We start from the raw sequence: 54,914 nt of genomic DNA, 5'->3' as shown, positions 1-54,914 counted from the left end.
GCCGCGCTGCCCGAAGCGACCTACCGCCTGGCCGGCGATTTGACGGCGGAGGACCGCGACGAGGCCGCGCTGGGCTGGCTGCTGTCGCGCTATCGCTTCGGCCGCTACAAGGGCGAAGGCTCGCCGGGCGCCGCGCTCATCGCGCCCGACGGCGTCGATGCCGCGCGGCTGGAGGCGATCGCCGCGGGCGAGGCCTTTACCCGCGACCTGATCAATACCCCCGCCGCCGATATGGGGCCGGACGCGCTGGAGGAAGCGATCCGCGACCTGGCCGGCGATTTCGGGGCCGAGGTCCAGGCGATCGTCGGCGACGAGCTTCTCGATGCGAATTTCCCGATGATCCACGCCGTCGGCCGCGCCGCGTCCGCGCAGCCGCGCCTGATCGAGCTGCTCTGGGGCGACAGCGGCCCGACCCTGACGCTGGTCGGCAAGGGCGTGTGCTTCGACACCGGCGGGCTGAACATCAAGTCGGGCGCGTCGATGGGCCTGATGAAGAAGGACATGGGCGGGGCGGCCACCGTGCTGGGCCTGGCGCAGACGATCATGCAGCTGAAGCTGCCGCTGCAGCTGCGCGTGCTGATCCCGGCGGTGGAGAACGCGATCTCCGGCGCTGCCTTCCGCCCGCAGGACATCCTGACCTCGCGCAAGGGTCTGACGGTGGAGATCAACAACACCGACGCCGAGGGCCGGCTGGTGCTGGCCGACGCGCTGGCGCTGGCCGACGAGGCGCCGCCCGACCTGCTGATCTCGATGGCCACGCTCACCGGCGCCGCCCGCGTCGCCGTCGGCCCCGATATCGCCCCGTTCTACGCGACCGAGCCGGCGCTGGCCGACGCCATCCGCGCCGGCGCCGAGACGGTCGCCGACCCGGTCTGGCAGTTGCCCTATCACGCGCCCTACGAAGAGATGATCGAACCCGGCATCGCCGATCTGGACAACGCGCCCAAGGGTGGTTTCGCGGGCTCGATCACCGCCGCGCTGTTTCTGCGCCGTTTCGTGACGGAAACCCCACGCTACGCCCATTTCGACATCTACGGCTGGCAGCCGGCGCCGGCGCCGGCGCGCCCCAAGGGCGGCGTCGGGCAGGGCGCCCGCGCGATCCTGCAGGCGCTGCCGGGGCTGCTGGAACTGTGACCGACCGCCGGCTCCTGCCCGCGAACGACCGCGTGGCCGCGAGCCACCTGCGCGGCGAGATCGACGCGCCGGCCTATTCCGACGGCGAGCCGGCGCGCATCGCGATCCCGGTCGCCGATCTCTGGCGCCAGCCCGGCGGCCGGCGCGACCGGCAGCTCCTGCTGGGTGAGGCGGTGACGGTCTACGAGCGCCATGCCGGCCACGGCTTCGTGCAGGCGGCGAAGGACGGCTATGTCGGCTATGTCGCCGAGGCGGCGCTGGGCCCGCCGGGGCCGGAGCCGACCCACTGGGTCGCCGTGCCCGGCGCGCAGGCCTATCCCGAGCCGGACATCAAGGTGCCGCAGGCCGCCGACCTGACCTTCGGCGCCCGGGTCGCCGTCGTGTCGCATCAGCCGAAATTCTTCGAGACGGCGGACGGGCTCTACATCCCCAAGCCGCATCTCTGGCCCATCGACAAGCGCTTCGCCGATCCGGTGACGGCCGCGCAGCTGTTCTTCGGCGCGCCCTATCTCTGGGGCGGCAACACTCCGCGCGGCATCGACTGTTCGGGCCTCGTGCAGGCCGCGATGCTGGCCGCGGGCCGCGCCTGTCCGGCCGACAGCGACCAGCAGGAGGCGCTGGGCGCGCCGCTGCCCGAGGACGCGCCGTTGCAGCGCGGGGATCTGCTGTTCTGGAGGGGGCATGTGGCCTGGGCGGTGGACGAGCAGGTGCTGCTGCATGCCAACGCGCATCACATGGCGGTGGCCTACGAGCCGGCCGAGCCGGCGATCCGCCGCATCGACGCGCAGGGCGACGGGCCGGTGACGGGGCGCCGGCGGTTGGAGCGTGCGGGCGAGCGCTGATGGCGTCGAGACGGGTGCCGAGCCGCGTGGGCGCCGACGCGCGCGGCGGCTTCGCCTTGTTCCGCGCGAAACAACGCTCGGATGTCGGAATGGTCCGGTTCGCGCCCGGCGCGCGCAGGCGACAGATTTTTCCAGAAAAATCTGCGCCGCAAAATCTTCTAGAAGATTTCGGCCGGCAGGATCTTCTGGAAGATCCTGCCTATTCCACCGCCCGGATCAGCTTGCGTTCCAGCACGCGCAGCACCGTCTTCAGGTCGTGGCCGCGCTTGAGGATCTGGCCGTCCATGCCGATGACGGAATAAAGCCCCTGGCGGTGTCTCAGCCGGGGGCGTTTCTCGATCCGGTAGAGCGGGCGCTCCGCCGTCCGCCGGAAGACCGAAAAGACGGCCGCCTCCCTCAGGCTGGAGATACCGTAGTCGCGCCATTCGCCCGCCGCGACCATGCGGCCGTAAAGGCCCAGGATGATCCCGAGCTCCTTGCGGTCGAACGAAACCTGGTCCGGGACCCGGCCGGGTGCGGGAAACGGGGTCGGGGTCTGGATCGTCATCCCCAAAGCTTGGCCGCAACCGCGCGCGAAATCAATGACAGAATATCGCCCCGAAAACGTCGCCGCATGGTCTCGCCCGCACCGCTACAGCGCCATCCGGCGGGGGCAGATTGTTTCCTGTCGCGAACGGGACGCGCCGGTGCGGCGGCATTAACAGCCCCCACCCAGCCCGCCAGGCCGGGGCGTCCCGTTCGTCACAATCCCGTTCGTCACAACCGCGAAACGCCTCCGGACCGAGGCGGGCGTTTCGCGTTGATGTGCGTGAAATCTGGCCCGGCGGCGCTTGGATGGCCGTGATCTTGTCAGGAAATCACCCCCGGGGCTTCATGCCCGCGCCCCGTTGTCCCGCGAGAAAGGGGTCAGTGAGCGAGTACGAGTTCTCCCTGACGGGCCGGCATTCATAGCCCCCACCCAGTCCGGTTCGTCAGGGTCTCCTTTGCGTCACGAAAGCCCGCCCTTCGGGGCGGGCTTTTCCTCGTACGGCGAATGTTTCGCGCGCGAAACATTTTGCGTTTCATAACAAATGGTTAACGATGCGTGCGGCGCGCGGCTTGCGGCGCGCGCGAGGGCTCAGGCGAACCGGCCCTGGCAGAACCATCCCCCCGACATGGTCCCGCCGTGGGCATAGTAGAGCCACAGCCGTTCGCCGGTATCGGCCGTGATCTGCCAGTAGTCCCGGACCCCGGTGCGCCATTCCGGCTCGTCCAGCCACCATTCCGGCGCGATCCGCTCGGGCCCCCGCGCCGCCGCCGTCGCCAGGTTGCGCCCCCGCCAGCGGAACGTCGCGGGAGCCTTCGGCAGGGGCGGCGGGGGTTCGTCGACCGTCACCGGCTCGGGCCGCCAGATCACCAGCGGCCGCGGCGTCGGCGGGCGGGGCCAGTCCTTCGCCGGCTCCGACCAGGCCGCCGCCACCCGATGCGCCGTCTTTTCCGGGATATGGCTGTCGGCCGGGTGCGCCCGGCTGATCCGGTCCAGCCCGATCCGCGAGCCCAGCCGCCCGATCAGATCCTCCAGCCGGGTGTCCGAGTGCAGCCGCCGCATCGCGTCCTGCGCCGCCTCGATGTGGCCGCGATGCTGGCGGGCATGGACCGGCTCGGTGACATGGGCCTCGATCCGGATACAGTCGATCCCGAAGCCCGCATCGACCTCGTCCAGCTTCATCACCAGCAGCGGGCGGATGCGGTCGGGGCTGGCCGAGGGCCGGGCCAGCCCGATCTCCAGCGTCTGCGTCGAGCCCTCGGCGCGGAACAGCTGCATCCGCAGCCGCCGCGCGCCGCGGCCCTTGTCCTGCAGCCGCTTTTCCAGCTCGGGCAGCAGCCGGTCGATGGCCGCCCGGATGTCCTCGTCGAGCCCGATCGGGTCGGGCAGGGTCAGCCGGACCGCGAAGATCGCGGGCGGCCGCGCGGGCGAGACCGCTTCGGGCACGCCGCCCATCGCCTGGTCGAGCCGCAGCACCACGTCCTGCCCGAACCGCCGCGCCAGCGCCGCCCGCGGCATTCCCGTCAGGTCGCCGATGGTCCGGATGCCCACCCGCGACAGGCCGGTCACCGCGTCTTCGCCGATCCGCAGCGCCGCCACCGGCAGCGGCCCGAGGATCGAATGCGCCTTGCCCGGCGGGGCGATGCGCCAGGGCCGCGTGCCCGGCTCCTGCGGCACCGGCGCCGGGCCGCCCCGCTCCCAGCTGCGCCGCTTCGCCGCCCGCGCCCGCGTCGCCGGGGCCTCCTGGTCGATCGCGTCGCCCGAGCGGGTCCGCAGCGCCGCCTGGCCCGCATAGCGCGCCAGCGCCCAGGCCGCGCCCACCGTGTCGGCCAGCCCCACCTGGATCGTGAGGCCCAGGTCGCCGCAGTCGATCTCGACCTGCTCGACCAGCGCCTCCTCGCCGCCGAACAGGTGCGCGCAGCCGGTGATGTCGACGATCAGCCCCTCGGGCTTTTCCTCGGCCACCCAGGGCGAGAACTTGCCCGCCCAGCGCCGCAGCGCCGTCAGGAAGGCGGCGTCGGCATGCGGCTCGGCCGGCCGGGTCAGCAGGTGGGGGCACATCGCCTGCGCGTCGCGCAGGGGCTGTCCCTGGCGCAGCCCCTCGGCCGAGGCGGCGGCGGAGAGCGACGACAGGACCTGCCGGTTGCGCCGCTCCGCCACCACCGCGAAGGGCGCCTCCGGCGGCCCGGCCCCGGCGCGCAGCAGCCGCTCGGCGGCCAGGCGCGGGAACCACAGCGACAGGATTCGGCGGTATCTCATGGCAGCCAGATGTTCACATTCTGTTCTCGTTCTTAGGGCGACTCGGGCCCCGGAGTCGAGTCGCCGCCATGCCGCCGAGATCACGGGTATTTTATGGCGGCCCGTGGTTGCGCTGTTACGACCCCGCCGTAAGCTGCGCCGCAGCGAAACACGAAAAGAGAGAGACAGTATGAAGACACCCCACCGCATCCTCGCCGCGGCCGCGATCCTGGCCGCCGGCGCCGCCTTTGCCCATTCCGACGTCGAGAACGAGGCCGTGAAGGCGCGCATGGACCTGATGTCGACGATCGGCATGAACATGAAGACCATCGGCGACATGGCCAAGGGCGAGCGCATGTTCGACGCCGCCGCCGCGCGATCCGCCGCCGCGACCATCGCCGAGAAGGCCGGGATGATCGCGCCCGCCTTCGAGCCGGAGGAGGACGACCCGGAATCCGAGGCGAAGGCCGAGATCTGGGACAACTGGCCCGATTTCGTGGAAAAGGCCGCCGCGCTGGAAGCCGCCGCCGAGAGCGCCGCGGCGCGGCTGGACGGCGCCGAGGCGCTGCCGGTGGTGATGTCCAACATGGGCTCGGCCTGCGGCGGGTGTCACGAGGCCTACAAGGAATAGCGGCCCCGACGACGGCCACGGCGAAGGCGCCTCAGCCGCAGGTGACCGCCTCGACCCGCGCGTCCTCGGTCAGGGCAAAGTTGATGCGGTCGGGCCGGAAATCCATCGTGACCATCCCGTCATGCGGCACGATGCGCATCGGCTGCGCCAGCTCCAGCGCGTCGACCACCGCGCGGGGCTGGCCGACGAGCCCCTGAAACCCGGCGGCGCCGCAGGTGTCCTCGGAGCCGGAAAGCTCCGGGACGGCCTCCGGCGTCTCGGGACCGGCGTCCTGCGCTCGGGCGGACGGGGCGGCCAGGGCGAGCGCGGCGGCGAGGGTCAGAAAGATCGGGCGGGTCATGTCGGCCTCCGGGTTCCGGCAGTTGCAAACGGCGCGGCGATGGATCAGGGTTTCCGCCAGATCTAGCCCGAGGAGACCCGAAATGAAGACCCGCGCCGCCGTCGCCACCGCCGCAGGAAAGCCGCTCGAAATCATGGACGTGACGCTGGACGGCCCGAAGGCGGGCGAGGTCCTGGTCGAGGTCAAGGCGACGGGCATCTGCCACACCGACGAGTTCACCCTGTCGGGCGCCGACCCCGAGGGGCTGTTCCCCGCGATCCTCGGCCACGAGGGCGCGGGCGTCGTGATGGAGGTGGGCGAGGGCGTGACCGGCCTGAAGCCGGGCGACCACGTGATCCCGCTTTATACGCCGGAATGCCGCGAGTGCTTTTCCTGTCTCAGCCGCAAGACGAACCTCTGCACCTCGATCCGGGCCACGCAGGGGCAGGGCGTGATGCCCGACGGCACCTCGCGCTTCTCCACGCTCGATGGCGACCCGATCCTGCATTACATGGGCTGCTCGACCTTCTCGAACCACACCGTCCTGCCCGAGATCGCGCTGGCCAAGGTGCGCGAGGACGCGCCGTTCGACAAGATCTGCTATATCGGCTGCGGTGTGACCACCGGCATCGGCGCCGTCATCAACACCGCCAAGGTGGAGATCGGCGCGACCGCCGTCGTCTTCGGCCTCGGCGGCATCGGGCTGAACGTGATCCAGGGGCTGCGGCTCGCGGGCGCCGACATGATCGTGGGCGTCGACATCAACCCGGCGAAGAAGGAGATGGCCGAGCGCTTCGGGATGACCCATTTCGTCAACCCCAAGGAGCTGGACGAGGATATCGTGCCGTATCTCGTCAACCTCACGAAGCGGCGCGGCGACACCATCGGCGGGGCCGACTACACGTTCGACTGCACCGGCAACGTGACGGTCATGCGGCAGGCGCTGGAATCCGCGCATCGCGGCTGGGGCGAGTCGATCATCATCGGCGTGGCGCCGGCGGGGGCCGAGATCGGCACGCGGCCGTTCCAGCTGGTGACGGGCCGCGTCTGGAAGGGCACGGCCTTCGGCGGCGCGCGCGGCCGGACGGACGTGCCGAAGATCGTCGACTGGTACATGGACGGCAAGATCGAGATCGACCCGATGATCACCCACCAGCTGACACTGGACACGATCAACGAAGGGTTCGACCTGATGCATGCGGGCGAGTCGATCCGCTCCGTCGTGGTCTATTGATCCTGCGCGCCGCGACCGAGGCGGATCGCGGCGCGATCTGGGAGATCCTCCGGCCCGTGTTCCGGGCCGGGGACACCTACACCGTCGATCCCGACATCTCGGAGGCGGACGCGCTGGCCTTCTGGTGCGATCCGAAGGCCCGGGTCTTCGTGGCCGAGGAAGACGGGATCGTCGGCACCTACTACATCCGGCCCAACAAGGACGGCGGCGGCGCGCATGTGTGCAACTGCGGCTATGTCACCGCCCCGGCGGCGCAGGGCCGCGGCGTGGCCCGCGCGATGCTGGCCCATTCGCTGGAGACCGCGCGGGCCATGGGGTTCCGGGCGATGCAGTACAACTTCGTCGTCGCCACCAACGCCCGCGCCATCGCCACCTGGGAGCGGGCGGGGTTCTCGGTAGTGGGGCGGCTGCCGGGGGCTTTTTTCAGCCCGGCGCATGGTTATGTAGATGCTTTGGTCATGTTCAAGGAACTGGTGGATGGAACCTGATGGCATCGGCGCCCTGCTGGGCGCGATCATGGCCGCGACGGGTACGGTTTTCGAGCCCGGCGAAGCGGTGGACATCAACGATTCGGCGCCGGAGGACTTCCGGCCCCTGACGATGGAGGTCGCAGGCGAATCCATCGCCGTTCACCCCGCGGATCTGCGCGAACTCATGTGGACTTACGACCCCGCCGGCACGCCGGCGCTGGCGATCAGCTTCGACGGCCGGGTCGCGCAGTGGCTCGGCGGTGCTACCCACGCGAATGTTGGCCGCTCGTTGGCCCTGTCCGTCTGCGGCGAGGTTCTGTCCGAGCCGGTCATCCGCGAGGCCATCCTGGGCGGTGCGGTGCAGATCACAGGCGATCTCGGCCCGGAGGACGCGAACGCTCTGTTGCATGTCGTGGCCGGGCAGGTCGACTGCGCGGGCCGGCCGATCCCGGCGGAGCGGCCAGGCGGTGGCAAGCGCAGCGGTGGAAGCCGGGACTGAGCGGCGTTTCCTCGCGCCCGCGACCATGCTAGGCACCCCACAAAACGCAATGGAGGCCCCGTGCCCGACAGTCGCCCTCTCTACGCCGTCCTGATCGACGCCGACAACATCCCGGCCAAGTTCGCCGCGCCGATCCTGAAGGAGATCACCACCTTTGGAGAACCCGCGCTGCGCCGGGTCTATGGCGACTGGTCGTCGGGCCGGCTCGCCGCCTGGGCCAAGGAGGTCAAGACGCTGGGCCTGGTGGCGCATCAGGAAAGCTCCAATACCACCGGCAAGAACGCCAGCGATATCGGCCTGGTGATCGACGCGATGGATATCCTGCATACGGGTCGCTTCGACGGCTTCGTGCTGGTCTCGTCGGACAGCGACTTTACCGCGCTGGCCAACCGGATCCGCGAGCAGGGGCTCGACGTGATCGGCATCGGCGAGGGCAAGGCGCCCGAAAGCCTGCGCAACGTCTGCAACCGCTTCGTGATGATCGAGAACATCGTGGAAGAACCCGAGCCCGCGAAGGGCAAGGCTGCGCCGGGCAAGCAGTCGCCGACCGAGGCGGTGCCGCTGATCCTGCGGGCGATGGACAAGATCGAGCAGGACGACGAGTGGTACGCGCTGGGCCAGATCGGCCAGTACGTGACCGCCGACACCCCCGACTTCGACACCCGCACCTATGGCAAGCGCAAGCTGTCCGATCTGGTGCAGGGGCTGAAGCGGTTCGAGACCAAGAAGATCGGCAACCAGCTGCACGTACGCCGGCTGGACTGAGCCGGTCAGGCGCCGTAGCGCGCCATGAAGGTGGCCACGGCGCCGCGGATCACCCGCTCGATCTCGGCGTCCGAGAAGTCGGTGCGGATGCCCAGGATCGACTTGGTATGCAGCGACGCCTTGCACAGCTCGATGAACTGGTCGGCGGCGAGGTCGACATCGTCGATCTTCAGCTCTCCCGCCGCGATCCGCTCGCGGATATAATCCGTCAGGGCGTTGCGGGCGAGCGTGGGGCCGGATTCGTAGAACTCGCGCCCGACCTCGGGGAAGCGTTCGGATTCGGCGACGGCGATGCGGTAGGTCTGGCGTCCGAAATCGGACAAAAAGAACCGGGTCATCGCCGTGGCCGCGTCGCAGAGCACTTCCGAGGCGGGGCCGGCCATGCGGGTGCGGGCGATGGCGGCGTCGGCCTGGCGCCGGCATTCGCGCTGCGCGACCTCCATGAACAGCCGCCGCTTGTCTGGGAAATAGCTGTAGAGCGTCGCCTTCGACACGCGCGCCGCGCGGGCGATGTCGTCGACGGACGCGCCTTCGAACCCGTCCGTCAAAAAGACCTGTCTGGCGCCCTCGACCACCTGGTCGAACTTGCGTCCGCGCTTGATCGCCCCGATGCAGGCCGCCATTCATCCCCCATGACTCTGACTTCCTGAATATAAACCATCCGGTTCAGTTGTCACGCACGCAGCCGCCAGTGCGGCGGATTGGCCCTTGCAGGGGGCGTTGGTTCGCATATTCTGGAATCATTCTAAACTGGGAGTTCGCATGATACCCGCTGCTTTCGGTCGCCGCCGCTTTTCCGAGCTCAGCGAGCAGGAGGTGTTGGCGCTGGCCATTTCGTCCGAGGAGGACGACGCCCGCATCTATCGTCAGTATGCCGAACGGCTGCGCGCCGATTACCCGGCCAGCGCCACCGTCTTCGACGAGATGGCCAAGGAGGAGGACGCGCATCGCCGCGCCCTGATCGAGCTGCACCGCAAGCGGTTCGGCGAGGTGATCCCGCTGATCCGGCGCGAGCATGTGGCGGGGTATTACGCGCGGCGGCCGGTCTGGCTGATGGAGAACCTGGGCGTCGAGCGGATGCGCGAGGAGGCCGAGGCGATGGAGCGGCAGGCGGAGGCGTTCTATCGCAAGGCGGCCGCGCGGACCGAGGATGCCGACACCCGCAAGCTTCTGGGCGATCTGGCGGCGGCGGAGGCGGCGCATGGCGCGAAGGCCGACGATCTGGTCGAGGAACATGTCGGCGAAGAGGAGAAGGCCGAGGAATCGCGCGCCTCGCACCGGCAGTTCGTGCTGACCTGGGTGCAGCCGGGGCTGGCCGGGCTGATGGACGGGTCGGTGTCGACGCTGGCGCCGATCTTCGCGACGGCGTTCGCGACGCAGGACACCTGGACGACCTTCCTGGTGGGGCTGGCGGCGTCGGTGGGCGCAGGGATCTCGATGGGCTTCACCGAGGCGGCGTCGGACGACGGCGAGCTGTCGGGGCGCGGGTCGCCGTTCAAGCGCGGGGTCGCCTCGGGGGTGATGACGACGCTGGGCGGGCTGGGGCATGCGCTGCCCTACCTGATCCCGCATTTCTGGACGGCGACGGTCATCGCGCTGATCGTGGTGTTCGTGGAGCTCTGGGCCATCGTCTGGATCCAGAACCGGTTCATGCAGACCCCGTTCCTGCGGGCCACGTTCCAGGTGGTGCTGGGCGGCGCGCTGGTCTTCGCCGCGGGGGCGCTGATCGGGAGCGGGTAGGGCCCGGGGCGGCCTATGCCTTCACCCTGTGCTCGCGCCAGACGGTGAACACGCCGCTGGCCACGATGATCGCCGCGCCGACGAAGGTCAGCCTGTCGGGGATCTCGTGCCAGATCAGCCAGCCCAGGACCGTGGCCCAGAGCAGCGCGGTGTAGTCGAACGGCGCCACGACCACGGCCGGCGCCAGGCGGAACGCCTGTGTCATCATCGTCATGCCGGCGGTGCCGAACAGGGCGATGGCGGCGAAGAGCCAGAGGTCGCCGGGGCGGACGGGAACCCAGACGAAGGGCACGATGACGGCGCTGAGAAGGCCGGAGGTTCCGGTCAGGTACAACAGCAGCGTCCAGACGCTCTCGCGCGGGTCGACCCAGCGCGCGCCCAGCATCAGCGCCGCGTAGGTCAGGGCGGTGGCGACCGGCAGGAGCGAGGCGGGCTGGAACGTCGCGGAGCCGGGGCGGACGACCACCAGCACCCCGACGAAGCCGGCGATCACGGCCGCCCAGCGGCGCCAGCCAACATGCTCGCGCAGGAAAACCGCGGACAGCGCGGTGATGAACAGCGGGGCGACGAAGATCAGCGCCGTCGCCTCGGCCAGGCCAAGATGCATCAGGCTGGTGAAGAACATCAGCGTCGCGCCGATCCAGAGCACCGCCCGCAGGACATGCGCCCCGGGCCGGTGAGAGCGCAGCGCCGCGCGCCCGCCCATGCCGAGCGCGATGAGCAGGGCGACGGGGAAGGCGATCAGGTTGCGCAGGAACAGGATCTGGAGCGGCGCGTAATGCGCGGTCAGCGTCTTGGCGAGCGCGTCGTTGACGCTCAGGCAGGCGACGCCGGCGGTCATCATGACGATGCCCGGGACGATGCCGGCGCGGATGTCGGCCGAGGCTGTCTGCACCTGTCGTTCTCCTGTTCAGCGCGCGCCAACCTAGCAAGTCGCGGCGGAATGTCATGGGGCCTGGGTGCGAATTGTTCGGGCCGGGCGGGGCGGTCGGTCGTTCGGTGTGTTCCGCCCGCCGCGCGAGGGTGCTAAGGCGGCCGCATGGTCGAGATATTCCTCAAGACGCTGCCGTTCTTCCTGTTGATCGGCGTCGGTTACGTCGCGGCGGCGACGCGGTTCTTTTCCGAGGCGGCGACGGCGGCGCTGACACGCTTCGTGTTCTACTTCGCGCTGTCGGCCATGCTGTTCCGGTTCTCGGCGAACCTGCGCTTCGGGGACGTGTTCGATCCGACCTTCATGCTGGTCTATCTCGCCGCTACGGCCACGGTCTATGTCCTGGTGACGGCCGTCGCGATGTGGCGCCGCCTGCCGGTGGGCGAGGCGGCGGTGGAGGCGCAATGCGCGACGATCGGCAATATCGGGTTTCTCGGTATCCCGATGCTGGCGTTGTTGATGGGCGAGGCGGCGGTGGGCTTCATCATGATGATGCTGGCGGTGGACCTTCTGGTCTTCGGCTCGCTGATCGTGATCCTGATCACCGGCAGCCGCGCGGGGCTGACGCCGCGGGTGTTCCGGACGGTAGGCGTGGGGCTGGTGTCGAACCCGATGCTGGTGGCGATCTTCCTGGGCTTCACCACCTCTGCGCTGGCGCTGCCGATCCCGGGGCCGGTCAACGAGTTCCTGGCGCTTCTGGGCGACGCGGCGACGCCCGGTGCCCTCTTCGCCATCGGCGCGTCGCTGGCGGGCAAGTCGGCCGAGCGGCTGTCGACGGCGACCTGGCTGTCCTTCGGCAAGCTGGTGCTGCATCCCGGCGCCATCGCCATCGCGGCGCTGGTGATCTGGCCGCTGGAGCCCTATGCCGCCGCCGTGATGATCGCCTCGGCCGCGCTGCCGACGGCGGGCAACATCTATATGATCGCGGCGCATTACGGGGTGGCGCCGCACCGGGTGTCGACGACGATCCTGATTTCGACGGCCGTGTCGATCCTGACCGTGTCGCTGGTGCTGGCGTGGCTTGCCGAGCGGACCGCCTTTCAGTAGCCAGAGCGCGTCAGCCAGCGGAGGGTATCATGGAGACGAAAGCCGAGAACGCCTGTTTCGGCGGGGTGCAGGGGGTCTATTCCCATGCCGCCGCGACGACGAACTGCGACATGACCTTCGGGCTGTACCTGCCGCCGCAGGCGAAGGACGGCGACGTGCCGGTGCTGTGGTACCTGTCGGGCCTGACCTGCACCCACGAGAACGCGATGACCAAGGCCGGCGCGCAGGCCTGGGCCGCGGAGGCGGGCATCGCGCTGGTCTTTCCCGACACCTCGCCGCGGGGGGACGAGGTGGCCGACGACGACGCCTTCGACCTGGGCCAGGGCGCGGGGTTCTACGTGAACGCGACGCAATCGCCCTGGGATCCGCATTTCCGGATGTGGGACTACGTGACGGACGAGTTGCCGAAGCTGCTCTTCGGGGAGTTTCCGCTGGACCCCGACCGGCAGGCGATCACCGGGCATTCCATGGGCGGGCACGGTGCGCTGACCATGGCGATGCGGCTGCCGGGGCGGTATCGCTCGGTCAGCGCGTTTTCCCCGATCTGCAATCCGACGAAAAGCGACTGGGGCATCAAGCAGCTGACGGCCTATCTGGGCGACGATCACGGGCAATGGGCGGCGCATGACGCGAGCCTGTTGATGGCCGAGCACGGGTTCGATGGGCCGGTTCTGGTGGATACCGGGACGGAGGACCAGTTCATCGAGCTGCTGAAGCCGGAGACGCTGGCCCAGGCCATCGCCGCGCGGCGCCAGCAGGCGACGTTCCGGATGCAGCCGGGATACGACCACAGCTATTTCTTCGTGGCCTCCTTCATGGCCGATCACGTCGCGTTTCATGCCGAGGCTCTGCTGGGCTGAATGGGCCTGTGGCGCGACATCGTGGCCGCCTGGGCGCGCTTTGCCGATGCGCGCCAGCGGTCGCCGCGCTACACGCTGTTCACCCACGCGCTGCCCGCGTTTCCCCTGCCGGAGCGCGCGCCGCTGCCGGACCCGCCGCCGGTGGTGGCCCTCGCGACGCCGTGCCGGGATGCGGCGGGCGATCTGGTGACCTATGCGGGGCTGGTGCGGGGGCTGGACTATCCGCGAGACCGGCTGCACTGGCTGATGCTGGAGGGGGATTCGACGGACGACACCCGTGCGCAGGCCGCGGCGTTGCTGGACGGGGCGGAGGGCTATGCCTCCACCCGGCTTCTGACGCTTGACCTGGGCGGTGCGCGGTCGCGGGCGGGGCGCACGCGGGCGGAGCTGCAGCGGGACCGGCGGGCGGGGCTGGCGCGGTGCCGCAACCGGCTGCTGGCGGCGGCGATGGAGACGGGGGCGGCGTACGTGCTGTTTCTTGACGTGGACATGGCCGAGGTGCCGCCCGACAGCCTGCGCCGCGCGCTGGAATGGCGGGCGCCGGTCCTCGTGGCCAACTGCCTGCGGCACGAGGGCGACACGGTGTTCGACCGCAATTCCTTCCGCTACACCGCGCCGGTCTCCGACCGCTCCGCGCGGCGGTTCCTGGAGGGCGGGCTGTACCAGCCGCCGACCGGCTTTTTCCGGCACTATCCCGATCATCGCAGCGGTCCCGAGATCGCGCCGCTGTCCTGCGTCGGGGGCACCTTCCTGCTGATCCGCCGCGACGTGATCGCGGCCGGGGTCGATTTCCCGGAAGAGCCTTACCAGCTGCATATCGAGACCGAGGGGCTGGCGCTGAAGGCAGCGGATCACGGGTTCGGCAGTTTCATGGCGCCGCGGCTCGTGGTCCGGCACGGGCCGCACTGATGATCTATGTCGATGCCGATGCCTGCCCGGTGAAGGGCGAGATCGAGCGGGTCGCGACGCGGCACCGCGTGCCGGTGACGCTAGTGGCGAATGGCGGGCTGCGGCCGTCGCAGAATCCGCTGGTCGAGACGGTCTATGTGCCCGAAGGCCCCGACGCCGCCGACATGTGGATCGCCGAGCGGGCGAGCGCGGGCGATATCGTGGTGACCGCCGACATCCCGCTGGCGGCGCGCTGCGTCGAGGGCGGCGCGGCGGTGCTGAAACCTAACGGCGAGGCGCTGACGGCGGTCAATATCGGCAACGCGCTGGCCACGCGCGACCTGATGGCCGACCTGCGCGCCGCCGATCCGTTCCGGCAGGGCGGCGGGCGGGCGTTCTCGAAGGCGGACCGCTCGCGATTCCTGCAGGCGCTGGAGGATGCGCTGCGCCGGGCGGCCCGGGGCTGAAGCGCGGCTGACGCGGGCGCCATTGACAGCCGTGGCCGCCCGGGCGCAGTCTTTCCCGGGTGCGACATGGAGGGCGACGTGGCCGCCTATCACCGGCCGAGCGAACTGACCGAGGCGCTGGAGATCCTGGCGGCGGCGCCGGTCACGGTCGCGGCGGGCTGCACCGACCTTTATCCGGCGACGCAGGCCAAGGCACTGCCGGGCGACATCCTTGACATCACCGCCATCGACGCGCTGCGCGGCATCGCGCGGGAGGACGCCTGCTGGCGCATCGGCGCGGCGACCACCTGGACCGACGTGCTGAACGCGGACCTGCCGGCGACCTTCGACGGGCTGAAGCTCGCGGCGCGCGAGGTCGGGTCGGTGCAGATCCAGAATGCGGGGACGGTGGCCGGGAACCTCTGCACCGCCTCGCCGGCGGGGGACGGGGCGCCCTGCCTGCTGACGCTGGACGCCTCGGTCGAGGTTCAGTCGGCGCACGGGCGGCGGGTGGTGCCGCTGTCCTCCTTCCTGATCGGCGCGCGGCGGGTGGAGTTGCAGGCCGGCGAGATGGTGACGGGTATCCTGGTGCCGGCCGCGGCGGGCGCCGGCGGCGGCGATTTCCTGAAGCTCGGGGCGCGCAAGTATCTTGTCATCTCCATCGCCATGGCGGCGGCGCGGATCGACGTGGCGGACGGCGCGATCCGTGAGGCCGCGCTGGCCATCGGGGCCTGTTCGCCCGTCGCGACGCGGCTGCCGGCGCTGGAGGACGCCCTGCGCGGCGTGGCTCTGGCAGAGGCGGCGGCGCGGGTGACGGGCGAGATGGTCGCGCCGGTCCTGTCGCCGATCGACGATATTCGCGGCGACGCGGCCTATCGGGTGGAGGCGGCGACGGAACTGATGCGCCGGCTGCTGGCCCGCTGCGCGGCGAGACGGATGGAGGCGGCGGCGTGAACCGGCCTTTCGGCAAGTGCCAAATGCGGGTGAACGGGGCCGAGACGCCCTTTGCCGCCGCGCCGGGGCGGCGGTTGTCGGAGGTGCTGCGCGAGGATCTGGGGCTGACCGGGACGAAGGTCGGCTGCGACGCGGGCGATTGCGGGGCCTGCACCGTGCTGCTGGACGGGGCGGCGGTCTGTGCCTGCCTGACGCCCTCGGTGCGCGCGGACGGCGCCGAGGTGGTGACCGTCGAGGGGCTGGGCGCGTTGGTGCCGCGGTTGCAGCGGTCCTTCCTGCGGCACGGCGCGGCGCAATGCGGCATCTGCACGCCGGGGATGCTGGTCGCGGCGGCGGGATTGCTGCGCGGCACGCCGGCGCCGGACCGAGCAGAGGTCGAGGAGGCGCTGGGCGGCGTGCTGTGCCGCTGTACCGGCTATGCGAAGATCGTCGACGCGGTCTGCGACTCGGCTTTTGAGGCGGACCCCGGAGAGGCATCGCCGGGCCCGGCGGCCGGCGCGGCGGTGGGCGCGCGGCTGGAGCGGCTGGACGGCGGGCCGAAGGTCACCGGGGCCGAGATGTACGGCGCCGATCACCTGCCCGAGGGGGCGCTGGAGGTGCGGGCGATCCGGTCGCCGCACCATGCGGCGCGGTTCGCGCTGGGCGACGTGGCAGCCTGGGCGGCGGCGGCGCCCGCGCCGGTTCACGTCTTCACGGCGGCCGACATCCCGGGCGAGAACCTGTTCGGCACGATCCCCGTCTTTGTGGATCAGCCGGCGCTGGCCGAGGCGCATGTGCGGCAGCGCGGCGAGGCGGTGGCCATCGTGGTGGGCGAGACCGCGGCGCTGGACGCGCTGGACTTTGCGGCCTTCCCGGTGACGTGGCAGCCGGAAGAGGCCGTCACCGACCTGTCGGCGCCCCTGCCGGACCTGCATGCCGGGCGGCCGGGGAACGAGCTGATCCGGGGCGTGGTGCGCTGCGGCGACGCCATAATGGCGCTGGCCGGGGCCGCGCATGTGGCCGAGGTCACGGTGGACACGGCCTATGTCGAGCACGCCTATATCGAGCCCGAGGCGGGGACGGCCTGGATCGACGGCGACACGCTGGTGATCCGGGCCTGCACCCAGGCGCCGGTGATGGACCGGGACGAGACGGCGAAGGTGCTGGGCCTGCCGGCAGAGCGCGTCCGGGTGATCCCGGCGGCGACGGGCGGCGGGTTCGGGGCGAAGCTGGATCTGTCGCTGCAGCCGCTGATCGGGCTGGCGGCGCTGAAGACCGGGCGGCCGTGCCGGATGGTCTACTCCCGGGCGGAAAGCATGGCCTCGACTACCAAGCGGCATCCGGCGCGGATGACCGGGCGGATCGGTTGCGACACCGCCGGTCGGGTCACGGGGATGACCTTCGATGGCGACTTCAACACCGGCGCCTATGCCAGCTGGGGGCCGACCGTGGCGGTGCGGGTGCCGGTGCATGCCTCCGGCCCCTACCGGATGGAGCATTACCATGCGGTCGCGCGGGCGATGCATACCAACGGGCCGGCGGCGGGGGCGTTCCGCGGCTTTGGCGTGCCGCAGGCGGCGCTGGTGCAGGAGACGCTGTTCGACGACCTCGCCCGGGCCGCCGGGATCGACCGGCTGGAGTTCCGGCTGCGCAACGCGCTCGTGGACGGCGACAGGACGGTCTGCGGCCAGCGGCCCGGCGGGATCGGGATTCGCGACTGCCTCGTGGCGCTGAGCGTCGCGTGGAACCGGGCGCTGGCCGAGGCGGCCGCGTTCAACGAAGCGCAGGGCGTGGTGCGGCGCGGCGTCGGCGTGGCGTCGTGCTGGTACGGCTGCGGCAATACCGGGCTGCCGAACCCGTCGACCGTGCGCGTCGGCATCACCGCCGCCGGGCGGCTGGTGCTGCACCAAGGGGCGATGGATATCGGGCAGGGCGCGAACACGGTCGTGGCGCAGCTTTGCGCCGATGCGCTCGGCCTGCCCGTGGGGCAGGTCTCGCTCGTCGACGGGGACACGGCGAAGACGCCGGATTGCGGCAAGACATCCGCCTCGCGCCAGACCTACGTGACCGGCAAGGCGGCGATGCTGGCGGGGCGGGCGCTGCGCGGCACCATCCTGGCGATGAGCAATATGGGCGAGGATGCCGCGCTGTCGCTGGAGGGCGACGTGCTGCGGGTGCACGACGGCCGGGGCAGCCGCGACATCCGGCTGGCGGACCTGCCGGTCGACGCGCACGGCTATGTGCTGGCGGCGGAGGAGACCTATGACCCGCCCACGGTCGGGCTCGATGCGGACGGGCAGGGAGAGCCCTATGCCGTCTATGGCTATGGCGCGCAGATGGCCGAGGTCGAGGTGGACACGGCGCTGGGCACGGTGAAGGTCCGGCGGATGACCGCGGCGCACGACCTGGGGCGCGTGGTGAACCCGCTTCTGGCCGAGGGGCAGGTCGAGGGCGGCATCGCGCAGGGGCTGGGCATGGCGCTGATGGAGGAATACGTGCCCGGGCGGACCGAGAACCTGCACGACTACCTGATCCCGACCTTCGGCGACATGCCGGAGATCCGCTCGATCTTTGTCGAGAAGCCCGACCCCGAGGGGCCGATGGGCGTGAAGGGGCTGGGCGAGCATGTGCTGATCCCGACGGCGCCGGCGATCCTGAACGCGATCCGGCATGCGACCGGGGCGCGGATCACCCGGCTGCCGGCGCTGCCGCATCGGGTGCTGGCGGCGATCCGGGCGGCGCGATGACGACGCGGGCCGATACCTCGGACGGCGACCTGCCGAAGCGCAAGCCGGACAAGACCCGCTGCGATGCCTGCCCGGTGATGTGCTATATCGCCGAGGGCCGCGCCGGGGCCTGTGACCGCTATGCCAACGAGGGCGGGCAGATCGTGCGCTGCGACCCGCTGACGGTGATCGACGCGCGGATCGCGAAGGGCGAGGAGGTGGTGCCCTTCCTCGCGCGGGACTGGGACGGGACGGTGGTGCCCGACGCGGATCTGTTCGTGACGGCCGTGGGGGCGGGCACGACCTATCCCGACTACAAGCCCGCGCCCTTCCTGATCTCGCGCCAGGTGGACGGGGCGGATTTCGTGACCGTGGTGACCGAGGCGATCTTTTCCTACTGCGGCGTGAAGGTGAAGATCGACACCGACCGGCATCTCGGCTCGGAAGCGTCCTGGGTCCGCAGCGCGGGCGAGGTGATCGGCCATGTGACGACGGCGGAGTACGGCTCGCAGATGCTGTCGCTGGGCGGGGTGGATCACCTGACCGGCGGTTCGAAGCCCGAGGGGCGCGCGACCTGCGACGCGCTGATGCGGCTGTGCAACCGCGAGGCGGTGGAACTGACCATCGACGATGGGGCCGAGGTGGTGGTGCAGGCCGGGCAGGCGCCGGTCGTGGACGGGCAGCGCGAGGCGCGGATGCGTGTGGGCTGCGGTTCGGCCACCATCGGGATGTTCGCCGGGCAGTGGCAGGGGCTGGTGGACGAGGTGGTGGTGGTGGACGACCACATCACCGGCGTCGTCAGCGAGCACCAGGCGGGCAAGGTGATCGGCTGGCCCGATACCGGCATCCGGATCAAGGGGCGCCGGTCGACGCCGGGGCGGTATTTCCAGGTGGCCGAGCCGGGGCTGGGCTGGGGCGGCACCGACATCTCCGATCCGCTGACCATTCTCGGGCCGTGGCGCGAGGAGAAGGGGGCGCGGCCGGGGCTGACGCTGCTGATGGTCTCCACGACCGGCGAGCAATACGGGTACTACGTGCTGAACGACGACCTGGAGCCGGTGGCGGCCGAGCTGCCTGAGGCACTGCTGCCGACGGTCGACCTGATCGCCGAGAACTGCGAGCCGGCGCTCTGCACCGTGATGTTCATGGGCGGCGCGGGCGGGTCGCTGCGGGCCGGGGTGACGAAGAACCCGGTGCGGCTGACCCGGTCGGTGCAGGCGATGCAGACGACGCTGACCAGCGGCGGCGCGCCGGTCTATGTCTGGCCGGGCGGCGGGATCACGATGATGGTCGACGTGATGCGGATGCCGGAGCGGTCCTTCGGCTACGTGCCCACGCCCGCGCTGGTGGCGCCCCTGGAATTCACCCTGCGGCGCGATGATTACCGGGCGCTGGGCGGGCATGACGGCGCGGTGCGGGAGCTGGACGACATCCTTGCGCATGGCGGCGAATACGGCGCGTCCGCGCGCGGGGTCGGGCCGGTGCGCTGATGGAGCGGGCCGCGGCGCGGCTGCTGCCGGACGGGCGGCTGCATCTGCAGCACGGGCCGATCGACATCGTCGCCGGGGCCGAGGGGCCGGGGCGCGCCGCCGCGCTACGCCGGGCGGCGGTGCGGTTCGAGCGCGTGCTGGAGGAGCTGGTGGCCGAGCTGCCGTTGCTGCGGGCGCCGGTGTCCGAGGGGCACGCGGTCTCGGGACCGGTGGCGCGGCGGATGCAGGCGGCGACGGTAGCCTTCCTGCCGGCGTTCGTGACGCCGATGGCCGCCGTGGCCGGGGCGGTGGCGGACGAGATCGTCTCCGTCATGGCATCCGACGGCGTCGTCAAGGCCTATGCCAACAACGGCGGCGACGTGGCGTTTCACCTTGGCGCCGGAGCCTCTGCCACCGCCGCCGTCGCCGCGCCGGTGCCGGCCCGCGTGAGGCTGGACCATGCCGGCCCGGTGCGCGGGGTGGCGACGTCGGGCTGGCGGGGGCGCAGCCACTCGCTGGGGATCGCGGACAGCGTGACCGTTCTGGCGCCCACGGCGGCGCAGGCGGATGCTGCGGCGACCCTGATCGCGAACGCGGTGGACCTGCCGGGGCATCGGGGCATCCGCCGTATGCCGGCCCGCGAGCTGCTGCCGGACAGCGACCTGGGCGCGCGGCGGGTGACGGTGGAGGTGCCGCTTTTGTCGCCGGCGGAGGCGGCCGAGGCGCTGGCGCGCGGGCGCGCCCGGGCGGAGGCGTTCGTGGAGGCGGGGCATGTCGTGGCCGCCTTCCTGGTGCTTCAGGGGCAGACGGCACAGGCGGGGCGCATGGGGCTGGAGGCGCCGGTTTCCGCGGCGGACTGAAGGCGATCCGGAAACAGTGTGGGATCGGTGCATCAGATCTTGCCGCTCCTGTGGATAATTTCCGGGGTGCCGGGACGGGACCGTTGAAAGGCGCCCTCTCGCCCGTAGGCTCCGGGCCATGGTGAGACCGACATAGCTCTCAGACCAGCCCCGGGGGCCGGCAGGGTCCGCCCCGGCCGGCGTTCTGCCCCGCCCTGCTGCGCCCCGTTTGCGGTGAGGGCCGGGTCGCGGGGCCTTGCGTTGACAGACCTTCCCGATCCGCCCGCGCGCCGGCGACCCTGCCGCCCTGCGCGCGGCAATGACAAGGAGCAGACGAGATGACCACCACAGCCCTGAAAGCCGTCGAGAGCCAGACCGCTGGCGAGTTGAACCCGCGCACGGTGCGCGAGGAGGCCGGGCTGTCGCCCGAGGAAATGGCCGACCTGCTGGGCATGGGCCTTTACGGCTATCAGTCGTGGGAGGCCGGGCGGCGCCGGCCGGGCGGGCCGGCGCGGCAGATGCTGAAGCTGATCGACGACGACGTGGCGAAGGTGAAGGCGGTGCTGGCCTAGGCAGCGGCCCCGTCGCGCGCCCGGTCCATCAGGCGGCGCATTTCCGCGATTGCGGGGCCGAGGCCGCGGAAGATGGCCTCGCCCACCAGGAAATGCCCGATATTCAACTCCATGACCTCCGGGAAGGCGGCGACCGGTTCGACCGTGTCGTAGGTCAGCCCGTGCCCGGCATGGACTTCGAGCCCCAGGGAATGGGCGAAGCTGGCCATCTCGCGCAGGCGGTCGAGCTCCGCGTCGCGCTCGTCCAGCCGGCCCTCGGCGTGGAAGTCGCAATAGGCGCCGGTGTGCAGCTCGACCACGGCCGCGCCGATGCGGGCGGCGGCCTCGATCTGCGGGCGGTCGGCGGCGATGAAGATCGACACGCGGCAGCCCGCCTCGGCCAGGGGCGCGATGAAATGCGCGAGCTTGTTCTCTTCTCGCGCGACCTCCAGCCCGCCCTCGGTCGTCCGTTCCTCGCGCTTTTCCGGCACGATGCACACGGCGTGGGGGCGGTGACGCAGGGCGATGGCCTGCATCTCCTCGGTCGCCGCCATCTCGAAGTTCAGGGGCAGGCTCAGCGCCTCGACCAGGCGGGCGATGTCGTCGTCGGAGATATGCCGCCGGTCCTCGCGCAGATGCGCGGTGATGCTGTCGGCGCCGGCCTCCTCGGCCAGTGTCGCGGCGCGCACCGGGTCGGGATAGGCCGAGCCGCGCGCGTTGCGCACCGTGGCCACGTGGTCGATGTTCACACCAAGGCGCAGCTTGCCCAGAGCCTGCATCGTCATGCTCCTGTCCCGTCGCGGTCTATTCCGCGGGCGCCTTGCCCTTGCCCTTGCGCTTGGCCGCCTTGGCCAGCGCGGCGCGGCGCTTCTCGTAGCGTTCCCGCAGTTTCTTGACCCTGCGGTTCTGATAGGCCGTGACGGCCGGAAGCGCCAGCATATAGCCCACGATCGAAGCCGCAAGCCCCGGCAGCAGGCCGCCCACCATGTAGGGCCGGAAGACATCGTGCCAGAACCGCTCCAGCCGGTCCCAATGCGCGACCTCGTCGGTAAAGACGGAGACGGCGTTCAGCCACAGCTCCTGGCTGGCGCGGCTGAAGGCGCCGAAGACGCGCTGGATCGGGATCGAGTCCTGGCCCAGGATGAATTCGCCCAGCTCCAGGCTGATCGCGGCGATGAACGGGAATGTGAGTGGGTTGCCGACGAAGGTGGCCATCAGCGCGGCCACGACATTGCCCTGCATGAGAAAGGCCAGGACGACCGCCAGAAGGAAGTGAAAGCCGAAGAACGGCGTGAAGCACACGAAGATGCCGGCGGCGATTCCCCGTGCGATGCGGTGCGGCGGGTCGGGCAGGCGGCGCAGCCGGTGAACGACGTAGTAGAACGCACGATTCCACCCGCCTTTCGGCCAGAAGCCTTCGGCGATGAACTGCAGCCAGGTGCGTGGCGTTCGCCGCTTAAAGACCACGGTGTTCTGCGCCCCTCCTCAGGGTCTGCGATCCAGGTCGCGGTGGCGGCGCAGCGAGGCCACGTCGCTTTCAGCCTCGACGGCGAGCATCACCGCGTGCAGATGCTCTGCGTCCCTCAGATCTACATCTATAAGGAGGCGATAAAAGTCCGGTTTCCGGTCAACAAATTGCAGGTCCGAGATATTGGCCTTTTGTTCGCCGATCAATGTGCAAATCCGCCCCAGCACGCCGGCATCGTTGCTGATGGTGATCTCCAGCGTCACCGTATGCACCGCCGGGTGGTTGCCGGAATGCCAGTGCAGGTCGACCCAGCGGCCGGGCGCGTCCTGGAACTCTTCCAGCGCCGGGCAGTCGATGGCGTGGACCAGCACGCCCTTGCCACGATAGGAGATGCCAACGATGCGTTCGCCCGGCACCGGCTGGCAGCAGGCCGCGCGCTCGAAGCTCTGGTCGGGGCCGAGGCCGATGACCGCGCGCGACAGGTCGATTTCGTCGTCCTCCTGGTCGCCGAGATCGGGATAGAGCGTCTCGACCACCTCGCGCGCGGCCAACTCGGCCGAGCCGAGGCGGGCCAGAAGCTCTTCGGTGGTGACCAACCCCATCTGCCGCGCGGCGGTGTCGAGCGCCTTGTCGGTGGCGCGCTTGCCGACATGCTCGAAGGCCACGCGGGCCAGCTCGCGGCCCAGCTTGACGTAGCGCTCCTTGTCCTCCTCGCGCAGCGAGCGGCGGATCGCGGCCTTGGCGCGGCCGGTGACGACGATGTCGATCCAGGTCGATTGCGGGCGCTGACCGGCGGCGGTCAGGACCTCGCAGCTTTGCCCGTTCTTCAGCCGGGTCCAGAGCGGAACGCGCATCCCGTCGACCTTGGCGCCGACGCAGCTGTCGCCGATGCGGGTGTGGATCGCATAGGCGAAGTCCAAGGGCGTCGCCCCGCGCGGCAGCTTGATCACGTCGCCCTTGGGCGTGAAGCAGAACACCTGGTCGGCGTACATCTCCAGCTTGACGTGTTCGAGGAACTCGTCGTTGTTCTCGGCGGTCTGGAACTGCTCGGTCAGCCGGGTGATCCAGCGGGTGGGGTCGACGGCAAAGGGGTTCTCGGCCGGCACGCCGTCGCGGTAGGACCAGTGGGCGGCCACGCCCGCCTCGGCCACGTCGTGCATCTGGTAGGTGCGGATCTGGATCTCCACCCGCCGCCCGTCGCGCCCCGACACCGTGGTGTGGATCGAGCGGTAGCCGTTCGATTTCGGCTGGCTGATATAGTCCTTGAACCGCCCCGGCACGGCGCGCCAGCGCTGGTGCATGGCGCCCAGCACGCGGTAGCAGTCGGCCTCGGTCTCGACCAGGATGCGGAAGCCGTAGATGTCGGACAGGCGCGAGAAGGACAGCCCCTTTTCCTGCATCTTGCGCCAGATCGAGTAGGGCTTCTTGGCCCGGCCCTGCACCTCGGCCGTGATCCCGGTCTTCTGAAGCTCCTTGCGGATGTCGGCGGTGATCTTCTTGACGACGTCGCCGGTTTCGCGCTGCAGCCGGATGAAGCGGCGCATGATCGAGTTGCGCCCTTCGGGGTTCAGCACCGCGAAGGACAGGTCCTCCAGCTCGTCGCGCATCCACTGCATGCCCATCCGGCCGGCGAGCGGCGCGAAGATGTCCATCGTCTCGCGCGCCTTCTGCACCTGCTTCTCGGGGCGCATCGACTTGATGGTGCGCATGTTGTGCAGGCGGTCGGCGAGCTTGACCAGGATCACCCGCAGATCCTTGGACATCGCCATCAGAAGCTTGCGGAAGTTCTCCGCCTGCTTCGTTTCCGACGAGGACAGCTGCAGGTTGGTCAGCTTGGTGACGCCGTCCACGAGCTCGGCGATCTCGGGGCCGAAGGTCTGTGCGACCTCCTTGTAGGTGGAGCGCGTGTCCTCGATCGTGTCGTGCAGCAGCGCGGTGATGATCGTCGCGTCGTCCAGCCGCATCTCGGTCAGAATCGACGCCACGGCGACCGGGTGGGTGAAATACGGCTCGCCCGAATGCCGGAACTGGCCGGCATGCATCCGCCCGCCATAGGCATAGGCGGACCGGATCAGGTCTTCGTTGGTGTGGGGGTTATAGGCGCGAACCCGCTCGATCAGGTCCTCGACCTCGATCAGCCGGTCCAGCGCCATCGAGGTATCCTCTTACTTCGGCTCCTGCGCTTCCATCAGCGCGCGCAGCAGCTTTTCTTCGGACATGTCGTCCTCGGCCGGCTTGTCCTGTTCGGCGCCCATGAGCAGGGCCATGGCGTCTTCCTCGGGCTCGTCGACCTCGATCTGGGTCTGGTTCGCCTCGATCATCCGCTCGCGCAGTTCTTCGGCCTGCTGCGTCTCTTCCGCGATCTCGCGCAGGGCGACGACCGGGTTCTTGTCGTTGTCGCGGTCCACCGTGATCGGCGCGCCGGAGGACACCTCCCGCGCACGATGGGCGGCGAGCATCACCAGCTCGAACCGGTTGGGGACCTTGTCAACGCAATCTTCGACCGTAACGCGGGCCATGTCAGCTCCAATCTGGGTCTGGGGACATCGAGCGGCCTGTCTAAGCGCTCTTTTCTATCTTGACAAGGTGATGTGGGGCAAAACCGCGTGATTTAAAGGGGAGTGACCGCCATTCGGTCGGCTTCGGGCAGGTCCGCCGTCATTTCCCGCACCGTGCGCCCGAGGAGCGGGTGGGTCCAGTCCGGCGCGACGTCCATCAGCGGCACCAGCACGAAGGCCCGGTCCTGCAGCCGCGGGTGCGGCAGAATCAGCCGGTCGGGCGTGGCGCGTTGCTGTGCCTCGGGCGTCAGGTGGCGCCAGTGCGCCTGGGTCGTCGGGTCGGGAAGCACGGTGTCGCCGATCGCCAGCAGGTCGATGTCCAGTGTCCGGCTGCCCCAGCGCTGCACCCGGGCGCGGCCGAACTCGTTTTCGATGCGATGCAGCTCCGCCAGCGTCTCCGTCGGGGAAAGATCGCCGGTCAGGGCCGCCGCCGCGTTGACATAGTCGGGTCCGGCCCCGGCGGGCACGCAGGGTGTGAGAAACAGGCGGCTTGCCCGGATAACATGCAGGCGCGAATCATCAAGCCGCCGAAACGCCGCGCGCACCGCGTCGGCGGGCGGCCCCCATGCGCCCGGCAGATTCGCGCCCAGGGCAACAAGCGTTACGCGCGAATACGTTACGGAATTATGACTCATTTCCCGAACGACACGCTTGCGACCCTGGTTTTACAGCCTATCTTAGCCGGAAGTTTCGCCATACCGATTGTTTTCAATCACACTCACGGGACGTCATTGGCGAAACGCATTAATTGAAGGGGCGATATATGTTCTACAGAGACGAACGGCTCGCGCTGTTCATCGACGGGTCGAACCTGTACGCGGCCGCCAAGGCGCTGGGGTTCGACATCGACTACAAGCTGCTCCGGCAGGAGTTCATGCGGCGCGGTAAGCTCCTGCGGGCGTTCTATTATACCGCGCTGCTGGAGAACGACGAGTATTCGCCGATCCGGCCGCTGGTCGACTGGCTGCATTATAACGGCTTCTCGATGGTGACCAAACCGGCGAAGGAATACATCGACAGCCAGGGCCGCCGCAAGGTGAAGGGCAACATGGATATCGAGCTGACGGTCGATGCCATGGAGCTGGCGCAGCATGTGGACCACATCGTGCTGTTCTCGGGCGACGGGGACTTCCGCCCGCTGGTCGACGCGCTGCAGCGCAAGGGCGTTCGCGTGTCGGTTGTGTCCACCATCCGCAGCCAGCCGCCGATGATCGCCGACGAGCTGCGCCGGCAGGCCGACAATTTCATCGAGCTCGACGAGCTGAAGGAAGTCATCGGCCGGCCCCCGCGCGAGCCGAAGCCGGAACCGGAAGAGGCCGTGGCCGAGAACGGGTGAACCTGCGTTCACGAAGGCATGCAAGGCGGGGTGGCCGGTGGGTCGCCCCGCTCTTGTGTTGAGCGGTGGCGGGGCTGTTCACGCTGTTCGTGGCCGCGCTGGGCGCGGCGACGGTGCTGCCGTTCCAGTCCGAGGTGGTCTTTGCCGCGCTGCAGGTGGCGGGAGACTATCCCGCCTGGCTGCTGGTGCTGGTGGCAAGCGTCGGCAACACGCTGGGCTCGGTCGTCACCTACCTGATGGGCGTCTGGTTCGAGCATTTCCGGCACCGGCGCTGGTTCCCCTTCACCGAGGCGCAACTCGACCGGGCGCAGCGCTGGTACAACCGCTGGGGGCTGTGGTCGCTGTTGCTGACCTGGGCGCCGTTCGGCGATGCCATCGCGCTGGCCGCCGGCGTTCTGCGCACGCCCTGGCCGGTCTTCGTCTTGCTGGTGGCGGTGGCCAAGACCGGGCGCTACATTATTCTTGCACTGGCGACGGCGGGCCTGATCGGCTGATTGGGACTCGACGCGCGGCGCCGATTTTCTTAGGTGCTGGGACGAAGGAGAGTGCCATGTCCAAGCCCCCCCTGACCCTCTACCTCGCCGCGCCCCGCGGCTTCTGCGCCGGTGTCGACCGGGCGATCAAGATCGTCGAGATGGCGCTGGAGAAATGGGGGCCGCCGGTCTATGTGCGCCACGAGATCGTGCATAACCGTTTCGTCGTCGACAGCCTGCGCGACAAGGGCGCGGTGTTCGTCGAGGAACTGGACGAATGCCCCGAGGACCGGCCGGTGATCTTTTCCGCTCACGGCGTGCCCAAGGCGGTGCCGGCCGAGGCGGAGCGGCGCAACATGGTCTATGTCGACGCCACCTGCCCGCTGGTCAGCAAGGTGCATATCGAGGCCGAGCGGCACCATGCCAACGGGTTGCAGATGGTGATGATCGGCCATGCAGGCCATCCCGAGACGCTGGGCACGATGGGCCAGCTGCCCGACGGCGAGGTGCTGCTGGTCGAGACCGAGGCGGATGTGGCGGGGCTGGAGCCGCGTGACCCGGAAAAGCTGGCCTTCATCACCCAGACGACGCTGTCGGTGGACGACACGGCCGGCATCGTCGCGGCGCTGAAGGCGCGGTTTCCGAAGATCATCGGCCCGCACAAGGAAGACATCTGCTACGCCACCACCAACCGGCAGGAGTCGGTGAAGGCGATGGCGCCCAAGGTGGACGCGATCCTGGTGATCGGGGCGCCGAATTCGTCCAACTCGCAACGGCTGGTCGAGGTCGGCGCGGCGGCGGGTTGTTCCTATTCGCAGCTGGTGCAGCGGGCGGCCGATATCGACTGGCGCGCGCTGGAGGGCGTGTCGACCGTGGGCATCACCGCCGGGGCCAGCGCGCCGGAGGTGCTGGTGAACGAGGTCATCGACGCCTTCCGCGCCCGGTTCGACGTGACGCTGACGCCGGTGGAAACCGCGCAGGAAAACGTCGAGTTCAAGGTGCCGCGCGTGCTGCGCGAGCCCGCATGACCACCGACGCGACGCTGGCGGCCTACGACCGGCTGGCGGCGGATTATCTGGAGATGGTGAAGGACAGCGCGTCGCCCGGGCTGGGCAGGTTCCTGGCCGCTTTGCCGCCGGGCGCCCGCGTGCTGGACCTGGGCTGCGGCCCCGGCCACGACGCCGAGAGGATCGCAGCCGCCGGGCACGAGGTTCTGGCGGTCGATGCCTCGGCCGAGATGGCGGCGATGGCCGCGCGGCGCGACGGCGTCGCGGCGCGGCAGGCGCGGTTCGACGATATCGCGACGCTCGGGCGGTTCGGCGGGATCTGGGCGAGCTTCTCGCTGCTCCATGCCCCCCGCGCCGACTTCGCGCGCCACCTGCGCGACCTGCACGCCGCCTGCGCCCCCGGCGCGGCTTTCGGGCTGGGCATGAAGCTGGGCGAGGGCGAGGGGACCGACAGCCTCGGCCGCTTCTACACCTATTATTCCGAGGAGGGGCTGCGCGATCTGCTGGCGCTGTCCGGCTTTACCGTGACCGATGCGAAGACCGGCGAGAATGCCGGGCTGGCCGGCATCCCCGAACCTTGGATCGTCCTGCTGTCCCATGCCTGAGACCCGCATTCCCCGCGCCGCGCTTGCCCTGGGCATCGCCGGCCTTCTGCCCTTCGTCTGGGGCGCCCTGACGATGGTGTCGGACCGGCTGTCGGGCCTGACGCTGATCTGGGCCGGCCCGCGTTTCGTCGGGCCCTATGTGCTGCTCTCCTACGGCACGGTGATCCTGTCGTTCATGTCCGGCGTGCTCTGGGGCTTCGCCACGCGGGCGGAGGCACGGGCGGCCGCCACGGGCTACGCGCTGAGCGTCATCCCGGCGCTCTGGGCCTTCGTCTTCGTGGGCGGCGGCGTGCAGAGCGCGGCGATCTACCTGATCACCGGGTTCGTCGGCATCCTCGGGATCGACTGGGTGTTCTGGCGCCACGACCTCGCGCCGCCCTGGTGGATGCGGCTGCGGATCGGTCTGACGGCGGTGGTCGTCGCCTGCCTGACGGTCGTGCTTGTCATCTGACCACGCCCCGGATAAGCGGCGCGGCATGCCCGATCTCTACGCCTATACCGACGGAGCCTGCTCCGGCAATCCCGGCCCCGGCGGCTGGGGCGTGCTGCTGCAGGCCAAGGACGGCGACACCGTCGTGAAGCAGCGCGAGTTGAAGGGCGGCGAGGCCGAGACGACCAACAACCGCATGGAGCTGATGGCCGCGATCAAGGCGCTGGAGACGCTGGGCCGGCCCAGCGACATCACCGTGGTCACCGACAGCGCCTATGTGAAGAACGGCGTCACCGGCTGGATCCACGGCTGGAAGCGCAACGGCTGGAAGACCGCGGCGAAGAAGCCGGTGAAGAACGTCGAGCTGTGGCAGCGGCTCGACGAGGCGCAGGGGCGGCACCGGGTGACGTGGGAGTGGATCAAGGGCCACGCGGGCCACCCCGAGAACGAGAAGGCCGACGCGCTGGCCCGCGCCGGCATGGCGCCGTTCAAGCCGAAGAAGCCGGCGGGCTGAGCACGAAAAAGGGGACCGTGGCGAACCACGGCCCCCAAGTGCACCTTTCACCGAATGTCGGGTCGGTTCACCCGTCGTATTCCGGGCGCTCTTCCAGTTGGTCCTGGCTGGCGCCCACATGGACCTCGACGCTGCCGAAATCCGGATCGCGGATAACCTGCAGCTCTTCGAAGTCAATGGCGATACGATGCTCGCCAATGCCCAGGAAGCCGCCGACATCGACGATCGCCTTGTCGACCGCGCCGTCCTCGGAAAGGACCAGCTCGGCGACTTCGCCGACGCTTTCCTCCTGCGGACCGTAGACGCGCGTGCCGGTCAGCATGTCGGCGGTCAGATCCTCCATCGCGACGGTCTCGTAGCCGTCACGCTGCACTTCCGGCGCGTCCCACATCGAGGGGGACTCGGCCACCTCGGCGGGGGTCATGCTGTCTTCGGCCGTCTCGCCGGACTGCGCCATTTCCACGTTGCCGGCCTCAGCTTCGCCGGTGACCTCGCTTTCGACGGTCAGCTCGCCGGCCTCGGCGCCTTCGGCGGGCGCGTCGGTCTCGACCTCATTGGCCATGTTTTCGGCCGTCTGCTCGACGTCCTCGGCGGTGGTCTCGGCCGCCGTCTCGACGTCTTCGGCGGTGTTTTCGGCCGCGGCCTCGGCGTCGCTGGCCACCTCCTCGGTCGCCTGTTCGACATCTTCGGCGGTGGTCTCGGCGGCGGTTTCGATCTCTTCGGCCGCTTGCTCGGTCTCGCTCGCGACCTCCTCGGCGGCGTTTTCCACCGACTGGCCGGCCTCTTCGGCCGCCATCTCGACGTCATTCGCGGCGTCCTCGGCCATGGTCTCGGCATCGCTCGCCGCCTCGGCGACGGTGGCGCTCATGTCGAATTCCGGGGCGTCCTCGAGCATGCTCTCGCTGCCCTGCACCACGACGAAGTATTCCTCGGCATCGTTGCCCTCGGTCACGAAGTGCAACTGGTCCATGGTCACGGCCACGGTCTTCTCGCCGATGCCCAGGAAGCCGCCGATATCCAGCAGAACCGCCTTCACGTCGCCGTCTTCGCCGATCAGGATGTCGTGGATCTCGCCGACATTGTCCCACTCGCCGCGGGCCTCGGTGTCCCAGTTGGTGCCGTCGTCGATCGCGGCCTCGGACACGTAGAGCCGCTTGCCGATCAGCTCGCTGCCATAGCGGTCGCCGGCGGCGATATCGGTCATGAAGGGCTCGGCATTCTGCGCCATTGCGGGCGTGGTCATCGCCACCGCGACGGCGGTCGTCATCATCAGCTTGCGCATCTCAGTCTCCCAAAGGATTGCTGGCGGGCCGCGTGACCCGCCGTTGCCTTGCCAACGCGCAGTCGGGAGAACTGTTCCGGGCGGGAGCGACCGCCTGCCGCGCCGCGCTACGGCATCGGCGGAGAACCGCACATCGGGTCAGGGGGTCGCGGACAGGACCGCATCCGTGTCCGCGCCCAGCTTCGGTGCGGGGCGGTCGTGGCCGGGACCGGCGGCGTCGAACCGGAAGCCGGCGTTCAGCACCTGCGCCTGGCCCCCGCCGAACGGGATCGACAGGAACAAGTCGCGCTCGTCGACCCATCCGCGGTCGAGCACGTCGCCGAAATACAGAACCTCGCCCGCCGGCACCCCGGCGGCGGCCAGAATCGTCCCCCATTCCGCGGCGGGGCGGGCGGCGAGCGCGTCGCGGATCTCGGCCTGGAGCACCTCGTCATGCGCCATGCGCGAGTCGCGGTCGGCGAAGCGCGGGTCGTCCGACAGATCGGGCCGGCCCAGCGCCTCGAACAGCCGGCGCACCTGGTTGTCCTGCACCGCGCCGATGGTGATCTGCCCCTCGGCGCAGGAAAAGGTGTCGGCGGTCGGGGCGCGGGAAAAGCCGCGATTGCCGCAGCGCTCGTAGGGCGTGCCGTTCAGCAGGAACGGGTTCACCACCGAAAGCATCATCACCATCGTCGCGTCCAGCATCGCCACGTCGATCATCCGGCCCTCGCCGCCGAAGCGGTCGCGCTGGATCACCGCGGCCAGCATCGCCAGCGCGGCCAGTACGCCGCAGAACGTGTCGACGATGGGGATGCCGATGCGGATCGGCCCGTCCTCTTCCAGCCCCGAGACGTTCATCAGCCCCGACATCGACTGCACGATCTGGTCGATGGCCGGGTGATCGCGCAGCGGGCTGACCTGGCCGAAGCCGGAGACCGAGCAATAGAGGATATCGGGCTTCAGCGCCTTCGCCGCCTCGAACCCGAAGCCCAGCCGGTCCATCACGCCGGGGCGGAAGTTCTCGACCACGATGTCGGCCGACCGGATCAGCCGCCGCGCCGCGCGCTGGCCGTCCTCGGATTTCAGGTCCAGCACGACCGATTTCTTCCCGGCGTTGATCCCGACGAAGGCCGGCGCCATGCCGCGCTCCTCCGGCACCAGCGAGTAGTTCCGCAGCGGGTCGCCCTGCGGTGTCTCGACCTTGACGACCTCGGCGCCGAGGAGGCGCAGGAAGTGGGTGGCGAGCGGGCCCGCCACGACATGGGTGAAATCGACGACGCGGATGCCTTCGAGCGGTTGGGGCATGGGACCTCAGAGTGTGACCAGGAACAGGACGATCATCGGGAACATGAACAACAGCGCGATATGGATCAGGTCGGCGATGACGAAGGGGATGATCCCCTTGAAGATCGTCGTCAGCGGCACGTCCGGCGCGATGCCCGACATCACGTAGACGGTGATGCCAATGGGCGGCGTGATCATCGCGACCTCCATGGCGCGGACCACGAGAATGCCGAACCAGATCGGGTCGACTCCCAGCGCCTGCACGATGGGAAAGAAGATCGGCACGGTCAGCGCCATCATCCCCGCGGTGTCCAGCACCATGCCCAGGAAGAAGTAGATCACCATGATCACCAGCACCACGCCCCAGGCGGGGAAGGCCAGCGACTGCACGAAGTCGGTGATCGCGTAGGGGATGTTGGTCAGCGCCACGAAGCCGTTCAGCATGAACGCCATGATCAGGATCGTGAAGATGAACCCGCTGGTGGTCAGCGTCGAGACCACGGCGTCGCGGAACTGCGGCCAGGACAGCCGCCCGCGCAGCACGGTGATCAGGATCGCGCCGCCCGAGCCGATGGCCGCCGCCTCGGTCGGGGTGAACCAGCCGATCATCAGCCCGCCGAGGACCAGGACGATCAGGAGCGTGATCTCGCCCACCTTCAGAAAGGCGCGCAACCGCTCGCGCATCGACGCCTTCGGCGCGGGCGGCCCCAGCTTGGGGTCGCGCCAGCACATCAGCGCGATGACCATGACATAGACGAAGGCTTCCAGGATGCCGGGGATCAGCCCGGCCAGGAACAGCTTGCCGATCGAGCTTTCGGTCAGGATGCCGTAGATGATCAGGATGCCCGAGGGTGGGATCAGCGAGCCGATGGTGCCGCCCGCCGCGATGCAGCCCGTGGCGAGCTTGGGCGAGTACTTGTAGCGCTTCATCTCGGGCAGCGCGACGAGGCCGAAGGTGGCCGCCGTGGCGATGGACGAGGCCGAGACGGCGGCGAAGCCGGCACAGCCGAAGACCGTCGCCATCGCCAGCCCGCCGGGCCGGTGCCCCAGCCAGCGCGCGGCAAGATCGTAGAGATCCTTGCCGATGCCCGACTTGAAGGTGACCTGCGCCATCAGCAGGAACAGCGGCAGCACGCCGAAGGTGAAGTTGGACAGAAGCTCGAACACGACCGAGGCCATGCGGTTGGTCACCGCCGTCCACGAGGTCATGTACCAGAAGCCGCCGAACCCCACGATCCCCATGGCGAAGGCGATGGGCATCCTGAGCGCGATCAGCCCGAACAGGATGATGAAGCCGATCAGGCCGGCGATCTCCGGCGACAGCATCTCAGCGGTCCTCCGGGTCGGAGGCGCCGTGGTGGCCGGCCTCGTCGGTGGCGTGGCCCGCGATCCAGCGCCAGGTATACCAGGCCAGCATCAGCGTGACGGCGCCAAGCCCGACGACCGTCACCCAGCGGAAGGGCACGATGTTGATGCGCAGGACGTCGGTGATCTCGCCGCGCCCGGTCAGCGACAGCGCCATGCGATAGGCGGACCAGGTCACGGTGGCCCAGAAGGCCACGGCCATCAGCCCCAGCACGATGCGCAGCGCGCGCCGGACCCCGTGCGAGAACCGGTCGTAGATCAGCCGCACGTCCACATGCGCCTGCTGCACCGTGGCCATGAAGATCGCCATGGTGATGGTGAGGATCGTGAAGGTCTCGGCCACCTCGTAGCTGCCCTGGAAGGTGCCGCCGAACCAGCGGTAGATCACCGTTCCGCCCACCACGAGCATCAGGCCCAGAAGCCCGATGGACCCTACGATCTGGGTTCCCAGATACACCCATCCTGCCAGCCGGCGCAGCATGTGCATGGCCGCACTCCCTTCCCCGTTCCGTGTCGTCGAATGGCCCGGCCCCGCGGCGGGACCGGGCCGTCAGCGCTCAGCCTTCGCCGTCGGCGGCGAGGATTTCCTTGGACCATTTCGCCATGTCGTTCATGATCTCGGTCCCCGGCAGGCCCTTGGCGTCGAGCTCTTCGGCGCGCGCGCTCCAGACCTTGTTCTGCGCGGCCAGCACGGCGTCGAGCGTCTCCTGGTCGGGTTCGATGAACTCGACGCCCTGCTCCATGCCGTAGGCCTTGCCCTCCTCGTCCTGCGCGGCGGCGAACTTGTCGACCTGTTCGGCCCAGTAGATCCGGTTCTCCGTCAGGATCGCCTGGATGTCCTCGGGCAGCGCGTTCCAGCTGTCGATGTTCATCGCGCGCGAGCCATAGGCGGACCGGGGCATCGGGATCGTGGTGTAGTAATTGATCACCTCGGCGAACTTGAAGCCGATCAGCGTTTCATAGGGCGCGACCGTGCCGTCGAGGATGCCCTTCTGCAGCGCGACGTAGACCTCGCCCATCGGCATCGCCACGGCCGCGGCCCCCAGCTCGTTCAGCACGGTGACGGATTCGCCGGTGGCCTTCAGCCGCAGGCCGTCCAGATCCGCCACCGACCGCACCGCGCGGTCCGCCGTCTGGATGTGCATGTTGTCGCCGGCATGGGCCGCGATCAGGTGGATGCTGTCGTATTCGTCGCGCAGCGCCTCGTACTTGTCCCAGATGCGCCAGAACAGCTCGACCTTCTGCACCGGGTTCAGCCGCGGGTCGAGCCAGCCGGACATCGACTTGGTGATGTCCTTGCCCGTGCGGCTGTAGATCGGCGCGATGAAGGCCATGTCCGCCACGCCCGAGGCCAGCTGGTCCATCCCCTCGCGGTCGGAGATCAGCGTGCCGGCCCAGTAGGGCTGAAACGCCACCCGGCCGCCGGATTCCTCTTCGACCTTCTTGAAGTATTCCTGATCGGCCTGCGAGAAGATGTGGTTCGGCGGGTAGGGCGAGGCGTAACGGATCGTGTAGTCGGCGGCGCTCGCGGCGGTGCCCATCGCCGCCGTCAGGGCCAGCGCCGCGAAGCCGCGGCGGGTCAGTTCAAGGATTGGCATGTCTTCCTCCCTATTGTGGCCGGCTGCGCCGGCGCTCTTGTCGGAAGCCGTCTCCTCCCGGCTTCCCTCGCTGCGGCGCGGATCAGCCCGCGCCGGATTCCCGTGCCCTGCGCCGCGCGGCGCCCGGCGCCACGCGGGTCTCGATGAACTCCGCCACGCGCGCCCGCGCCGCGGCGCCGTCCCAGCCGCGCGCGTCGACCATGCTGGCCTTCAGCTCGACCACCGGCAGCCCCGCCGCCTCGCAGCGGTTGATCGTGCCGCGGGTGCCGTAGGCCTGGAGCCGGTCGCCCACCGGGGTCAGCATCACCGCCCCGTCGGCGCGGAAATCCTCGGCCATCTGCAGGATCCAGTCGGCCATCCACGGGTTCGTGTGCAGCTGTTCGTTCATCGAGATGTGCCGCGCCGCGAGCGCGCGCATCGGGTCGTCGCCGTACTTGCGATAGCCGTCCGACAGGAAGTTCGTGTACATCGTCCAGACGAACACCGCGCCGTGGCTCTCCTCGAAGGCGCGGTAGAACTGGGTGTCGTGCCAGAGCCCGTTGTTCAGCCACAAAAGCCGGATGTTCTCGTCGTCGCAGACGGCGCCGCCCGCCTGCGCATGCGCCTGCACCTCGTCGCGGTAGCGGCGGACGTGGTCGGTGGCCCATTGGTCGCCGCGGAACCATGTGGGCGTCATGATGTTCTGCAGCTGCTCGGGCACCGAGACGGGCAGCTTCGGCGCCGCGGCCAGGACCCGTTTCGCCGCGTCCGCGGCCTCGCCCAGTTCGTTGACCCGCTGCATCTGCCGGGCGAACACGTCCCGGTCGAAGCGGCGGCCCAGGCGCGCCTCGGCGAAGGTCACCAGCCCCTCCAGCTGCGCCACCTGGAAATCCAGCCGCTCGGTGCCGTAGAGCGTCTCCCAGTCGGTCTGCCCCCGCTCCCACCACCGCGGGTCCAGCGCCTCGGGCGAGGAGGCGTCGATGACGTAGAGCGGGCAGTCCAGCGCCTTCGCCCACAGTTCCATCACCCGCTGCCCGGCATCGCCCCGGAGCCGCGCCATCAGGAAGGCCGGCTTCGGCAGGCCGCCATAGGGCGCGACGTCGGGGTCGCCATGCAGGGTGGAGGCCAGCGGCAGCGAGACGTAGCGGGGCAGCCCGGCGTGGTAGCCCTGATCCTCCAGAAAGTCGAAATAGGTTGCCGACAGCCGCTTTGCCGAGATCACGGCGGAGTACCACGGCACCGACACGACCGGCACGCCCATCGCGTGGCAGATCTCGTGCGGCGCCACGCCGTCGGCGATGACATAGGGCTCGCCCTCGTCGAACACCCGCTGCCGCAGGTCCGACAGCCAGCGCCGGCGCCAGTCCCGCGCGTCCCGCGTGCAGGCGAGCGCGTCGTCGGCGTGCAGGTCGCGCGGGCGTTCGGTCATCGGGCGGCCTCCCGCTGCGGCAGGGCGGCCAGAAACGGCGACACCGCCGCGGCCTGTGCGGCGCGGTCGGGCCGGCGATAGCTCTGTTCCTTCAGGAACATGACCGGGATACCGCGCTCTCGCAGCAGGTCGCGCTGGGTGGGATAGTCGAAGCCCAGCGTGTCGTCATGCGCTTCGGTGAAGAAGATCGCGCCGTCCGGCCGGCTCCGCTCGGCGGCCTGCAACAGCCGACGGTCGCCTTTCTCGCGCGGGAAGCTGCGCGGCGAGGGCGCGTGCCGGTGGTAGTGCAGCAGCAGCGCCTGCATAGGGTCGCCGGGGCCGACCGGGTCCAGAAACCACCAGTCGCCGCTCGCGTGATCGTCGCCGGCGATCGTGGCGCCCATGGCCTCCACCAGCCGGTGGAAGCCGTCGTCGTCGTGCCCGCTGCCGGTCAGCAGCAGGCGGGGGCCGTCGCGCTCCGGCAGGGTCCGCGTCGCCGCGAGACCCTGCTCCGCAGCCGCGCGGAACCGGCCCGGCGCCATGACGGTGGCGGCGTGGGCGATCCGCAGCATCTGCGTGCCCGTCAGCCGCGGCCGGTCCTGCACCCGCAGCGCGTTCAGCGCGGAGAGCGCCTGGCGCACCCCGTTCGCCTCGTGGATCGCGGTCGCCACGTCCGCGTCGGCGATCGGTCGCCCCGACAGGGCCTCCAGCCGCGCTTTCAGGCGGTCCAGCCGGCCGGCATTGTACCGCGCCGTCGCCTCGTGGGGCGTATGCAGGATGTCGAACAGGATCGGCTCGGGCCGCCCGGCGAGCCCGTCGGTGCGGACGATTTCCCGCATATGGTAGTAGAGCTGCAAAAGCCCCTCGGACGAGCGCGGCACGACGAGCGCGGCGAGGTGGTTCAGCCGGCCGTCGAGCCATCTCTGGAACACCGACAGCACGGCGCCGTCGATCACCGGTTCCATGTGGTGCAGCGCGTCGGGCGTGGCGTCGGCGGGGGAGCCGGTCACCTGCTGTGCGAAAAACCCGGCGGCGCGGATCAGCTCGACGGGGACCGTATTGGCCAGATACCCCACGGCCGCGCCCCACGCCCTCGCCTCGGCACCGGGGTCGGCCCAGGCCGCGTCGAAGGGCGCGAAGGCGGTCATTCCACCGCCTCCCGCAGCACCGCCTGGTCCCGTCCCGGTTCGCCGGCGGGGCGCGGCCGGGCCGGCGGCAGTCCCGCGATCCGCACCGGGCGCCCGGGAAGCACCGCGAGCCCCTCGGTCAGCGCCCCGCGCGCATGGTGATGCGGCTCGCGCAGGGCCTCGGCGGGCGACAGCACCGGCGCGATCTGGAGATCGTGGAGCGCCGCCAGATCCTCCCATTCCGCCCGCGTTCGGGTGGCATAGAGACGGTTCAGCTCCGCCAGCAGCCCCGGCCGGTCGCCGCCGGCGAATCGTGGCTTCAGGTCGGGCCGGTCCACCGCGTCGCAGAAGCGGTCCCAGAAGGCGCGTTCCATGTTGGTGGCCACCACGTGGCCGCCATCCGCCGTTTCGAACACCGCGTTGTCGGCGATCGGATGGTCCAGCGGCGGCGCCTCTCCGGTCCGCTGCATCCGGCCGAAGACCGACGCCATCAGCGCCAGGGCCGAGTCGCTCATCGCCGCGTCCAGGACGGCGCCCGTCCCGGTCTCGGCCCGCCGCCACAGCGCGACCATGACGGCAAAGGCGGTATGCGCCGCGGTCAGCATGTCGGCGGGCGGAAACCCCGGAAGGTGCGGCGCCGGGCCCATGCGCGACAGCGCGCCGGACAGGGCCAGCGCCAGCGGATCGTGCCCCGCCGCACCGGCGCGCGGCCCGGTCGTGCCGGTGGCGGAGATCGCGGCATAGACCAGCCGGGGGTTCGCGTCCCGGCAGGTTTCCGGCGTCAGCCCCGCCGTCGCTATGGTCGCCGCGCGGTAGTCGTGGATCAGCACATCCGCCCCGCGCACCAGCCGCAGCACCTCTGCCCGGCCCTCGCCCGAGAAGATGTCGACGAGAACCTGCGCCTTGTTCCGCCCGGTGACATCCGCGGCCCGCGCCCGGTCGCGCGCCGCGGCGTCCATCCCGTCGATCCCTTGCGCCCGGTCCCGCGCGGCGGCGTGGCGCGGCGTCTCGATCCGGATGACCCTTGCCCCGTAGTCCCCCAGCAGCGCCGCCGCCTGCGGGCCGGGCAGGTAGCGCGAGAGGTCGAGCACGGTCAGACCGGAGAGCGGCATCAGATCGCCCCCTCCGCCCGCAGCCGTTCCAGATCCGCGGCGGACCGGCCCAGCGCGCCATAGACCCGCGCGTTGTCCTGCCCCGGCGCGGGGGCGGGGCCGGTCGGGCCGGGCTGCTCCGCCGAGGTCTTGAACGGGTAGGCCGGGATCGGCAGCGTGGCGTCTCCGAAGCGCGCCTCGGTCCAGTAGCCGCGCGCCGCCAGTTGCGGCTGTGCGGCGGCCTCCGACAGGTCGAGGAATCCGATCAGGATCCACCCCTTCTCGCGCGCCATCTCTTCCAGTTCCGCCCGCGTATAGAGCTCGAAGAACGGCGCGACCGCCGCCTCCAGCGCGTCGAGGCGGGCCTGGTCCATGTCGGCGGGCAGCTCCTGGGCGAAGTCGTGGTCGCGCCAATCCAGCGCGATCCCCATTTCGTTTGCTGCGTCGAAGAACGACCGCGCCCGCCTGGGGTCGTCGCTGGCCGACCACGTCACCCAGCCGTCGCGGCAGCGCCAGACGTTGGAGGTGAAGCCGCCCCGCCCGCGCCGCGCCGTGTTGCCGCGGCGGGTTTCCACCGCCTGCTCGAACTCCCAGCGTAGCGGTTCGCGGTAGTTGGCCAGCCGCGCGGCGTCCAGCACCGAGACGTCCACGTGCTGCCCCAGCCCGTCGGCGCCCCGGGCATAGAGCGCTATCAGCGTGCCCAGCGCCGCCTGCAGCCCGCCCAGCGAGCCGATCTGGTCGAAGCCAAGCCGCAGCGGCGGCATCTCGGCGAAGCCGGTCACCGCCATCAGCCCCGACAGTGCCATCACCGTCGTGTCCGTCGCCGCGTTGCCGGCGCGCGGGCCGTCCTGGCCGAACGCCGTCAGCGAGGTGACGATCAGCCCGGGATGCCGTGCGATCAGGGCCTGCGGCGCCAGGTCCAGCGCTGCGAGATGCCGCGGCGGGAAGCTCTCCAGCACGACGTCGGCGCCGGCCAGAAGCTCCAGGAACAGCGCGCGCCCGTCCGGCTGCGCAAGGTCCGCCGTGACGGCCTGCTTCGACAGGTTGAACGCCGCCCAGGGCAGCGACACGCCATGGGCGACCGGCGCGCGCGTCCGCGCCGGCTCGCCGCCCGGCGGCTCGACCCGGATCACCTCGGCCCCCATCTGCGCCAGCAGCATGCCCGCAAGGCCGCTCCAGTCGCCGCCCAGCTCCAGCACGCGGATCGGGCCGAGCAGGCTCATTGCAGCACCCCGTCGGCCTGAAGCGTCTCTATATCGTCCCGGGTCAGGCCGAGCACATGGCGCAGGACGTCCCCGGTATCGGCCCCGAGCAGCGGCGCAGCGCCTACCCGCGACGGGGTCCGCGACATCCGGAACGCCGGCGCGACATGGCGCACCTGTCCCATCGCGGGATGTTCGATCCGGTCGGCGATGTGGCGATGTTCGAGCTGCGGATCCTCGCTGACCTCCCGGCCGTCCTGCACCCGCCCGGCGGGGATGCCGGCGGCCAGCAGAGCCGTCTCCGCCGCGTCGCGGCTGCGCTGCCGGGTCCAGTCGGCCACCAGGGTCTCCGCCCGCTCCGGCGCGGCCAGCCGGCCCGCCACCGTCGCGAGCGCCGGGTCCGTGTCCAGCCCGGCCAGGTCCAGGAAGGCCTGCCACTCTGCGTCCGTCCGGATCGACACGGCGACCCATGCGTCGTCGCCCGCGCAGGGAAACACCCCGTTCGGCGCGCACCAGGTCTCGCGGTTGCCGATCGCGCCCTGCTTGAGGCCCGCCGCCTCCGCCAGCAGCGCCGGCGACAGAAGCTGCATCATCGATTCCAGCTGGCAGCAGTCGACGAACAGCCCCTTGCCGGTCCGGCGCCGGTGGTCCAGCGCCGCGACCATGGCGACGGCCCCGAAAAGCGGCGTGGCCACGTCGCCGAAGGCATAGTTCGTCAGATGCGGCGGCCCGCCCGGGAACCCCGTCACGAAGGACTGGCCCGACGTCGCGGCGGCGGAGTTCCCGAACCCCCGATAGGCGGCCAGCGGCCCGGTCCGCCCGGCGATCGAGATCGACACCATCACCAGGTCGGGCCGCTCCGCCGACAGCGTCTCCCAGCCCAGGCCCAGCCGGTCGAGGAAGCCGTGCCCGAAATTCTCCACCACCATGTCCGAGGCCAGCGCGAGGCGCTTGGCGATCTCCACCCCGCGCGGTTCGGAGAGGTTGATCGTGACCGACTTCTTCGAAGTGTTCGACATCACGAAGAAGGCGCTGTTGTCGGGCCCGTCGCCGTTCACGAAGGGCGGTATGCGGCGCGACGGGTCCAGCCGGGCGCGCGATTCGATCTTGATGACCTCGGCGCCATGGTCGGCCAGTTCCTTGGTGGCCCGCGGCCCGGCACCGACCCAGGAGAAATCGCAGACCCGCACGCCGGCCAGCGCCCCCGGCGCCTTTGCCTGCGTCTCGGGCTGCGCGCGGTTCATGCGGCCGAGCCCCCGCGGCCCAGCCGCGCGCCGATGGCGGCGCAGCCCTCGACCACCTCGGCAATGGCTCGGGCGCGCAATTCGTCGTTCATCCGGCCCGACGGGACCGACACGCCCATCGCCGCCACGACCTCGCCGCGCCGCCCGAAGACCGGGCCGGCGAACCCGACCGAGCCGGACCAGCTGCCCGGACCGAACTGGAAATGCTGCTCGTGATAGCCGCGCTCGCGGACCTTCTGCAGCTGGGCGCGGAACGCGCCGATGTCGAAGTCGGGAAACGCCTCGCGCGTCTTCGGCATCAGCCGTTCGACGATCGCCTCGGCCTCCGCCTCGGGCAGGGCGGACATGATCGCCAGCGACGGGGCGCCGAAGGTCAGCAGCTTGTGCTCTCCCATCGCGATGACCCGGCGGATCGGCTGGTTCGCCACCAGCTGGTCGATGTCCACCCGGTAGTCGCCCGACCGGACCGACAGCGCCACGGTCTCGTTCAGGCGGTCGCGGATCTCCTTCATCACCGGGCGCGCCCAGTCGGCGATGCCGCTGCCGGCCTTCGCCACCTCGGCCATCGCGATCAGCTCGTAGCCCAGCGAGTACTGACCTGTCTCGTCGTCGCGGATCACCAGCCCGGAATGCGCCAGCGTCGACAGCAGCCGCAGCACGGTCGAGCGGTGCAGCCCGGTGGCGCGCGACAGCTGCGCCAGCGTCATGTGCGGCGCGCCCACGCTGAACGCCTGCAGAACCGAGATCGCCCGGTCGAGCACGTTGACCTTGTAGGCCGGCCCGTCGCCGGTGCGGTCGCTGCCGTCCATGCGGCTCCTCCCTGTCGTGTGTTTCATTCTATGAAACAACGTCTTATCTCTTGCAACAAAGCGTAGGCGGCGATTAATCTCCTGTCAATCGACGAGCCGAAATGGCCGAGAGCCGGGGAGGAGAGAATGTTCGATGCCGCGTCCACCGCGCTGCTGCATGGCGTCCGGGTCGTGGACCTGACCCACGCGCTGGCCGGGCCGCTCTGCACCCATCAGCTCCATTGCCACGGCGCCGAGGTGATCAAGGTCGAGCCGCCGGGCCGCGGCGACGATTTCCGCGCGCGTCCCTTCGGGCGGTTCGACTGCATCAACGGCGGCAAGAAGTCGGTGACGCTGAACCTGAAGTCGGCCGAGGCGCGGGCGGTCCTGGCGCGGATGATGGCGGAGGCGGATGTGGTGGTGGAGAACTTCCGCCCCGGCGTCGCCGCCGCGTTCGGGCTGGACTGGGAGGCGATGAAGGCCGCCAATCCGCGGCTGATCTACTGTTCGATTTCCGGCTTCGGACAGTCCGGCCCGATGCGCGACATGCCCGCCATCGAGTGGTCGGCGCAGTCGGTGTCGGGCATCGCCGACGCCTATCTGTCCGACAATGACGACGCGATGGATCTCGGCATCGGGATGCTGGACCCCGGCACCGGCTTCATGGCGTTCTCGGCCATCGTCGCCGCGCTGTACCGGCGGACCCAGACCGGCGAGGGCGGGCGGATCGACGTGGCGATGATCGACACCGCCTTCCTGCTGGGCGCCAACGCCATCGCCGCGGCCCTGCTGGGCGGGCCGGTCAGCCTGGGCCGCCGCCCCACGATGGCACGCTATCGCACGAAGGAGGGGCGCATCTTCATCGCCTCGCTGCACCCGCGCTGGTTCGACCGGCTCTGTCGGCTGATCGACGCGCCGGACTTGCCGGAGGATCCGCGCTTTGCCGACCACGAGGCGCGCGAGGCGAACGCGGAGGCGCTCGTCGCGGCGCTGGAGGAGAAGCTCGCCGCGAAGACGGCGCTGGACTGGGAGGCGCTGCTGGTCGCCGAGGGCATCCCCGCGGGCGCCTGCCGGAGCTTCACCGAATTCGCCGCGACCGAGCACGCGCAACAGCGCGGCCTGACCGAGACCTTCGGCACCGAGACGGGCGAGATCGAGGCCGTCGGCGCCGCCTTCCGGCTGGACGGCTCGCCGACCGGCGTGCGCGGCCCGACGCCGGCGCTCGGGGCCTCGACCGACGAGGTGCTGGCGGAGCTGGGCTATGACGCCGACGCCATCGCCCGGATGCGCGGCGCGGGCGCGATTTGATGGCGGCGCGCGACGACCTGCACGCGGCCTATGCCGCCCGTTTCGACCTGCCCGCCGAGCGTGGCGCCTGCATCGGCTGCATCACCCAGACGGTGCCGCTGGAACTGGTCCTCGCCGCCGGCCTGCGCCCCGTCCGCCTGTTTCCCGACCCCTCGCGCCCGCCGACCCGCGGCGACCGCTACATGGAGGCGGAGATCGACGGCGAGGTGCGCTCGCTCTTCGACCGCATGGTCGCGGGTGCCTTCGCGGGCCTGCCGCTGGTGCTGCTGCCGCGTATGTCCGAGCCGCATCTGCAGCTGCATTATTACCTGGCCGAGGTCCGGACATGGGAGCCGGAGGCCGACATCCCGCCGGTGCAGTTGGTGGACATCATGCAGACCGCCTTCTGGTCCACCGGCCGCTATGTCCGCGCCCGGCTGGTGGAACTGGCCGATCGCCTCGGCGGGATCGGTGAGCCCGTCACGGAGGACGCGCTACGCGCGGCGATCCACACGGTCAACCGGATGCGCGAGCGCCTCCAGGCCCTGAACGCCTTGCGCCGCGAGAGCCGGTTGAAGGGCAGCGACCTCTACCGCGCCACGGCCCTGTTCGGCGCGCTGTCGCCCGGCGAGTTCCTGTCGCTGACCGAGGCGCTTGCCGCCGATCCCGGCCCGAAGGCCGGCGACGCGCCCCGTCTCATGCTGTCGGGCTGCCAGCAGGACGATCCGTCGCTCTACGAGCTGATCGAGGCCGAGGGCGTCCATGTCGCCGCCGACGACCATGTGACCGGCGAGCGTGTCTTCGCCCATCTCGTGGACCCGGCGGCCGATCCGTACGACGCCTTGGCCGAGCATTACCAGCTTCACGCCCCGGGTCTGCGGCAATACCCGCAGAAGACCCTGGACGACCGTTTCCTCGCCATCTGCCGAGACGCGCGGGTCGACGCCGACCTCTGCGTGCTGAACGCGGGCGACGATACGCTGGGCTGGGACTGGCCCGGGCGCCGCGACCGGCTGCGCGAGATGGGAATTCCCTCGCGCCTGCTGATCGCGCAGGACGACTTCCGCCCGGACCGCGCGGCGCAGACATCGGCGCTCGCGGCTTTGCTGCAGGACGCCAGGGAGGGCGCGGCATGAGTGTCGCCGAAGAGCCGCTCGCCGTCACGGCCGAGGCCCGCGCGAAACAGAAGGCGTGGTTCCAGGGCTTCCGCGCCCGGGTGATGGAGCAGGGCGAGACATATGTCATCGCCTCCGCCGTCAGCCCGCACGAGATCTTTCACACGATGGACGTGCCCGTCGTCTCGATCCCGTGGTATTCCGCCGTCATCAGCGCCAAGCAGCAGTCGCCCTACTACTTCTCGCTGATGGACGAGATGGGCTTTCACGACGGCCTGCCGCGCTACAACACGCTGCCCTACTTCTCCACCGTCGACAACGACCCCGAGCGCGCGCCCTATGGCGGCCTGCCGAAGCCGGCGATGATCCTGGAACGGCTGCGGTCGGACTATGCACAGCGGGTGGCGGAGCTCTGGGCCGGCGAATATGGCTGTCCCGCCTTCGTCCTCGACAGTCCGGCGCTGACCCGCCTTCGGCCCGGCTGGTTCGACCGGGCGCAGCACGACTGGGAGGACCTGTACGAAACGCATCGGCTGGATTTCCAGGTCGAGCAGCTCAAGGCCCTGATCCGCGCCGCCGAGGATGCGACGGGCAAGGTCTTCTCCCACACCCGGTTCACCCGGGAGATGCACAACGTGAACCGCCTGGGCGAGCTGATCGCCGAGACCCGCGACATCATCGCCCGCACGGCGCCGCTGCCGGTGCCGCTGTCGGAACAGCTGACCAACGTCATGGCCTGCACCTGGCAGCGCGGCAGCCAGTGGGCCATCGACCATGCCACCAAGTACCGCGACGAGGTGAAGGCGCGGGCCGAGGCGGGCGTCGGTATCTGCGGCGACGAGCGGGTGCGGCTTCTGTGGCTGAACAACGGGCTGTGGTTCAACACCGGCTTCTACCGCTATTTCGAGGAGAGCCACGGCGCCGTGTTCGTCTGGTCGATGTATTCCAACTTCCTCTCGGACGGCTACCGCAAGTATTTCACCGACGATCCGCTGCGCGCGCTGGCGGCCCGGCACATCTCGATGAACGAGCAGCTGCACCTGCCGGGCTGGATGGCCGAATGGATCGTCAAGCAGGCGCGCGACTTCGGCGCGCACGGGGCGGTGATGCTGACGCCCGACAGCGACCGCATGGCCTCGATGGGCACCAGGTTCTGCAAGCTGGCGCTGGAGGCGGCGGGGATTCCGGTGCTGGAAATCCGCGCCTCGGCCGTCGACGCCCGGCAATGGGACGACGACGCGCAGCGGGCGCGGGTGGCCGCCTTCATCGAAGAGCGGGTCGCCGCGTGAGTGACGCGCCCCGGTTCGGCTGGCTGACCGGCGCCACCGACGACGCCTCGCGTAGCGCGCGCCGGAAATGGGCCGTCGTCGGCAGCTCGGGGCTGCTGACCGGCATGGGGCACGGTTTCGTGCAGGTGGCGGTGTCGGCCCTGCTGAAACCCATCGCGGCAGAGCTGGAGATGAGCCGCGCGGGCGTGTCCTCGGCCATCTCGCTGGGCCGGCTGGTGGGCGGGGCCACGTCGCTGGCGGCGGGGCATTCGGTCGACCGCTTCGGCGCGCGCGTGGTGGTGGTCGCGGGGACGCTGGTGATCGCCCTGGGGCTTTTTCTGACGGCGCTGGTGACCGGGCCGCTGGGGCTCTACCTGTCCTGGGGCGTCGTCGTGTCGGCCGGCACGGCCTTTGCCTTCACCGTGGCGATGGACCGGACGGTCGTCGCCCATGCCACCAGCGGCCGCGGCGTCGCCCTGGCGATCCGGTTCACGATCGTCGCGCTGGTGACCACGGCGCAGCTTCCCGTCATCGTCTGGCTGATCACCAGCTTCGGCTGGCGCAGCGCCTGTTCGGTCTGGGCGGTGCTGCTGCTCTGCACCCTGCCGCTGCCGCTTCTGCTGTTCGAGACGGGTGCGGCGACGCGCGCCGGGGGCGCCGCGCCGGAGCCTTCGATGACCCTGCGCGACGCGATGCGGACGCGGGGCTACTGGGTCATCGCCTTCGCCTACATGTCCACCGCCGGCACCATCGCGGGCGTCTCGGTGCATGCCATCCCGATGCTGACCGACCGCGGCTGGACCGTGGCCGGGGCCGGCGGGGTCGTGGGGCTGTTGATCCTGCTGTCGATCCCGGCGCGGCTGCTCACCGGGTTCTATTCCGACCGGCTGCCACCCTTCGCCCTGCCGCGCGTGCTGGGGGCGGTGCTGGTCGCGCTCAGCCTGACGCTGTTCGCCGACGCGGTCCTGCGCAGCGACGGCACCGTGCTGACGATGATGCTGGCCAAGGGGGTGGCGACGGGCGTGCCCACGGTGATGATCCTGATGATCGCCGTGGCGCAGTTCGGCCAGGCGAGCATGGGGGCGATCCAGGGAAGCTTCATGTTCCTGCAGGTCCCCGGCACCATGGCCGGCCCCATCGTCGCCGGCTGGGTCCACGACACGACCGGCACTTACGCGCTGGCCATCGCCGGGTTCGGCGCCTTCCTGTTCGCCGCCGGCATCGCCCTGCAATTCGCCATACCGAGGCCGCGATGACTGCCTATCCCGACCTGAAGATCCTCGACTTCTCCCGCCTTCTGCCCGGCCCCTACTGCACCTGGCTGCTGTCCGAGATGGGGGCGCAGGTGACCCGCATCGAGAACCCGCGCGAGATTGCCAAGCAGGCGAAGGTGTTCGGCTGGGACAGGCTGGATGCCGTCGGCCGCGCGCGGATGCGGGCGCAGGACATGCTGGCGCGGAACAAGCAGTCCTTGCGGCTGGATATCGGGCATGCGCGGGCGCGCGAGGTCGTGCGGCGGCTGGTGGCCGGCATGGACGTTGTGGTCGAGGATTACCGGCCCGGCGTTCTGGCGCGGCTGGGGCTGGGGCATGACGATCTGGCCGAGGTGAACCCGCGGCTCGTCACCTGTTCGATCACGCTATGCGGCCAGACCGGGCCGTATCGCGAGCGGGCGGGGCACGACCCGCTGGCACTGGCGGTCTCCGGCGCGATGAGCCGGGCGGGGGACCGGGCGGAGCGGCCGTCGTCGCTGGGCCTGGCCGCGGCGGACGTGCTGACCGGGACCAACGCGGCGCTCGCGGTGACGGCGGCGCTGGCAGAGCGCGCGCGGACGGGCACGGGCCGGCACCTGGACATCGCGATGTCGGATACGGCGATGTGCCTGAACGCCAACGTGATCGCGCGGCACCCGGACCCCGACGACATTCCGGCGCGGGGGAAGCGCCGGGTGGATTGCGGCATCTGGGAGACCAAGGACGGCGGGTTCATCGCCACCTCGGACATGGAGCCCGCCTATTGGGAGCGGTTCTGCCGGCTCGCGGGGCGGCCCGACTGGGTGCCGCTGCAGATCGACCCGGCGGCGCGCGACGGGATCGCCGAGGAGATCGCGGCGCTGTTCCGGACCCGCACCCGGGCCGAGTGGGAAACGGTGCTGGCCGAGGCGGGGACGCAGTTCGCCCCCGTCCTGAGCGTGGCCGAAGCCTTCGAGGATCCGCACAACCGGGCCCGCGGCATGGTGCGCGAGGTCGCGGCCGGGGGCGAGGCGATCCGGCAATTGTCCCTGCCGCTCGGGCCGGGCCTCGCGCGGGACGGGACGGACCGGGCGGCCGTGCTGCCGGGCACCGACCGCGACGCCGTCCTAGGTGCGGCCGGCATGACCGAGGCGGAGATCGCGGAGCTGGAGGCGGAGGGGGTCTTCGGCTAGCGGCCGGGCGTCAGCCGTGCTCCTTCAGCAGCCGCTGCTTTTGCCGGTTCCAGTCGCGCTTGGCCGCCGTCTCGCGCTTGTCGGCGATCTTCTTGCCCTTGGCGATGCCGATCTTCAGCTTGGCGATGCCGCGATGGTTGAAGTACAGCACCAGCGGCACCAGCGTCAGCCCCTTGCGCTGGGTCTCGGACCACAGCCGCGCCAGTTCCTTCTTCGACACCAGCAGCTTGCGCTTGCGCCGCTCGTCGTGGCCGAAGGTCTTTGCCTGCTTGTAGGGCGCGATATAGCCGTTCACCAGCCACAGCTCGCCGTCCTCCACCGCCGCATAGCTCTCGGCGATGTTGGCCTGGCCCTCGCGCAGCGACTTCACCTCGGAGCCTTCCAGGACGATGCCGCATTCCAGGTCGTCCTCGATGGCATAGTCGAAGCGCGCGCGCCGGTTCTCGGCGACGACCTTGTAGTTGGGGTTGTCCTTCGGTTTGGCCATGGCGACCACGAAATAGGCGGATCGGCCGCATCTGTCCAGTGGCCCGACACGTCTTGGCGGGTTGACCGCGCCGGGCGGGCGCGGAACATGCGGCGCCATGGTTCTGCAGATCGCCATCGGCACCGTCCTGATCCTGATCACCACGCTGGCGGCCGGGCTCGCCTTCCTGGGGCTGGAGCAGGTGTTGATCCGCCGCGGCTACTGGTTCGTGCGCCGGCCGCACGCGCCGAAGCTGCTCGCGCTGATGGGGCTGGCGGTGGTGGCCGTGCTGGGGATCGTGACCGTGGCGGTCTGGGTCTGGGCCTTCGTCTTCCTGTGGCTGGAGATCTTCATCACGCTGGAGGCGTCGGTCTATTTCTCGATCGTCGCCTTCACCACGCTGGGCTTCGGCGACATCCTGCTGCCGCAGGACTGGCGTCTGCTGGCGGGGATGGCGGCGGTGAACGGTCTTTTGATGATCGGCCTGCTGGGCGCGATCCTCGTCGAGGTGCTGCGCCGCGTGCGGATCATCCAGTCCGAGGGGCGCGACCGGCTGGGGTGAGCGGCGACGGCGCGAGCGCCGACGCGCCCCCACCCGGCCGCGCTTTGGTCGGCTGCCGGCCCGGAGGCCGGCCTTATCAGTTGATCAGCCCGGCATGGACCATGCCGTCGCGCACCATCGCCTTGGTGCTGTCGGCCAGCTCGGTCAGCGGCGAGCGGACGCTGTCGTCGCACATGCCCAGCACCGACAGGCCGTATTTGGCGCCGCACAGCCCCGGCTCGGTGAAGATCGCCTTGTGCAGCGGCATCAGCCGGTCCTGCAGGGTCAGCGCCGTGGCATAGTCGTTGGCCAGGCAGGCCTCCTGCAGCTCGGCGCAGAGCTTGGGCGCCACGTTCGCCGTCACCGAGATGCAGCCGACGCCGCCCTGGGCGTTGAAGCCGTGGGCGGTGGCGTCCTCGCCCGAGATCTGGATGAAGTCGGCGCCGCAGGTGATCCGCTGCCAGGACACCCGCGCCAGGTCGCCGGTGGCGTCCTTCACCCCGATGATGCGCGGCAGCTTCGCCAGTTCGCCCATCGTGTCGGGCAGCATGTCGATCGCCGAGCGGCCGGGGATGTTGTAGATGACGATCGGCAGGTCGCAGCAGTCGTGCAGCGCCTTGAAATGGGCGTAGAGCCCGCGCTGCGTCGGCTTGTTGTAATAGGGCGTGACCACCAGCGCGGCATCGGCGCCGACGCTTTCGGCGTGGCGCATGAAGCGGATCGCCTCGTCGGTGTTGTTCGACCCGGCGCCGGCGATCACCGGCACGCGGCCGCCGGCGGCCTTCACCACCTCTTCCACGACCATCTCGTGTTCCTGGTGCGACAGGGTCGGGCTTTCGCCCGTGGTGCCGACGGGGACCAGCCCGTGGCTGCCCTGGTCGATCTGCCAGTCCACGAGGCGTTTGAGCGCATCCAGATCAACCGAGCCGTCCTTCGCGTACGGCGTCACCAGAGCGGGCATGGACCCCTTGATCATGATGCGCATCCTTTTTCTCGTGGCTCCTCCTCACCCGCGCGGGCCGGGCGCGGTATGGTCGGGCGCGGTATGGTCCGGACCCTAGGCGTTGTCCGGCCAGTTGCCAAGTTTGTGTGTTTTACAAGGGCCCGCGGCCCGCTACCCTTTGGTGCGGGTTGCGTCAAGGGCCGTGAATCATGAGACGTAAAGGTTTGATCGCCGCGCTGGCGGGGCTGACACTTGTTGCGGCGCCGGCCGCCGCGCAGGAGAACATGCGCCCGCCGCCGCGACCGGGGACGGGCGAGGTCGTGGCCTCCACCTCCGCCGAGCCGGAGACGCCGGCGACCGAGCTGGCGGTCGAGGCGAGCGCGCGTGTTCCGGCGCCGCGGCCGGAGGATCTGTTGCAGGGCCACGAGTTGCGGCTCGCGCTGGCGGCCGCGGCGCGGGGCGACTGGGACATCGCGGCGGCGCTGGCCGAGCAGCGCGGCCCGGCGGCCGCGGATATCGTGGAGTGGCAGCGGCTGCGCCGGGGACGCGGGGAGTTCGCGGACTATCTGGCATTCCTGTCGGAGAACGGGAACTGGCCGGGGCTGGCGCTGTTGCGCCGGCGCGGCGAGTCGTCGATTCCCGAAGGCGCCGCCCCGGCGGACGTGCTTGCCTATTTCGCGGCGCAGCCGCCGCAGACCGGACACGGCGCGCTGCGCCTGGCCGAGGCGCTGGCGGCGTCGGGACGGACCGACGACGCGGAGACCACCGTGCTGCGCGCCTGGCGCGAGCTGGAGATGGGGGCGACCGAGGAAGCGGCGATCCTGGACGCCTACGGCGACACGGTCGCGCCGGCCCATGCGGCGCGGCTGGACCTGCTGCTGTGGCGCGGCGACCGGAGCGGGGTGCTCCGCGCGATGGCGCGGGTCGACGCGGGCCGGAAGGCGCTGGCCGAGGCGCGTATCGCGCTGCAGCGCGAAGAGGCCGGCGTCGACGCGGCGATCGAGGCGGTGCCGGAGGCGCTGCGCGACCATGGCGGGCTGGCCTATGACCGGATGATCTGGCGGATCGAGAAGCGGCGCCGCGACGAGGCGGCCGACCTGATCATCTCGCAGAGCACCAGCGCCGAGCGGCTGGGCCGGCCGCAGGAATGGGCCGAATGGCGCCGGGTTCTGGCGCGGCAGGAGATGCGCGCAGGGAACGGGCAGCGAGCCTACGACCTGGCCGCGAACCACCACATCGAGAAGACGGACGACTTCTACCCCTATGCCGATCTGGAATGGCTGGCGGGCTACCTGGCGCTGACCTACCTGGACGATCCGGAAACGGCGCTGGCGCATTTCCGGCGGCACACGGCGGTGGTCGACACGCCGATCAGCCTGAGCCGCGGGCATTACTGGGAGGGCCGCGCGCTGGCGGCGATGGGCGATGCCGAGGCGGCGATGGCGGCCTGGCAGCGCGGCGCGGTGCATCAGACAGCCTTTTACGGGCAGTTATCCGCGGAGAAGGCGGGCGTGCCGCTCGACCCCGCGCTGACCGGGCGCGCGGAGCCGCCGGACTGGCGCGAGGCGGGGTTCGTGGACTCCTCGGTCTTCGCGGCGGCGGTGCTGTGGTTCGACGCGGGCGAGCGGTGGGAGACGGTGCGCTTCCTGTCGCATCTGGCCGAGAGCACGCCGGTCGAGGAGCTGGAGGCGCTGGGCGAGTTCGCGCTGTCGCTGGGCGACCCGTTCGTCGCGGTCCGGGTGTCCAAGCAGATCGTGCGCGAGGGGGCGGTGCCGATCCGCGCCTATTTCCCGCTGCAGGATCTGGGCGTCGACCTGCCGGTCGAGGAGGCGCTGGCGCTGGCCGTCGCGCGGCGCGAGAGCGAGTTCAACGTCGCCGCCGTCAGCCCGGCGGGCGCGCGCGGGCTGATGCAGCTGATGCCGGGGACCGCGCGGCTGGTCTCGGGGCAGCTGGGACTGGCCTATCGGCTGGGGGCGCTGACCACGGATGCGGTGTATAACGCGACCCTGGGGAGCGCCTATCTGGCGGATCTGATCGAGGAATTCGGGCCGAACTATGCGCTGGTTTCGGCTGGGTACAATGCCGGGCCGGGGCGGCCGCGGCGTTGGGTCGAGCTGTACGGCGACCCGCGCGATCCGGGGACCGATCCGGTGGACTGGGTGGAGCATATCCCGTTCCGCGAGACGCGGAACTATGTGATGCGGGTCACCGAGAGCGTGCCGGTCTACCGCGCGCGGCTGACCGGCGAGGTCGGCGCGGTGGGGCTGACGGAGCTTCTGACGGCCCGGTAGCGCCGCGCCTACGGGGCCGCCCCGCCGCCCACCCGCGGCCCCGCAGGCGCGGCGCGAGAGGGGACGGGGCATCGTGGGGTGGTGCGGGCGGATTTGCGTATTTGGAACGAGAAGAAGCCCTGGGGTGGTGCGATGGTTCGGCCGCCGGCGCGCGGGTCAGGCGGTCGACGGGTGGCTGACGCGGCCGCCGCCGACCGGGGCGGCGACGCCGGTGGTGCCGGGGGCGGTCGTGGGCAGGCCGCGCAGGACACGGGTGGCGAGGTAGGCGAAGGCCTGCGCCTCCAGGAGGTCGCCGTCGAGACCGGCGGCCTCCACCGGCTCGACCGGGCAGGGCAGGGCGGCGGCGAGGCCGGCCATCATCGCGCCGTTGAATCGGCCGCCGCCGGTGACGAGGAGGCGGGCCGGCGGCGACGGGCAATGTTCCATCCCGCGCGCGACGGCGGCGGTGGCGCAGGCCACGAGCGTGGCGGCGGCATCGGCGTCCGGCAGGTCGCGGACCTGTGGGACCAGGTCGGGAAAGGCGTTGCGGTCCAGCGACTTGGGCGGGATGCGCAGGAAATAGGCATGGTCGAGGAAGCGGGCGACGATGCGCGCCTCGGGCGTGCCGGAGGCGGCCAGCGCGCCGCCCTCGTCATGGGACGCACCGCGGCGGGCCAGCATCAGGTCGTTCAGCGGTGCGTTGGCGGGGCCGGTGTCGAAGGCGAGGCAGGCGCCGGGGATGTCGGGCCCCGGCTGCGCCGGGTCGAGCCAGGTCAGGTTGCCAACCCCGCCGAGGTTGAGAAAGGCCAAGGGCGCGTCGGCGCCGATGAAGCGGGCGGCGGCGAAATGGTAGAACGGCGCCAGCGGCGCGCCCTCGCCGCCCAGTTCCACGTCGGAGGAGCGGAAGTCCCAGACCACCGGCTTGCCCAGCGCCTCGGCCAGCAGGGCGCCGTTGCCGGCCTGGTGGGTGCCGCGGCCGCGGGGGTCGTGGGCCAGGGTCTGGCCGTGGAAGGCGACGAGCGCGGCCTCGGGGAACCGCGCCATCAACTCGGCATGGGCCGTCTCGACCACTTCGGCGGCCGCGTCGACGCCCGGCTCGCCCGGCCAGCACCCGAGGGCGGCGCGTAGCACCTCGCGCTCGGCCTCGGAATAGGGGCGGTAGCCGCCTTCGCCGATCTCGACGATGCGTTCGCCGTCGGTCAGGACCATGGCGGCATCGACCCCGTCCAGCGAGGTGCCCGACATCGTGCCGAGGGTCCAGACCGGTCCCACGATCTTCATGACCCGTTCTTCATGCCTTCCCCTTCACCGGCGCCGCGGTTATACCCGGCGCCGCACGACATCCACGATGGACCGAAACGCGATGACCTACCACCCGAAATCGGAGTTTCTGGGGGTGATGATCGAGCGGGGCTTCCTTGCCGATTGCACCGACCTCCAGGGCCTGGACGACGCGCTGATGGCGGGGGTCGTGCCCGCCTATATCGGCTATGACGCGACGGCGCATTCGCTGCATGTGGGGCATCTGCTGAACATCATGCTGCTGCGCTGGTACCAGAAATGCGGCCACAAGCCGATCACGCTGATGGGCGGCGGGACGACGAAAGTGGGCGATCCTTCGGGGCGCGACACCGAGCGCAGCCTGATGACGCCCGAGGCGATCGACGCCAATATCGAGGGGATCCGCCAGGTCTTTGCCAAGTACCTGACCTATGGCGACGGGCCGTCCGACGCGCTGATGCTGAACAACGCGGAGTGGCTGGACGACCTGAACTACCTGGAATTTCTGCGCGACATCGGGCGGCACTTCTCGATCAACCGGATGCTGTCCTTCGAGTCGGTGAAGTCGCGGCTGGACCGCGAGCAGTCGCTGTCGTTTCTGGAATTCAACTACATGATCCTGCAGGCCTACGACTTCCTGGAGCTGAACCGGCGCTATGGCTGCCGGCTGCAGATGGGCGGGTCGGACCAGTGGGGCAACATCGTCAACGGGATCGACCTGACGCGGCGGGTGCTGGACCAGGAGATCTTCGGCGCGACGACGCCGCTGCTGACCACCTCGGACGGGCGCAAGATGGGCAAGAGCGCGGGCGGCGCGATGTGGCTGAACGCCGACATGCTGAGCCCTTACGAGTTCTGGCAGTTCTGGCGGAACACCACGGATGCCGATGTGGGGCGGTTCGCCAAGCTCTATACCGAGCTGCCGGTGGCGGAATGCGAGCGGCTGGGCGCGCTGTCGGGCTCCGAAATCAACGCGGCGAAGGTGATCCTGGCCAACGAGGTGACCGCGCTGTGCCACGGCCGTGCGGCGGCGGAGGCCGCGGAGGCGACGGCGCGCGAGGTGTTCGAGAAGGGCGGCGTGGGCGACGACCTGCCGACGCTGGCGCTGTCGGCCGAGGAGGTGGGCGACGGGATATCCGTCGTGCAGCTGATCGTGCGGTCGGGGCTGGCGAAGTCGGGCAAGGAGGCCAAGCGGCTGATCGCGGATAACGGCGCGCGGCTGGACGATGCGCCGCTGACCGATGCCGGGCTGATGCTGGACGCCGCGGCGCTGGCGCAGCCGGTGAAGCTGTCGGCGGGCAGGAAGCGGCACGCGCTGGTGACGCTGGTCGAGTAGGCGGCCCTGGGCGCCGGACTATTGCGAATATTCCGGCCCGTCTTCTTTCAAAGAAAACGGGTCTAGAGCATTTCGGGGCAACCCTGAGTCGCGGGGGATTCCCTTGTGGGACTGTTTGTGATTCATCCTGTTCAGGAGGATGTTTCATGTCAGCAC

At 70.2% G+C, this 54,914-nt stretch carries 55 protein-coding genes (1 of these 55 running past the window's edge); 31 read left to right on the top strand and 24 right to left on the bottom strand.

The annotated features are described in order from the left end of the window. A protein-coding gene (locus P1J78_RS01205) for a leucyl aminopeptidase family protein (protein WP_275565483.1) crosses the window boundary here: on the top strand, positions 1-1,134 show its 3' portion. The gene continues 252 nt to the left of window position 1, outside the view; only the last 1,134 of its 1,386 coding nucleotides appear in the window; its start codon lies off the left edge, out of view; the stop codon is at positions 1,132-1,134. Beyond that, the gene (locus P1J78_RS01200; protein ID WP_275565482.1) at positions 1,131-1,976 is read left to right on the top strand and encodes a C40 family peptidase; all 846 of its coding nucleotides are present in this window, start codon (positions 1,131-1,133) and stop codon (positions 1,974-1,976) included. The genes P1J78_RS01205 and P1J78_RS01200 overlap by 4 nt, the downstream gene beginning before the upstream one ends. A gap of 199 nt (positions 1,977-2,175) precedes the next feature. Here P1J78_RS01200 and P1J78_RS01195 read toward each other — a convergent pair whose 3' ends face one another. Both P1J78_RS01195 and P1J78_RS01190 read right to left on the bottom strand, forming a co-directional pair. Beyond that, positions 2,176-2,523 (bottom strand): DUF2794 domain-containing protein, encoded by a 348-nt coding sequence (locus P1J78_RS01195; RefSeq protein ID WP_275565481.1) that lies wholly within the window; start codon positions 2,521-2,523, stop codon positions 2,176-2,178. Positions 2,524-3,093: 570 nt separating this feature from the next. Further along, a complete protein-coding gene (locus tag P1J78_RS01190; RefSeq protein ID WP_275565480.1) occupies positions 3,094-4,761 on the bottom strand; it encodes a Y-family DNA polymerase in 1,668 nt (555 codons plus the stop codon). Positions 4,762-4,930: 169 nt separating this feature from the next. Between P1J78_RS01190 and P1J78_RS01185 the strand changes: the two genes are divergently transcribed. Then, positions 4,931-5,371 carry a cytochrome c gene (locus P1J78_RS01185; RefSeq protein WP_275565479.1) on the top strand — a complete coding sequence of 147 codons (441 nt, stop codon included), beginning with the start codon at positions 4,931-4,933 and terminating at the stop codon, positions 5,369-5,371. 31 nt (positions 5,372-5,402) lie between these two features. Here P1J78_RS01185 and P1J78_RS01180 read toward each other — a convergent pair whose 3' ends face one another. Further along, a complete protein-coding gene (locus P1J78_RS01180; RefSeq protein ID WP_275565478.1) occupies positions 5,403-5,711 on the bottom strand; it encodes an I78 family peptidase inhibitor in 309 nt (102 codons plus the stop codon). A gap of 82 nt (positions 5,712-5,793) precedes the next feature. On the opposite strand from P1J78_RS01180, the gene P1J78_RS01175 reads away from it, so the two are divergent. The 4 genes from P1J78_RS01175 to P1J78_RS01160 are packed head-to-tail and all read left to right on the top strand — an operon-like array spanning position 5,794 to position 8,658. After that, positions 5,794-6,924, top strand: a complete 1,131-nt coding sequence (locus tag P1J78_RS01175) for an S-(hydroxymethyl)glutathione dehydrogenase/class III alcohol dehydrogenase (protein WP_275565477.1) — start codon at positions 5,794-5,796, stop codon at positions 6,922-6,924. Next, entirely contained in the window at positions 6,921-7,412 is a 492-nt protein-coding gene (locus tag P1J78_RS01170; RefSeq protein WP_275565476.1) for a GNAT family N-acetyltransferase, read from the top strand. The genes P1J78_RS01175 and P1J78_RS01170 overlap by 4 nt, the downstream gene beginning before the upstream one ends. After that, positions 7,402-7,893, top strand: a complete 492-nt coding sequence (locus P1J78_RS01165; protein ID WP_275565475.1) for a SecDF P1 head subdomain-containing protein — start codon at positions 7,402-7,404, stop codon at positions 7,891-7,893. Before P1J78_RS01170 ends, P1J78_RS01165 begins: the two co-directional genes overlap by 11 nt. A gap of 60 nt (positions 7,894-7,953) precedes the next feature. After that, entirely contained in the window at positions 7,954-8,658 is a 705-nt protein-coding gene (locus tag P1J78_RS01160; protein ID WP_275565474.1) for an NYN domain-containing protein, read from the top strand. 5 nt (positions 8,659-8,663) lie between these two features. On the opposite strand, the gene P1J78_RS01155 is transcribed toward P1J78_RS01160, so the two are convergent. Further along, positions 8,664-9,281 (bottom strand): TetR/AcrR family transcriptional regulator, encoded by a 618-nt coding sequence (locus P1J78_RS01155; protein WP_275565473.1) that lies wholly within the window; start codon positions 9,279-9,281, stop codon positions 8,664-8,666. Positions 9,282-9,420: 139 nt separating this feature from the next. Between P1J78_RS01155 and mbfA the strand changes: the two genes are divergently transcribed. Next, positions 9,421-10,398: an iron exporter MbfA gene (gene mbfA / locus P1J78_RS01150; protein ID WP_275565472.1), complete on the top strand. Its 978-nt coding sequence runs from the start codon at positions 9,421-9,423 to the stop codon at positions 10,396-10,398. Between the two features lie 13 nt (positions 10,399-10,411). On the opposite strand, the gene P1J78_RS01145 is transcribed toward mbfA, so the two are convergent. Beyond that, on the bottom strand, positions 10,412-11,293 hold the full coding sequence (locus P1J78_RS01145) for a DMT family transporter (protein WP_309568071.1): 882 nt from the start codon (positions 11,291-11,293) through the stop codon (positions 10,412-10,414). A 144-nt stretch (positions 11,294-11,437) separates the two neighbouring features. Between P1J78_RS01145 and P1J78_RS01140 the strand changes: the two genes are divergently transcribed. The 9 genes from P1J78_RS01140 to P1J78_RS01100 all read left to right on the top strand — a co-directional run bounded on the left by P1J78_RS01140 (position 11,438) and on the right by P1J78_RS01100 (position 21,109). Then, complete coding sequence (locus tag P1J78_RS01140; protein WP_275565471.1) at positions 11,438-12,376, top strand: AEC family transporter; 939 nt, start codon at positions 11,438-11,440, stop codon at positions 12,374-12,376. Between the two features lie 29 nt (positions 12,377-12,405). Next, positions 12,406-13,236 carry an S-formylglutathione hydrolase gene (fghA, locus tag P1J78_RS01135; protein ID WP_275565470.1) on the top strand — a complete coding sequence of 277 codons (831 nt, stop codon included), beginning with the start codon at positions 12,406-12,408 and terminating at the stop codon, positions 13,234-13,236. Beyond that, positions 13,237-14,145, top strand: coding sequence for a glycosyltransferase family protein (locus P1J78_RS01130; protein ID WP_275565469.1), 909 nt, complete (start codon positions 13,237-13,239; stop codon positions 14,143-14,145). It begins immediately after the preceding gene. Next, positions 14,145-14,591 (top strand): YaiI/YqxD family protein, encoded by a 447-nt coding sequence (locus P1J78_RS01125; protein ID WP_275565468.1) that lies wholly within the window; start codon positions 14,145-14,147, stop codon positions 14,589-14,591. The genes P1J78_RS01130 and P1J78_RS01125 overlap by 1 nt, the downstream gene beginning before the upstream one ends. A gap of 66 nt (positions 14,592-14,657) precedes the next feature. Then, positions 14,658-15,524 (top strand): FAD binding domain-containing protein, encoded by an 867-nt coding sequence (locus P1J78_RS01120; RefSeq protein WP_275565467.1) that lies wholly within the window; start codon positions 14,658-14,660, stop codon positions 15,522-15,524. 23 nt (positions 15,525-15,547) lie between these two features. Continuing rightward, positions 15,548-18,250, top strand: a complete 2,703-nt coding sequence (locus tag P1J78_RS01115; RefSeq protein ID WP_374213132.1) for a molybdopterin-dependent oxidoreductase — start codon at positions 15,548-15,550, stop codon at positions 18,248-18,250. Next, positions 18,247-19,719, top strand: coding sequence for a 6-hydroxynicotinate reductase (locus P1J78_RS01110; protein ID WP_275565465.1), 1,473 nt, complete (start codon positions 18,247-18,249; stop codon positions 19,717-19,719). The genes P1J78_RS01115 and P1J78_RS01110 overlap by 4 nt, the downstream gene beginning before the upstream one ends. Continuing rightward, positions 19,719-20,558 (top strand): UPF0280 family protein, encoded by an 840-nt coding sequence (locus P1J78_RS01105; protein WP_275565464.1) that lies wholly within the window; start codon positions 19,719-19,721, stop codon positions 20,556-20,558. The genes P1J78_RS01110 and P1J78_RS01105 overlap by 1 nt, the downstream gene beginning before the upstream one ends. Before the next feature lie 317 nt (positions 20,559-20,875). Further along, positions 20,876-21,109 (top strand): helix-turn-helix domain-containing protein, encoded by a 234-nt coding sequence (locus P1J78_RS01100; protein WP_275565463.1) that lies wholly within the window; start codon positions 20,876-20,878, stop codon positions 21,107-21,109. On the opposite strand, the gene P1J78_RS01095 is transcribed toward P1J78_RS01100, so the two are convergent. The 5 genes from P1J78_RS01095 to folK form a co-directional block, all read right to left on the bottom strand. Beyond that, positions 21,106-21,867 carry a pyridoxine 5'-phosphate synthase gene (locus tag P1J78_RS01095; RefSeq protein ID WP_275565564.1) on the bottom strand — a complete coding sequence of 254 codons (762 nt, stop codon included), beginning with the start codon at positions 21,865-21,867 and terminating at the stop codon, positions 21,106-21,108. The two genes, P1J78_RS01100 and P1J78_RS01095, sit on opposite strands and share 4 nt — an antisense overlap. 25 nt (positions 21,868-21,892) lie before the next feature. Then, the gene (locus P1J78_RS01090) at positions 21,893-22,555 is read right to left on the bottom strand and encodes a DUF2062 domain-containing protein (protein ID WP_275565462.1); all 663 of its coding nucleotides are present in this window, start codon (positions 22,553-22,555) and stop codon (positions 21,893-21,895) included. Between the two features lie 18 nt (positions 22,556-22,573). After that, positions 22,574-24,694: a RelA/SpoT family protein gene (locus P1J78_RS01085; protein WP_275565563.1), complete on the bottom strand. Its 2,121-nt coding sequence runs from the start codon at positions 24,692-24,694 to the stop codon at positions 22,574-22,576. 27 nt (positions 24,695-24,721) lie between these two features. Continuing rightward, positions 24,722-25,075 (bottom strand): DNA-directed RNA polymerase subunit omega, encoded by a 354-nt coding sequence (gene rpoZ / locus P1J78_RS01080; protein WP_275565461.1) that lies wholly within the window; start codon positions 25,073-25,075, stop codon positions 24,722-24,724. 92 nt (positions 25,076-25,167) lie between these two features. Beyond that, positions 25,168-25,749 (bottom strand): 2-amino-4-hydroxy-6-hydroxymethyldihydropteridine diphosphokinase, encoded by a 582-nt coding sequence (folK, locus tag P1J78_RS01075; protein WP_275565460.1) that lies wholly within the window; start codon positions 25,747-25,749, stop codon positions 25,168-25,170. Positions 25,750-25,877: 128 nt separating this feature from the next. On the opposite strand from folK, the gene P1J78_RS01070 reads away from it, so the two are divergent. The 6 genes from P1J78_RS01070 to rnhA all read left to right on the top strand — a co-directional run bounded on the left by P1J78_RS01070 (position 25,878) and on the right by rnhA (position 29,479). After that, entirely contained in the window at positions 25,878-26,450 is a 573-nt protein-coding gene (locus P1J78_RS01070; RefSeq protein ID WP_275565459.1) for a LabA-like NYN domain-containing protein, read from the top strand. Positions 26,451-26,515: 65 nt separating this feature from the next. Continuing rightward, positions 26,516-26,944 (top strand): YqaA family protein, encoded by a 429-nt coding sequence (locus P1J78_RS01065; RefSeq protein ID WP_309568068.1) that lies wholly within the window; start codon positions 26,516-26,518, stop codon positions 26,942-26,944. Between the two features lie 56 nt (positions 26,945-27,000). Beyond that, on the top strand, positions 27,001-27,951 hold the full coding sequence (gene ispH, locus P1J78_RS01060) for a 4-hydroxy-3-methylbut-2-enyl diphosphate reductase (RefSeq protein WP_275565458.1): 951 nt from the start codon (positions 27,001-27,003) through the stop codon (positions 27,949-27,951). After that, on the top strand, positions 27,948-28,535 hold the full coding sequence (locus P1J78_RS01055; RefSeq protein WP_275565457.1) for a class I SAM-dependent methyltransferase: 588 nt from the start codon (positions 27,948-27,950) through the stop codon (positions 28,533-28,535). The genes ispH and P1J78_RS01055 overlap by 4 nt, the downstream gene beginning before the upstream one ends. Beyond that, on the top strand, positions 28,528-28,986 hold the full coding sequence (locus tag P1J78_RS01050; RefSeq protein WP_275565456.1) for a DUF3429 domain-containing protein: 459 nt from the start codon (positions 28,528-28,530) through the stop codon (positions 28,984-28,986). The genes P1J78_RS01055 and P1J78_RS01050 overlap by 8 nt, the downstream gene beginning before the upstream one ends. Positions 28,987-29,011: 25 nt before the next feature. Beyond that, on the top strand, positions 29,012-29,479 hold the full coding sequence (rnhA, locus tag P1J78_RS01045; protein WP_275565455.1) for a ribonuclease HI: 468 nt from the start codon (positions 29,012-29,014) through the stop codon (positions 29,477-29,479). 67 nt (positions 29,480-29,546) lie between these two features. Here rnhA and P1J78_RS01040 read toward each other — a convergent pair whose 3' ends face one another. The 11 genes from P1J78_RS01040 to P1J78_RS00990 form a co-directional block, all read right to left on the bottom strand. After that, positions 29,547-30,761, bottom strand: a complete 1,215-nt coding sequence (locus P1J78_RS01040) for a PRC-barrel domain-containing protein (RefSeq protein WP_275565454.1) — start codon at positions 30,759-30,761, stop codon at positions 29,547-29,549. Between the two features lie 138 nt (positions 30,762-30,899). Next, positions 30,900-32,045, bottom strand: a complete 1,146-nt coding sequence (locus tag P1J78_RS01035) for a CaiB/BaiF CoA transferase family protein (RefSeq protein WP_275565453.1) — start codon at positions 32,043-32,045, stop codon at positions 30,900-30,902. Positions 32,046-32,051: 6 nt separating this feature from the next. Further along, positions 32,052-33,350, bottom strand: a complete 1,299-nt coding sequence (locus P1J78_RS01030; protein WP_275565452.1) for a TRAP transporter large permease — start codon at positions 33,348-33,350, stop codon at positions 32,052-32,054. Position 33,351: 1 nt separating this feature from the next. Next, the gene (locus P1J78_RS01025; protein ID WP_275565451.1) at positions 33,352-33,876 is read right to left on the bottom strand and encodes a TRAP transporter small permease; all 525 of its coding nucleotides are present in this window, start codon (positions 33,874-33,876) and stop codon (positions 33,352-33,354) included. 70 nt (positions 33,877-33,946) lie between these two features. After that, positions 33,947-34,987 (bottom strand): TRAP transporter substrate-binding protein DctP, encoded by a 1,041-nt coding sequence (gene dctP, locus P1J78_RS01020; protein WP_275565450.1) that lies wholly within the window; start codon positions 34,985-34,987, stop codon positions 33,947-33,949. 82 nt (positions 34,988-35,069) lie between these two features. Next, on the bottom strand, positions 35,070-36,395 hold the full coding sequence (locus P1J78_RS01015) for a 2-hydroxyacyl-CoA dehydratase family protein (RefSeq protein WP_275565449.1): 1,326 nt from the start codon (positions 36,393-36,395) through the stop codon (positions 35,070-35,072). Further along, the gene (locus tag P1J78_RS01010) at positions 36,392-37,522 is read right to left on the bottom strand and encodes a 2-hydroxyacyl-CoA dehydratase subunit D (RefSeq protein WP_275565448.1); all 1,131 of its coding nucleotides are present in this window, start codon (positions 37,520-37,522) and stop codon (positions 36,392-36,394) included. Before P1J78_RS01010 ends, P1J78_RS01015 begins: the two co-directional genes overlap by 4 nt. Further along, positions 37,519-38,613 carry a CaiB/BaiF CoA transferase family protein gene (locus P1J78_RS01005; protein WP_275565447.1) on the bottom strand — a complete coding sequence of 365 codons (1,095 nt, stop codon included), beginning with the start codon at positions 38,611-38,613 and terminating at the stop codon, positions 37,519-37,521. The genes P1J78_RS01010 and P1J78_RS01005 overlap by 4 nt, the downstream gene beginning before the upstream one ends. Beyond that, positions 38,613-39,815: a CaiB/BaiF CoA transferase family protein gene (locus P1J78_RS01000; RefSeq protein ID WP_275565446.1), complete on the bottom strand. Its 1,203-nt coding sequence runs from the start codon at positions 39,813-39,815 to the stop codon at positions 38,613-38,615. The genes P1J78_RS01005 and P1J78_RS01000 overlap by 1 nt, the downstream gene beginning before the upstream one ends. Beyond that, positions 39,812-41,038, bottom strand: coding sequence for a CaiB/BaiF CoA transferase family protein (locus tag P1J78_RS00995; protein ID WP_275565445.1), 1,227 nt, complete (start codon positions 41,036-41,038; stop codon positions 39,812-39,814). The genes P1J78_RS01000 and P1J78_RS00995 overlap by 4 nt, the downstream gene beginning before the upstream one ends. Next, complete coding sequence (locus P1J78_RS00990) at positions 41,035-41,847, bottom strand: IclR family transcriptional regulator (RefSeq protein ID WP_275565444.1); 813 nt, start codon at positions 41,845-41,847, stop codon at positions 41,035-41,037. Before P1J78_RS00990 ends, P1J78_RS00995 begins: the two co-directional genes overlap by 4 nt. A gap of 126 nt (positions 41,848-41,973) precedes the next feature. On the opposite strand from P1J78_RS00990, the gene P1J78_RS00985 reads away from it, so the two are divergent. Genes P1J78_RS00985 through P1J78_RS00965 form a run of 5 tightly spaced genes read left to right on the top strand, consistent with a single transcriptional unit; the run spans position 41,974 to position 47,921 of the window. Beyond that, complete coding sequence (locus P1J78_RS00985) at positions 41,974-43,134, top strand: CaiB/BaiF CoA transferase family protein (protein ID WP_275565443.1); 1,161 nt, start codon at positions 41,974-41,976, stop codon at positions 43,132-43,134. Beyond that, positions 43,134-44,249, top strand: coding sequence for a 2-hydroxyacyl-CoA dehydratase family protein (locus tag P1J78_RS00980; protein ID WP_275565442.1), 1,116 nt, complete (start codon positions 43,134-43,136; stop codon positions 44,247-44,249). The genes P1J78_RS00985 and P1J78_RS00980 overlap by 1 nt, the downstream gene beginning before the upstream one ends. Next, on the top strand, positions 44,246-45,517 hold the full coding sequence (locus P1J78_RS00975; RefSeq protein WP_275565441.1) for a 2-hydroxyacyl-CoA dehydratase family protein: 1,272 nt from the start codon (positions 44,246-44,248) through the stop codon (positions 45,515-45,517). The genes P1J78_RS00980 and P1J78_RS00975 overlap by 4 nt, the downstream gene beginning before the upstream one ends. Continuing rightward, a complete protein-coding gene (locus tag P1J78_RS00970) occupies positions 45,514-46,752 on the top strand; it encodes an MFS transporter (protein ID WP_275565440.1) in 1,239 nt (412 codons plus the stop codon). The genes P1J78_RS00975 and P1J78_RS00970 overlap by 4 nt, the downstream gene beginning before the upstream one ends. Continuing rightward, entirely contained in the window at positions 46,749-47,921 is a 1,173-nt protein-coding gene (locus P1J78_RS00965; protein WP_275565439.1) for a CaiB/BaiF CoA transferase family protein, read from the top strand. The genes P1J78_RS00970 and P1J78_RS00965 overlap by 4 nt, the downstream gene beginning before the upstream one ends. A gap of 10 nt (positions 47,922-47,931) precedes the next feature. On the opposite strand, the gene smpB is transcribed toward P1J78_RS00965, so the two are convergent. After that, a complete protein-coding gene (gene smpB, locus P1J78_RS00960; protein WP_275565438.1) occupies positions 47,932-48,408 on the bottom strand; it encodes an SsrA-binding protein SmpB in 477 nt (158 codons plus the stop codon). A gap of 97 nt (positions 48,409-48,505) precedes the next feature. Between smpB and P1J78_RS00955 the strand changes: the two genes are divergently transcribed. Continuing rightward, positions 48,506-48,949 carry an ion channel gene (locus P1J78_RS00955; RefSeq protein ID WP_275565437.1) on the top strand — a complete coding sequence of 148 codons (444 nt, stop codon included), beginning with the start codon at positions 48,506-48,508 and terminating at the stop codon, positions 48,947-48,949. 76 nt (positions 48,950-49,025) lie between these two features. On the opposite strand, the gene dapA is transcribed toward P1J78_RS00955, so the two are convergent. Then, entirely contained in the window at positions 49,026-49,904 is an 879-nt protein-coding gene (gene dapA / locus P1J78_RS00950; RefSeq protein ID WP_275565436.1) for a 4-hydroxy-tetrahydrodipicolinate synthase, read from the bottom strand. Between the two features lie 176 nt (positions 49,905-50,080). Between dapA and P1J78_RS00945 the strand changes: the two genes are divergently transcribed. Further along, complete coding sequence (locus tag P1J78_RS00945; RefSeq protein WP_275565435.1) at positions 50,081-52,162, top strand: lytic transglycosylase domain-containing protein; 2,082 nt, start codon at positions 50,081-50,083, stop codon at positions 52,160-52,162. Positions 52,163-52,318: 156 nt separating this feature from the next. On the opposite strand, the gene P1J78_RS00940 is transcribed toward P1J78_RS00945, so the two are convergent. Continuing rightward, positions 52,319-53,422: an anhydro-N-acetylmuramic acid kinase gene (locus tag P1J78_RS00940; RefSeq protein WP_275565434.1), complete on the bottom strand. Its 1,104-nt coding sequence runs from the start codon at positions 53,420-53,422 to the stop codon at positions 52,319-52,321. Between the two features lie 82 nt (positions 53,423-53,504). Between P1J78_RS00940 and tyrS the strand changes: the two genes are divergently transcribed. Next, positions 53,505-54,758, top strand: coding sequence for a tyrosine--tRNA ligase (tyrS, locus tag P1J78_RS00935; protein ID WP_275565561.1), 1,254 nt, complete (start codon positions 53,505-53,507; stop codon positions 54,756-54,758). The last annotated feature ends 156 nt before the right edge of the window (positions 54,759-54,914 follow it).

The sequence above is a fragment of the Psychromarinibacter sediminicola genome, from assembly GCF_029168335.1.
GTDB lineage: Bacteria > Pseudomonadota > Alphaproteobacteria > Rhodobacterales > Rhodobacteraceae > Psychromarinibacter > Psychromarinibacter sediminicola.
This window is presented reverse-complemented; position numbering and strand designations above follow the sequence as displayed.

Bases quoted from the DNA above. Each gene is read 5' to 3' on its own strand.
- P1J78_RS01030 (WP_275565452.1), bottom strand. From the start codon at position 33,350: ATGCTGTCGCCGGAGATCGCCGGCCTGATCGGCTTCATCATCCTGTTC.
- P1J78_RS01115 (WP_374213132.1), top strand. From the start codon at position 15,548: ATGCGGGTGAACGGGGCCGAGACGCCCTTTGCCGCCGCGCCGGGGCGG.
- P1J78_RS00965 (WP_275565439.1), top strand. From the start codon at position 46,749: ATGACTGCCTATCCCGACCTGAAGATCCTCGACTTCTCCCGCCTTCTG.
- P1J78_RS01005 (WP_275565447.1), bottom strand. From the start codon at position 38,613: ATGCCGCTCTCCGGTCTGACCGTGCTCGACCTCTCGCGCTACCTGCCC.
- P1J78_RS01185 (WP_275565479.1), top strand. From the start codon at position 4,931: ATGAAGACACCCCACCGCATCCTCGCCGCGGCCGCGATCCTGGCCGCC.
- rpoZ (WP_275565461.1), bottom strand. From the start codon at position 25,075: ATGGCCCGCGTTACGGTCGAAGATTGCGTTGACAAGGTCCCCAACCGG.
- P1J78_RS01175 (WP_275565477.1), top strand. From the start codon at position 5,794: ATGAAGACCCGCGCCGCCGTCGCCACCGCCGCAGGAAAGCCGCTCGAA.
- P1J78_RS01105 (WP_275565464.1), top strand. From the start codon at position 19,719: ATGGAGCGGGCCGCGGCGCGGCTGCTGCCGGACGGGCGGCTGCATCTG.
- P1J78_RS01070 (WP_275565459.1), top strand. From the start codon at position 25,878: ATGTTCTACAGAGACGAACGGCTCGCGCTGTTCATCGACGGGTCGAAC.
- P1J78_RS01195 (WP_275565481.1), bottom strand. From the start codon at position 2,523: ATGACGATCCAGACCCCGACCCCGTTTCCCGCACCCGGCCGGGTCCCG.
- dctP (WP_275565450.1), bottom strand. From the start codon at position 34,987: ATGCCAATCCTTGAACTGACCCGCCGCGGCTTCGCGGCGCTGGCCCTG.
- P1J78_RS00975 (WP_275565441.1), top strand. From the start codon at position 44,246: ATGAGTGTCGCCGAAGAGCCGCTCGCCGTCACGGCCGAGGCCCGCGCG.
- P1J78_RS01000 (WP_275565446.1), bottom strand. From the start codon at position 39,815: ATGAGCCTGCTCGGCCCGATCCGCGTGCTGGAGCTGGGCGGCGACTGG.
- P1J78_RS00955 (WP_275565437.1), top strand. From the start codon at position 48,506: ATGGTTCTGCAGATCGCCATCGGCACCGTCCTGATCCTGATCACCACG.
- smpB (WP_275565438.1), bottom strand. From the start codon at position 48,408: ATGGCCAAACCGAAGGACAACCCCAACTACAAGGTCGTCGCCGAGAAC.
- P1J78_RS01140 (WP_275565471.1), top strand. From the start codon at position 11,438: ATGGTCGAGATATTCCTCAAGACGCTGCCGTTCTTCCTGTTGATCGGC.
- folK (WP_275565460.1), bottom strand. From the start codon at position 25,749: ATGAGTCATAATTCCGTAACGTATTCGCGCGTAACGCTTGTTGCCCTG.
- P1J78_RS00990 (WP_275565444.1), bottom strand. From the start codon at position 41,847: ATGGACGGCAGCGACCGCACCGGCGACGGGCCGGCCTACAAGGTCAAC.
- P1J78_RS01130 (WP_275565469.1), top strand. From the start codon at position 13,237: ATGGGCCTGTGGCGCGACATCGTGGCCGCCTGGGCGCGCTTTGCCGAT.
- dapA (WP_275565436.1), bottom strand. From the start codon at position 49,904: ATGATCAAGGGGTCCATGCCCGCTCTGGTGACGCCGTACGCGAAGGAC.
- P1J78_RS00995 (WP_275565445.1), bottom strand. From the start codon at position 41,038: ATGAACCGCGCGCAGCCCGAGACGCAGGCAAAGGCGCCGGGGGCGCTG.
- P1J78_RS01125 (WP_275565468.1), top strand. From the start codon at position 14,145: ATGATCTATGTCGATGCCGATGCCTGCCCGGTGAAGGGCGAGATCGAG.
- P1J78_RS00945 (WP_275565435.1), top strand. From the start codon at position 50,081: ATGAGACGTAAAGGTTTGATCGCCGCGCTGGCGGGGCTGACACTTGTT.
- P1J78_RS01015 (WP_275565449.1), bottom strand. From the start codon at position 36,395: ATGACCGAACGCCCGCGCGACCTGCACGCCGACGACGCGCTCGCCTGC.
- P1J78_RS00940 (WP_275565434.1), bottom strand. From the start codon at position 53,422: ATGAAGATCGTGGGACCGGTCTGGACCCTCGGCACGATGTCGGGCACC.
- P1J78_RS01035 (WP_275565453.1), bottom strand. From the start codon at position 32,045: ATGCCCCAACCGCTCGAAGGCATCCGCGTCGTCGATTTCACCCATGTC.
- P1J78_RS01180 (WP_275565478.1), bottom strand. From the start codon at position 5,711: ATGACCCGCCCGATCTTTCTGACCCTCGCCGCCGCGCTCGCCCTGGCC.
- P1J78_RS01165 (WP_275565475.1), top strand. From the start codon at position 7,402: ATGGAACCTGATGGCATCGGCGCCCTGCTGGGCGCGATCATGGCCGCG.
- P1J78_RS00985 (WP_275565443.1), top strand. From the start codon at position 41,974: ATGTTCGATGCCGCGTCCACCGCGCTGCTGCATGGCGTCCGGGTCGTG.
- ispH (WP_275565458.1), top strand. From the start codon at position 27,001: ATGTCCAAGCCCCCCCTGACCCTCTACCTCGCCGCGCCCCGCGGCTTC.
- P1J78_RS01095 (WP_275565564.1), bottom strand. From the start codon at position 21,867: ATGCAGGCTCTGGGCAAGCTGCGCCTTGGTGTGAACATCGACCACGTG.
- P1J78_RS01155 (WP_275565473.1), bottom strand. From the start codon at position 9,281: ATGGCGGCCTGCATCGGGGCGATCAAGCGCGGACGCAAGTTCGACCAG.
- P1J78_RS01120 (WP_275565467.1), top strand. From the start codon at position 14,658: ATGGAGGGCGACGTGGCCGCCTATCACCGGCCGAGCGAACTGACCGAG.
- tyrS (WP_275565561.1), top strand. From the start codon at position 53,505: ATGACCTACCACCCGAAATCGGAGTTTCTGGGGGTGATGATCGAGCGG.
- P1J78_RS01010 (WP_275565448.1), bottom strand. From the start codon at position 37,522: ATGACCGCCTTCGCGCCCTTCGACGCGGCCTGGGCCGACCCCGGTGCC.
- mbfA (WP_275565472.1), top strand. From the start codon at position 9,421: ATGATACCCGCTGCTTTCGGTCGCCGCCGCTTTTCCGAGCTCAGCGAG.
- fghA (WP_275565470.1), top strand. From the start codon at position 12,406: ATGGAGACGAAAGCCGAGAACGCCTGTTTCGGCGGGGTGCAGGGGGTC.
- P1J78_RS01025 (WP_275565451.1), bottom strand. From the start codon at position 33,876: ATGCACATGCTGCGCCGGCTGGCAGGATGGGTGTATCTGGGAACCCAG.
- P1J78_RS01100 (WP_275565463.1), top strand. From the start codon at position 20,876: ATGACCACCACAGCCCTGAAAGCCGTCGAGAGCCAGACCGCTGGCGAG.
- P1J78_RS01040 (WP_275565454.1), bottom strand. From the start codon at position 30,761: ATGCGCAAGCTGATGATGACGACCGCCGTCGCGGTGGCGATGACCACG.
- P1J78_RS01110 (WP_275565465.1), top strand. From the start codon at position 18,247: ATGACGACGCGGGCCGATACCTCGGACGGCGACCTGCCGAAGCGCAAG.
- P1J78_RS00980 (WP_275565442.1), top strand. From the start codon at position 43,134: ATGGCGGCGCGCGACGACCTGCACGCGGCCTATGCCGCCCGTTTCGAC.
- P1J78_RS01055 (WP_275565457.1), top strand. From the start codon at position 27,948: ATGACCACCGACGCGACGCTGGCGGCCTACGACCGGCTGGCGGCGGAT.
- rnhA (WP_275565455.1), top strand. From the start codon at position 29,012: ATGCCCGATCTCTACGCCTATACCGACGGAGCCTGCTCCGGCAATCCC.
- P1J78_RS01190 (WP_275565480.1), bottom strand. From the start codon at position 4,761: ATGAGATACCGCCGAATCCTGTCGCTGTGGTTCCCGCGCCTGGCCGCC.
- P1J78_RS01050 (WP_275565456.1), top strand. From the start codon at position 28,528: ATGCCTGAGACCCGCATTCCCCGCGCCGCGCTTGCCCTGGGCATCGCC.